This is a genomic window from Mesorhizobium sp. M1273 (genome assembly GCF_040318195.1).
In the GTDB taxonomy this organism is placed as follows: Bacteria; Pseudomonadota; Alphaproteobacteria; order Rhizobiales; family Rhizobiaceae; genus Mesorhizobium.
This window is the reverse complement of sequence record NZ_JAMYLV010000015.1, coordinates 1-57,671: the sequence shown is the minus strand read 5'-3', so window position 1 is coordinate 57,671 and position 57,671 is coordinate 1. Positions and strand designations below refer to the sequence as shown.

The window sequence follows — 57,671 nt, the reverse complement described above, 5'->3', positions numbered from 1 at the left end:
GGAGTATTTTCAATGGCAAAGATTATCGAGGGTGGCCCGGGTTCCGAAACACTCCTCGGCACCGAGCTTGAAGATTGGATGGAGGGTTTCGGAGGCAATGACTGGATTGACGGTCGTGGCGGCAACGACGAGATCTCGGCTGGCCAGGGCAGTGACCGAGCCATTGGCGGCGAGGGTAACGACCGCATCTTCGGCGGAGATGGCTGGGACGATCTCTCCGGCGACAACGGCCGCTTCAACGCGCGCATCTCCGGTGAGGACAATGACAGGCTCAGCGGCGGTCCCGGCCAGGATGTCCTCTACGTGGGTGACGGCCAGGATACGTTGACCGGGGGCACCGACAATGACACGTTCGTGTTCCAGTTCCACAATCCGGTGCCTGGGGTTGTCGGGTCGAAGTCGGACATTACCACTATCACCGATTTCAACCCGGCGGAGGATAAGTTCGCCTTCGATGCGGTGGGCCTCTACAACGACGGTTTTGGCGCGAACTTCGTCAACAACGCCAGCATACAGTCCGGCTACCCGGTGAGCAGCTTCTACAGTGGTGCGGCCTCGGGTGCGAACGGCGAACACGTCGTGGTGATCACTGGCGAATCTTTCAACTCTGCTTCTGAAGCCGCGAGTGCGATCTCCGGCGAGCACGCCGGCGACATCATTGTCTACCAAAGCAGCTACAGCGACAGAGTCGCAACTCTGGCCTATGTCACCGCCGAGAACAACGGGCATGAGTTCGCCCACCTGGGCGGTGTGGTCACCGTGGCCGACCTAGGCCTGACCGCGTCGGACTTCACCTTCGTTTGATCCAGAAAACCCATACGGAACAGCGCCCTGCCCCCCTGGGCGGGCGCTTTCCGTCTCCGCTACTTGCGATGGGCCGGGGCGCCCGGGAGCAGTCGCAGCGTGTACAGCTTGACGAAGCCCTGCACGTCGCGCCGGTCGTACACCGAAATCTCCCTGAACGCGTGGAGGCGGAAGCCTGTTCGGGCCCTTGCGGCCGGCCACGATGACGTTGCCCTTCCAAACCTTCAGCCGGACGGTGTTGTTGTTGACCCGCTCCATTAGATGCCAAGCCAAACATATTCGGCGGGAGCACTGATCCTGAATCAGCGAGTCGGTTGCCGCTCGGGGAGCAATATAGGGAGCTGGGTCGCCAAATCCTCACGGAGACCTACGTGAGTAACCATTCCTTGAAGGATTCAGCTTTGAGACCTTTCCCTCTGACTTCCGCTATTTGGGGAATTCTGTTGATCAGCGGCGTGGTCAACGTGCTTGCGCTGATCTCGCCGCTGTTCATGCTTCAGGTCTACGACCGCGTCCTGGCAAGTGGCAGCGTATCGACGCTAGTGGGGCTTGTCGTGCTTGCTGCAGGGCTGTATGCGTTCCAATGCCTGCTCGACGTTTTGCGCGCCCGCGTGCTGCTGCGGATTGGCGAGCGTTTCGATGAACAGTTTTCCGGACGCGTTCACGATGCGATCGTTCGCCTTCCGCTTTTAACGCGCATGCCGGGCGACGGCTTGCAGCCGCTTCGCGACCTCGACAATATTCGCGGATTCTTAGGTGGAAACGGTCCGACAGCGTTCTTCGATCTGCCATGGATGCTGCTTTATCTTGCCATTTGCTTCCTCCTTCATTTCTGGATCGGCATGACGGCACTTATCGGGGCGATCGGTCTCACATCTCTGACACTTCTTACCAACACTCTCTCGCAACGGCCGATACGCGAGACCATTGCCCACGACATGGTGCGCAATGGCCTACTGCAAGCAGCGCGTTGCAATGCCGAGGTCGTGCAAGCTCTCGGTCTCGGAAAGCGGATCGCTGCCCGATGGCACAAGGCCAATGCCGAGTATCTGGCCGCCAACCGGAAAGCTGGGGACGTGGCAGGTGGGCTGGGTGGCATTGCAAAGTCGTTGCGCGTGCTGCTGCAATCGGCCATTCTTGCCGTCGGCGCGTACCTTGTCATCAGGCAGGAGGCTACGGCCGGGGTCATGATTGCCAGTTCGATCATGATGGGGCGTGCGCTGGCTCCGGTCGATCTGGCCATTTCAAGCTGGAAACCCTTCCTCATGGCGCGCCAGGGTTGGGCGCGGCTGGAGGACCTCCTGGGAAAGGTTCCTGAAACCGCTCCTGTTATGCCAATGCCTGCACCTGAACGCGAACTCCGCGTCGAAGGCGTGACAATCGTTCCGCCCGGCGAAAGGAAGCCGACCGTGACCGGCCTTGCGTTTGCCGTTCAGGCGGGAAGCGCACTCGGGATCATCGGTGCATCGGGTTCGGGCAAGTCGACACTCTCGCGCGCCATCGTCGGCGCATGGACGCCGGTCGCCGGAAAGGTTCGCATCGACAGCGCAAGCCTCGATCAATGGGACCGGGAAGCGCTAGGCCGTCATATCGGCTATTTGCCGCAAGGTGTTGAACTGTTCGACGGCACCATTGCCGAAAACATCGCTCGTTTTGAAGATAATCCTGACCCTGAGGCTATTGTCACCGCGGCGAAAGCAGCGGGCACGCACGAACTGATCCTCCGATTTGAGCACGGCTACGAAACTCCGATTGGTGAGGCCGGATCGGCACTTTCCGCCGGGCAGCGCCAGCGTATCGGTCTTGCCCGTGCCCTTTATCGAGACCCTTTCCTTGTTGTGCTGGATGAACCCAATGCCAATCTCGATGCGGAAGGCGAGGCTGCGGTCGTTAAGGCGATCGCCTCCGTGCGCGAGCGCAAGGGCATTGCGGTTGTCGTTGCCCATCGGCCGAGCGCCATCCGCGCCGTGGATTTGGTGTTGGTGATGGAAGGTGGACGGCAGCGAGCATTCGGTGCGCGTGATGAAGCGCTTTCCAAAGTCTTGAAGGGGGCAGCGATGGCATCAGGCGCTGGGGTCAAGGCCATCGAGTCTACACAGGATAACGAGCGCGCTGACATGGAGGATCCCGGTGTCCGGCATTCATCAGAACAATGACGTTTCCAGGTCCATTCGCCGGCACCTGGTGGCGGGCCTGCTGGCGAGCGTGATCTTTGTGGGAGGAGCCGGAGCCTGGGCGGCCTTCACGAATCTCTCCGGCGCGGTTGTCGCGTCCGGACACTTTGTCGTCGATTCCTATGTGAAGAAGGTGCAGCACCCGACCGGCGGGGTGGTGGGAGAAATCCTGGTGAGCGAAGGTGATAAAGTAAAAGCCGGCGACATCCTCATGCGGCTCGACGCCACCCAGACGCGCGCCACTCTCGCTGTAGTCACCAAGCGGCTCGATGAGCTGGCCGCCAACCTGGCACGACTCGAAGCTGAGCGTGACGATCTGGCGGAGATCGCCTTCCCGGACTGGCTGCTCGCCCGCAGAGATGTTCCGGACGTAGCTTCGGCAGTACATGGCGAGACGCGGCTGTTCGAATTCCGCAGACAATCCCGCGACGGAAGGCAGGCGCAGCTAGCGGAACGCATCACTCAATATGAGCACGAGATCGAGGGGCTCAAGGCGCAGGAAATCGCTTGTGAGAAAAGCACCGAGATTCTCCAAAAGGAAATTGCTGCCCTGAGTGGGCTGCGCGACCAAGGCATTGTCTCGGACCAACGCTTGAACAGCCTGAAGACGCAGGTTGCCACTTTCGGCGGCGAACGCGGTGAGAAGATTGCACATCAGGCACAGACGGCAGCCCGCATAGCCGAAACGCGCCTCCAGATCCTGCAGATCGATCCGGATTTCAAGACGGAAGTCGGCCAGGAGCTCAGAGAGGTTCAGGCGCAGGTTGGGGAGTATGTTGAGCGCAAGGTGGCGGCTGAACAGGAACTGCGACGGATCGATATTGTCGCGCCGCAGTCAGGCGCCATTCAAGAACTCGCAGTTCATACGGTCGGAGGAGTGATCACGCCCGCCGATCCGATTATGCTAATCGTGCCGGAAGGCGACGATCTTGCGCTTGAAGCACGAATCACCCCGAAGGACATCGACCAAATCCAGCTTGGTCACAAGGCCGTGCTGCGGATGTCAGCCTTCAATCTGAGGACCACGCCGGTATTGAACGGATATGTCAGCCGGATCGCAGCCGATCTGGCGACGGACGAAAAAAACGGCGTTTCGTATTACCTGGTGCGTCTGTCGGTTCCGCATGCGGAACTGACGAAGCTCAAGGACCTGACGCTCGTGCCCGGCATGCCGGCCGAAGCGATGATCCAGACGGGCGAGCGTACGGCGCTTTCTTATTTTGTGAAGCCGCTGTCGGACCAAATCAGTCGCGCATTCCATGAGGAATGAAAGTGATCCACAGAAATATTTTGTTGGTCGTTGTTACGCATGCATGAGAGTCACAACCGTCTGAAAACACAATCATGCGTTCCTCAGTTGGATTGCGCCTCTGAGTCAGATACGTGGTTCCGCGGTCATTTTGCCCTTGCAAGTCGCCGCCCATTCAGTTCTTGGCCTCGAGCGCATTAAGATACCCATCATCGTACACAAAGGCTGGAAAAGAGTCCGGTGTCTTGAGCGATCCTAGGTCTGGAGACCTAGGGTGAGCCTGCAAGCACAGGGCCAGGACATGATTGAGCGTCTGCAATATTCGGACAGGTGCATAGAAAGACAGGCAGGCGCCAAAGACGCGCTTTCAACGCACTAGACTAAACCGATGCTGCGCACCCCGAGCGTCTTGCCGCCCTCGCTCCCGCCGGTAGGAATCAATCGCGAGCAGGCTGCGACGTTCATCGGCGTAAGCTCAACGACCTTTGATGAAATGGTCCAGGACGGCCGGATGCCGCAGCCACGAATGCCGAGCAAGGGGCGCATTGTTTGGGACGTCGAGGAACTTATATTGGCGTTTCGAAAGCTCCCTCACCGCCAAATCGGAGGAGCACCAAAGCTTGACGAAGATTCGCCGCCACTAGACAATCCTTGGGATCGAAAACCACGAACATGACGGATGAGCCCGTGAAGGTCGATCTTAAGGGCGTAGTGAAGGACACTGATCGCCACGGCAATGATCGGTACTATTTTCGCGCACCGGGTCGGAAGAAGGTCCGGCTCCGTGAACCGACCGGCAGCGACGAGTTCCTCGAGGAACTGCGCTGCGCACGCGCCGAGGTCTCTTATGTTCGGCCCGGCACTCTTCCCGAGATTTGCCGGCGCCTCCCCAAGCCTTCCGAGCCAGCGAAGAAAGGCACGTTACTGTGGCTTTGCCAGGAGTATTACCGTCGGGGCGGCACGGAAATCACCCAAGACACTATGGCGCGCCGACGAGCAATTCTGGAGCGCGTATGCGAATTACCTCATCCCCTCGAAGGTGACCCGGATCCTCAGTATCCCACCAAGGGATCTCTGCCATTCGCCGGTATGAAACGGTCTCATGTTAAGGAGATCAGGGACACCAGGCTCGACGCCCTTGGCGCGGCAAACAATATCGTAAAAGCCATCAGCGCGATGTTTGAGTGGGCAAAGGACACAGAGATTCCGGGCGTCGACTCCAATCCCGCCCGCGGCATCAGACGGCTAAAGAGCGGCGACGGCTGGCACCCATGGGACGTGTCGGAGATCGTTCAATATGAGAAGCGGCATCCGCTGGGTACCGCAGCCAGACGTGCGCTCTCGATCTTCATGTTTACTGGCCTGCGGTTGTCCGACGTCGCGATCTTCGGTCGACAGCACATCACGCTCGTCTACAACGAGGAGACCGAGCAGTGGGAGAAGTGGATCAGAATTAAGCCTGGGAAGACCAGTCGTAACAAGGATGCGGTGTTGGTGGAGCTCCCGCTTCTGCCCGAACTAGAGGCGGAACTTGAGCACACGCCCTCCGACCAGATGACCTTCCTGGTCAATGAGTATGGTCGCCCGTTCTCGGAGAACGGTCTGGGCAACAAGATGCGCCAGTGGTGTGATCAAGCTGAGCTGCCGCACTGCAGTGCTCATGGAATTCGCAAGGCCGGCGCGACGATCGCCGCTGAGAACGGCGCGACGCACGAGCAGCTGAAGGCGATATATGGGTGGACTACGTACCAGCAGCCCGACCACTACATCAAGAAAGCGCGTCGCCGGAAGGTAGCGAGAGCGGCGAAATACCTGCTGGTTATCGATCGAAAAGAGAACAAAATTGTCCCACTTTCTGAGGGGGTTGAAAGAGGTGGGACAAAAATGGCCAAAAAATCCAATTAAATCAGCGGCCACAAAAGCCAATGGTGGGCCCGGAGGGACTCGAACCCCCAACCAAGCGGTTATGAGCCGCCGGCTCTAACCATTGAGCTACAGGCCCCACGGCGCTGGATTAGTGTTTTTCCCTGAACCGCACAAGGCTTTCCGAGGGCTTTCCGAGCAGGCGTTCCAAGGGGGCTGGCAGGGATCGCCCAAATCAGCCCATATTGATAACCTATTGCACGTCGCCCATTGGACGCCGGCCAACACACGGCTGTCTTGGGATCCCAGATCGAGGAGATTTCATGACCAGACGTATTTTGCCCCTGGCGATTGCCGCCGCAATCGCATTTCCGGCGATCGCGGCCGCCGCCGATTCGCCACCGCCGCCGCGTATCGTCGTCACCGGTGAAGGCGAGGCGGCGATAGCACCCGATCTGGCTCTGCTGACGCTCAGCGTCATGCGCGAAGCCAAGACGGCACGTGCAGCGCTCGATGCCAATAACGACGCCATGGCCGCGGTGATCGCTGCCATGAAATCGTCCGGCATCAAGGAGCGCGACCTGCAGACAGCGGGCATCCAGATCAATCCGCGCTATAACTACACCAACAAGCCCGACGGCAGCCAGGAGGCCGAGCTTGTCGCCTATCAGGTGACCAACACGCTTTCGGTGCGCGTCCGCGACATCGACAAGACCGGCGACATTCTCGACAAGGCGGTGTCGCTCGGCGTCAACCAGGGCGGCGGCATCTCCTTCTCCAACGACGATCCGGCGGCAGCCGTCACCGAGGCGCGCAAGAAGGCCGTCGCCAATGCCATGGCCAAGGCCAAGACGCTGGCCGAAGCGGCCGGCGTCGGCATCGGCCGGGTCCTGGAAATCACCGACCAGAATTTCGCACCACCGCCGATGCCGATCAACGCCAAGGCATTCGATGCCGCCGGCGCGTCGGTCCCGGTGCAAGCCGGCGAGAATTCCTATACCGCACAGGTGACGGTGACTTTCGAATTGAAATGATCATCGCTTGCAGCATGAAAAAACCCCGGAGGATCGATCCTCCGGGGTTTTTTGAGCCGCGCTTTCCGTCCTGGCGGAAAGGGCTCCGCTACTCTACCGGCTGCAAGTCAGCCGGCCGCAAGCCCGAAGACCTTAGCGATAGATGATCGGACAGCCGCGCTCGTTGGCGAATACGATTACGACGCGGTCGCCATACTGGCGGCCGGCGACCTTGACCGTGCGGCGGTTGATGTCGATGATGCGGGCGCGGTGCAGGCCCATGCGTTCGGCCTTGTCAATGGCACGCTCCGGCGAACAGGACCGGCGCCAGCCGCCATGACGGCGGTGTTCGCGATAGTAACCATCATCTTCGTCGCCGGTATAGACGCCGACGCGCGGATCCTGGTTGTTGCCGAAGCCGAGATAGATGCTGTCAGCATGAGCGGGGATGGCAGCAAGCGTGCCAAGGCCGACAAGTGCCGAAAGAGCAATCGTCTTGATGGTATTGAACATTGTCTTCTCTCCTTGTTTGAGGGTTTCCACCCGTTTTCGTCAAACCTATGCGAGGAGAATGCACCCGCCTGTCTGAATTTTTTGCGAACCGGCCATTCATCCCCCGTTCATGCGGCAAGAATGGGCCAGCCGTTAGTCTGTCCGTTTCTGGAACCGTTCTATGCAGGGCAGATGGGGAACGTACCCTTTTGCCATGGTTCCCGGTCTTCGTTACCGCAGGAAATCCTAAGGCTCGTCCGCGAGCATATGGTCGAAATAGTCGTCCGGCTCGGCAAGGTCGGTCTCGCTGGCGCTGACCCGGCCGCGCATCGAGATGCCGGCCTCGTGCACGGTCTCGTCGCTTCCCGACACCAGCCTGTGCCACCAATAGAGATCGCGGCCCTCGGCCACCAGCCGGTAAGCGCAGGTCTTGGGCAGCCAGCTGATGGTGCGCACGTTCTGCGGCGTCAGCCCGACGCAATCCGGAACACGCGCCAGCCGGTTGGCATAGTCGGAGCAGCGGCAGCTTCCAGCGTCGAACAGCCGGCAGCCGACGCTGGTCCAGTAGATCTCTCCGGTGTCCTCGTCTTCGAGTTTGGACAGGCAGCACTTGCCACAACCGTCGCAGAGTGATTCCCACTCGGCCGGGGTCATCGCCTCGAGCGTCTTGGTCTTCCAGAACGGCTTTTCCATCGTCGGCATGTGGCCCCCGGACGCTTCAAGGTCAAGCACGGCAACCGTGCACCCTCGTCCGAACGATACGCCGGGACCATACGCCGGAACATACGCCAGGACCATACGAATGACATGAAGTCGCCTTCAAAACGCCGGTCAATCGCCCTGTGCCACAGCTAGAACCTACAAACAGGAACCAAACATGGTTGCTGAAAGTTTGGGCATGGATGGGACGCCACAAGGAGTGTTTATGATGAAACGCCAACCACGGATTCTGGCAGGCACGGCGCTTGGCCTGTTGATGGCGTCCGCGCCGCTAGGCGCGTTCCCGCTGCAAGGCAATGCCGCACTCGGCCCCGTGCAACGCACCGCAGCGCCGCTCATCCCAGTGCAATCGAGTTGCGCCGAGGGCGAGTCGGCGGAGGCCTGCGCGCAGAGCCAGCAGGCAGAGCAGCCCAGAAAGAAGAAGCGCGACCAGCAGCAGCAAACGGAATCCGCTCCGGCCGAGCAGATCGCTCCAGCCGAGTCCGAGCAACCCCGCAAGAAGCGGCGCAATCAGCAGCAGCAAACAGAATCCGCTCCGGCCGAGCAGATCGCTCCAGCCGAGTCCGAGCAACCGCGCAAGAAGCGGCGCAATCAGCAGCAGCAAACAGAATCCGCTCCGGCCGAGCAGATCGGTCCGGCCGAGACCGAGCAACCCCGCAAGAAGCGGCGCAATCAGCAGCAGCAAACAGAATCCGCTCCGGCCGAGCAGATCGCTCCGGCCGAGACCGAGCAGCCCCGCAAGAAGCGGCGCAATCAGCAGCAGATCGAAGCGGCCCCATCGGAACAACCGGCCGAGCAGGCAGCGCCGGCAAACGACAACCAGCCCAACGTCAATCCGCGCAAGAAGAAGCAAAAACAGAACCAGCAGATCGAGGCTGCCCCGGCAGAACAGGCTCCGACTGTCGAGCCCGGACAAAAGCCGGGCAAGCGCAAGAAGCCTGCTGAATTGACCGGACCCGCCACGGAGGCGGAAGGCCAGCCGGCGCCGACCAATAAGGAAGCGACCCCACAGGCCCAACCGGCTCCGACCGAGCAGCAGGCCGCTCCCGTCCAGGGCGAACAGCCCCAGGACAAGATCAAGAAACGTGGCAAGAGGCCTGTCGGCGAACAGCCGGTGACAGGAGAGCAACAGCCCTCGACCGGCGAACAGCCTTCGACTGGCCAGGCCGCGCCGGTCCAGGGGGAAAATCCGGTCCAGGGTGAAGCCCAGGCCAATCCGAACGAGGCACCTGTTCTGGACAGCCAGAAGGATGTCTTGCGCAAGCGCAAGGGTGGCAAGGAGCGCGGCCAAAATGCCGGTAAGCAGCAGGGCAACCAGCCCGCCCAGCAGGGCGAGAACCAGGTGGAAGCCCCGAAGCCGGCTCCGGTCGATCAGGGGCCGCCACCCACCGACGACCGGGCAGCCCAGCGGGAGATCAAGCCTGAAAAAATCGTTCCGGTGACCGAGGAAAAAGGCAAGCGCGTCGAGCGTGCGCCGGACATCGAGGATGTTCGTCGTCGTCCGCGCCCCCAGGGTGCCAACGTCGTCAGGGAATTCGGCGACCGCGTTATCCTGCAGTTCAACAACCAGACGTTCGTCGAAAGCAGTGATGCACCGCGCATGCACCGCGGCGCCAGGAATGTCTATTACGAGGACCTGTCGGGCGATCGCACCCGGGAAATAGTCGAGCGTGACAATGGTGTCCGGATCGTCACCATCCGCAATCGCTACGGCGACGTCATCCAGCGTTCACGCATCGCGCCCGACGGCCGCGAATATGTGCTGAGCTATGTCGACGAGCGGAACTATGACGACGATGCAGACTGGCGCGACCCGGGCGACGACCTGCCGCCGATGCGCCTTACCATCCCGCAAGAGGAATACATTCTGGATTCCGAAGAGGTCGAGGATCCGGACGACTACTACACCTTCCTCGAACGGCCGCCGGTCGAGAGGGTCCAGCGCCTCTATTCGATCGACGAGGTCAAGCGCTCGGCCCGCGTGCGCGACATCGCCCGCCGCATCGACCTCGACACGCTCAACTTCGAATTCGGTTCGGCCTCGATTTCCGACACCGAGGTCCAGAAGCTGGAGGGTGTTGCCAACGCCATGGACAAGCTGCTGAAGAAAAACCCGGCCGAGAGCTTCCTGATCGAGGGCCATACCGACGCTGTCGGCACACCGGAAGCGAACCTTGCTCTGTCCGACCGCCGCGCCGAGGCGGTCGCCGAAGCCTTGACCAACGCCTTTGGCATCCCGCCGGAGAACCTGACGACGCAGGGCTATGGCGAGGAGTATCTCAAGGTCAACACGTCGGGACCCAACCGCGAGAACCGCCGCGTCGCCATCCGCCGGATTACACCCCTGGTAGCGCCTGTGGCCAGCGCCCAATAAACCGCAATGTGAACCGCGCGATTTGATCAACCATTGAATCGCGCGGTCATCAATCTTGAAACGCGCGGTTACCCATCCCAGATTCTGGAAAGGGCGTTCCCTGCCCTGTCCCGACTCCAGCGGGACACACGAGCCCCGCCGGTTCCCCTCCCCGGCGGGGTTTCGTTTTTTTGAAACCTTGCAAACCGCCGCAGCCTGCCCGAAATACGGCACTCCGACAATGGAGCCCGAATCGCCGCATGAAGCGCCTCGAACTCGCCATCGAATCGATCATTCTCGCCTCGCGCTGGCTGCTCGTCGCCTTCTATCTCGGACTGGGTGCGGCACTTGCAATTTATGCCGTGTCCTTCGGCAACAAGCTGTTCGAGTTCGTCTCCCTCGCCTTCACGCTCGATGACACCGACACCATCCTGAAAATACTCGGCCTCATCGATGCCGCGCTGGTCGCCTCACTGGTGGTGATGGTGATCATCTCGGGTTACGAAAACTTCGTCAGCCGCTTCGATGAAAATGACGGCAAGGTGCATTGGCTGGGCACGATCGATGTCGGCTCGCTGAAGGTCAAGGTCGCCTCGACAATCGTAGCGATCTCCTCGATCCACCTCTTGCAGGTGTTCCTGAACTCGGTCTCCTACACGACCGACCAGCTGATGTGGCTGACCATTATTCATCTGGCCTTCGTTCTGTCGGCACTGATGCTTGCCTATATCGACCGGCTGATGGGTCTTGGCAAAGCCAAGAAAGCCGAAGACTGAGCACGCGTCTGTGCCGGTCTTTAAGAGTTATGCCTGTCAGCTAGATACTTTCCGTCAGTAGATACCTTTGATTTTGGTCCGTCCGGCCGAACACCTCGTCCGGCACAAAAAAGTCGCCGGCGAGCGGGCCTGTCGCACCCGGCGCATAGGCCGAGAAATCGCTGACGCCCTCAGCGCGCAGCACTTCTTCGTCAATGTAGAAATTGCCGGTCGCCTCACGCGACGGCCTGACCAGGATGGCGTATGCCGCATCCGCCATGATGTCGGGCGAACGGCTCATCGCCGCCACCGTCGCCCCGCCCAGGAGGTTACGCACCGCCGCCGTGTCGATGGTCGAGATCGGCCATAGCGAATTGACCGCAATGCCGTCCCTGGCGAACTCGGCGCTCATGCCCAGCGTGCACATCGACATGCCGAACTTTGCCATCGTGTAGGCGACATGGTTCTTGAACCACTTGGCCTTCATGTCGAGCGGCGGCGCCAGATTCAAGATGTGAGGATTTTCCGCCAACCTCAAGTGCGGAATGCACATTTTGGAGACGAGAAAAGTGCCGCGCGTGTTGATCTGGTGCATCAGATCGTAGCGCTTCATATCGGTCTCCAACGTGCCGGTGAGCTGGATGGCACTGGCGTTGTTGACGGAGATATCGACGCCGCCGAACCTCTCCACGGTCTTGGCGACCGCCTCGGCGACCTGTTCTTCATCCCGAATGTCGCACAGCGCCGGCAGCGCCTTGCCGCCGGCCTGCTCGATCTCGTGCGCCGCCGTGTAGATCGTCCCGGGCAGCTTCGGATGCGGCTCGGCGGTCTTGGCCGCGATCGTCACATTGGCGCCATCGCGCGCGGCGCGCAGCGCAATCGCCAGCCCGATGCCGCGCGACCCGCCGGAGATGAAAAGCGTCTTTCCCTTGAGCGACATCCTTGCGCCTTCCTGCAACATGAAAGACACGATCCTTGCGCGGCTGAGAACCGCCGCGCAAGGCCCAACACACCGCATGTGGGTTACGCTGCGTCGGCCTTGAGACAATCTGAACTAGACCAGCACCAGGCCCTGCCGCATGGCGATGGCAATCGCATCGGTGCGGTTGGCGGCACCGAGCTTCGTCAGGATCGCTGCGACATGGAACTTCGCCGTATGCACGGAGATGTTCAGCCGCCGCGCGATGACCTTGTTGGGGGCGCCCTCGGCCAGTAGCGCCAGCACCTCGCCTTCCCGCGGCGAAAGCGTCGGCCGGACGATATGCTCGTCAGTCGGTTCCTCTTCGAACCGGTCGCTGCCATGGAAGGTCAAATCGTGATGCAGATCGGATAGAGCATGACTGTCACGCGAAATCCGGTAGCCCGCAGCCGCGAGCCGCGCGGCGGCGGCGATCAGCAACTCGTCCGCTTGCACCGGCAGCACGGCAAATACTGTATCGGCCGGCCATTCACGGGCCGCTCGCGACGATAGCAGCACGCGAGGCATAGCCGCGTCGACGAGCCCGCCTTGTAGCCCATGATCATCGACGATGGCGACATCCGCCGCCTCACGCCCGTCGACTTCGCCGGCCAGAACCGGCCGCAGATCATCGGTCGCGGCGAGAATGGCGGACAGACTTCGCGTGCGCTCGGCGTCACCGAGCGCGATCAGCACCGTCAGCCGTCTGCCAGCGACCTCACCGCTTACCATCTATCCCTCAGCTCAGTGGCTTTTCACCGATGGTCAGGGAAACCTCACGATTCTCGCCGCCGCGCACCACGCCGAGTGTCACCAAGGCACCGGCGCTGTCCGGCCCGAGCTTGCGGATCAGCTCGCGCGGGCCATGCACCGTCTCTGCGTTCCACGACACGATGATGTCGCCGAGACTGAGACCGGCTGATTTCGCCGGCCCGTTATCGTCGAGACTCATCACCATGGCGCCCTGTGTATCACCATTGCGGACCGGATGCAGGCCGGCGCCAAGATAGCCGCGCGCCACATGACCCTTCTCGCGCAGCGTCGTGACTGCCCGCTCGATCGTTTCGTAAGGCATGACCAGCGCCCGCCGGCGTGGCCCGAACAGCAGCATGCCGATCAGTCCGCCCTTGGCGTCGAGCACAGGGCCACCCTCGAAACGGCCGCCGGCATTGACGGCAAGGTTGATGCGCCGGTCGATCGTGCCACCGCGCATTGAACGCCAGGCCGGGCCGACCTCGCCGACCGTGCCGAAGGTAGCGAGCGAGGTGCCGTCGCTATTGCCCGCCACGACCACCAGGTTGCCCGGCCGCACCGCATCCGCCTTTACCAGTGACGGGGCGGCCGGCGCGCCGGCCGGTTTCAAAACGGCCGTGCCGGTGGACGGGTCGCGGCCGACCAGTTCCGCCTTGACGGCTTCGCCCGAAGAAAACGTCAGCTCGATCTCCTCGCCGGCCTCGACCGCCTCCTCGGCAGTGACGAAATAGCCGTCCCGCCAGTGGAAAGCAGTTGACGTCCGGTGGTGCGTCGCGAAGCTGGCCGTCGCTGGTGCCGCGGCTGCCGCGATGTCGGCAATGGCGTCGGAAAACGTGCTCAGATTGAAATCGCTCATGATTTGTCTCCTGGGTTCTTCGTGACCCAGATATCGCCCGGCAGGGCGTTGGCGGATACTCGCCTGACGGCTAGTTGGGCATTTGACTGGCCATCTGGTCAGGTCGCGGCCGGTCCGGCCGCTCCGCACATATAGGCATTGTTCATCTTGTTCCAAACGGAGCCCTCGGATGGCCCTGCCCGCCCAGCAATTGCAATATGACGATGCCCTTCTCGATGCCTATTCGGCGACGGTCGCCGATGCCGTCGACCGCATCGGGCCCGCCGTCTGCCGCATCGAGCGCATCGGTGGCCCGGGTGGCCATGGCTCCGGCTTCGTCATCGCGCAGGACGGGCTGGTCGTCACCAACTTCCACGTCGTCGGCGATGCGCGCAGCGTACGCGTGTCAATGCCGGACGGCGCCTCCAGGGAAGGCCGCGTGCTCGGCCGCGATCCCGACACCGACATTGCGCTGGTGCGCGCCGACGGCAACTTTGCCGATGTTGCGCCGCTTGGCGATTCCAAGCGTTTGAGGCGCGGCCAGATTGCTATTGCCATCGGCAATCCGCTCGGCTTCGAATGGACCGTCACCACTGGCGTCGTCTCGGCACTCGGCCGCTCGATGCGTGCCTCCACCGGCCGGCTGATCGACGACGTCATCCAGACCGACGCCGCGCTCAACCCCGGCAATTCTGGCGGACCGCTGGTGTCCTCGGCTGGCGAGGTGATCGGCGTTAACACCGCGATGATCCACGGTGCGCAAGGCATCGCCTTCGCGGTTGCCTCCAACACCGCCAATTTCGTCATCTCGGAAATCATCCGCTTCGGCCGTGTGCGCCGTGCCTTCATCGGCGTTTCCGCCGACACCACCAACCTGCCGCGCCGCGCAGCCCTTTTGTCGCAAGTATCGAGCAGCACGGCGGTGCGCCTGCGCACCGTCGAAAAGAACAGCCCGGCGGCCAAAGCCGGCCTCAGGGAAGGCGACATTATTGCCGCCATCGACGGCCGCCCGGTCACCGGCGTCGACGATCTGGTGCGCATGCTCGACGCCGAGCGAATCGGCCGCGAGACACTGTGCACGGTGGTGCGCCGCTCCGGCATTACTCAGGTCACCGTGATGCCGTTGGCGCGGGCGAGTTAGCGCGCCGCAGCACCCTGCGCATATTGCGCCATAAATTCTGGGCTCGGCGGGATCGGCCTGATCACGTCGATCAGCACGCCGTTGGGATCCCTGGTGATGAAATGGCGCTGGCCGAAGGGTTCGTCGCGCAGCGTTCGCAGGATCGGCAGGCCAGCGGCGGTGATCCGCTCATAGATGGCATCCGGATCCCTGACCTCGAAATTGATCAGCAGGCCAGATGTGCGGCCCCGCCCTTCCTCCGGGATCGTCTCATGATCGCCCTGGACGATGCCGAGGTTGACGCGGCGATCTTCGGCTGAGCGCAGATGCACGTACCAGTAGGCCTCAAACAGCGGCTTGAAGCCGAAATGCGCAACATAAAAGGCTGCCGTGCCGGCAACGTCGCTCGTCATCAGCACCGGATAATAGCTCGTCGTCCTCATCTTTCCTTCTCCCGGCAAATAACATACAGTCTGCATGTAAATGGCAATAACATACAGGCTGCATGTATGCAACAAGGATCCGCTCGTCGCTCCAACCGTGATCGCACCGAGGCGACACGCGCTGAGCTCATCGCCGCGGCTCGCAAACTGTTCACCGAAAAGTCCTATGCCGAGACCGGCACACCCGAGATCGTCGCCGCTGCCGGCGTCACGCGCGGCGCGCTCTATCATCACTTTGCCGACAAGCAGGCGTTGTTTGCCGCTGTGGTCGAACAGGAGGCGCAAGCCGTCTCGGAAGAGATCGAACGCGCGTCGCCGCCTTCGCTATTTGCCCGCGATGCGCTGATTGCCGGCTCGGATGCCTATCTGGCTGCCATGCGTGCGCCCGGCCGCACGCGGCTCTTGCTGCTTGACGGCCCGGCCGTACTCGGCCGCGCCGCCATGGATGCGATCGACAATCGCCATGGCAACCGTTCGCTGCGCGAAGGCCTTGTTGCTGCGATGCGCTCGCACTCCATGACGAGACTGCCTGTGGAAGCACTGACCGCGTTGCTCGCAGCCGCCTTCGACCGCGCAGCGCTCGCCATCGAAACTGGAGCATCGATCGAGGACTATCGCGCCGTTCTCATGGCGCTGATCGACGGCCTGTCTCCGGCTCCTCCTCAGGTATCTCACCCGGTTCGAACTCGTTGAAACAGCCTAGCTGGCGCTTGAACTGGTCGATCAGCCAGGCGGCCGCCGGTTTCGGGCTGCGATCGGCGCGGTGCATGGCATAGAGCGGCGAGCGGACTTCGCTGTAAGGCTCGAGATCGAGTTCGACGAGCCGGCCGGTCGCCAGATCATCGGCGATGAGCCATCGCGGCAGCCCGCCCCAGCCCAGCCCCTCGCGCATCAGCACGTGCTTGGTGCGCACATCCGTCAGCCGCCAGGTGCGGTAGGCGAAGACGCCATAGTCACGCCCGCGCGTACGCTCGGACTGGTCCGAGACGACCAGTTGGATGTGTTCGCGGACATCCTCTAGCGCCACTGGTCTCGGCAGCAGCGCCAGAGGGTGATCAGGCGCTGCGGCTGGCACCAGGGAGAAGAAGCCGATGCGAAGCAGATTCACGTCCGTCTCACCCAGAAGCCCCCCGATGCCGAGATCGGCCTGTCCGCCGACAACATGATCGAGGATAAGGCCAAGCGAGCCGATATGCAGACGCAGCGTCACGGCCGGGAACTGCGCCTCGAATGCCTTTAGCACCCGAACCAGCACCGGCGACGGTAGCGTCACGTCGACCGACAGCGTCACTTCCGCCTCCAATCCCTGCCGGTATCCGTCGACACGCGAGCGGATGCGTTGCAGCACGCCGACCATGCGCCGCGCATCTTCCAGCGTCGCCTTGCCGACATCGGTCAGTTGCGGTTCACGCGTGCCCTCGCGCTCGAACAGCTTCAGCCCGAGCTACGCTTCGAGGTTGGCGATGGCGTAGCTGATCACCGATTGCGCGCGATTCAATTTGCGCCCGGCGGCCGAGAAGCTGCCGGTCTCGGCCACCGCAACCAGGATCTGCAGTTGGTCAAGCGTCGGGTTCGGTTGCATCGTTCAATCCACATTTTAGATGGATAATATACAAAATATACCAGTTTTTCAAATGGGTCTGCGCACACATATCTGCCGGGAGATTTTGATCCAACCCTGGAGACCCCATTATGTCCATCCTTCTTGTCACATCGAGCCCGCGCGGCGCTGCCTCACACTCGACCCGTATTGCTACTGAATTCGCCGAAAAGCTTGTTGCCGCCGATCCGTCGAACACGCTTGTCGTGCGCGACCTCGTCGCCAATCCGTTGCCGCACATCGATGCCGATTATGCGACCGGCATCTACACGCCGGCCGAAGCGCGCACCTCGCGCCAGGCTGAAGTCGTTGGCGTCTCCGATGTCGTGCTGGATGAACTGTTCGCCGCCGATTCGGTGATTCTCGCCACCGGCTTCATCAACTTCAACATCTCCTCGACGCTGAAGTCCTGGGTCGATCACATTGCCCGTTCCGGCAAGAGCTTTGCCTATGGCGAGAACGGCCCCAAGGGCCTCGTCACCGGCAAGAAGGTCTACATCGTGCTGGCTTCGGGCGGCATCTATTCCGAAGGTGCGGCCGTGCAGTTCGATCACGCCATTCCCTACCTGCGCAGCGTGCTTGGCTTCCTCGGCATGACCGATCTCGAGGTCATCCGCATCGAAGGAGTCGGCATGGGCGCCGATGCGGTGGCAGCAGCGCTGGCCAAGGCCTCGACCAAGGTCGACGCCATTGTAGCCGCGACCGGCAATGCCGAGCGCGTCGCCACCGCGGCGTAAAGCGTCAGCATCGTCTGAAAGGGCAGGCGCCCGGCGCCTGCCCTTGTTGTCGTTGGCGACAACCTATTGTGGTGGGCCACACAACCGCCATTGGTTATTCCGCTTGTCTGCGCTATCGGTCGCGGATGTTCCTTTCCGTTGCCACAACGCACCGTCCGGCCACCGATCTCGGTTTCTTGCTGCACAAGCATCCGGATCGCCTGCACGAGACCGACCTGTCTTTCGGCAAGGCGTGGCTGTTCTATCCCGAGGCAACCGAAGAGCGGTGCGAGGCTGCACTCCTGCTCGATGTCGATCCTGTGGGACTGGTGCGGGGCAAGGGCCAGGCAGAAGGCCTGCTCGACCAATATGTGAACGACCGGCCTTACGCAGCATCATCCTTCCTGTCGGTGGCGCTGAACAAAATGCTGCGGACGGCGATGACCGGTATATCGAAGGAGCGCCAGGAACTGGCCGACAGCGAACTGCCGCTGGAAGCCGTGGTTACGCCACTGCCAACGCGCGGCGGTGAGGTTCTGGTTCGAAGTTTGTTCGAACCCTTGGGCTGGACAGTCGATCTGACGCCAATCGAAGGAATCGGGGGTGCTGCAGGCGAGCCCCGATACGGCCATCTGAAGCTGACCGGCACAGGCCGGCTCAGCGCCTTGTTGAATCACCTCTATGTGCTGATCCCGGTGATGGACGATGCCAAGCATTACTGGGTCGGCGAAGCAGAGATCGACAAGCTGCTGTCCAAGGGAGAGGGCTGGCTGGAAAACCATCCGGCCAAAGACCTGATCGTGCGCCGCTACCTTGGCAATCGCCGGGCTTTGGCCCGCATCGCCCTGGAGCGGCTGGCTCCCGAGACGGCTGGCGAGGCACAACCTGCCGAGTTGCGCGTCACGCCCGAGGAAGCGCTGGAGACGCCTATCCGGCTCAACGATCTGCGCATGGACGCAGTTGTCCACGCCATTCGAGCGACGGGAGGAACCACGGTTGCGGACCTGGGATGCGGTGAAGGCAAGCTGCTCGACAGGCTGGTGCGCGAGCGATGGATCCACATGCTGTTCGGTCTGGATCCGGCGGCGCGCGAACTGGAATGGGCCGCAAAGCGTCTCAAGCTGAACGAATTAGGCGGGCCGCCCGAGGGCCGGGTCACGCTGCTGCATGGATCGCTGACCTACCGCGACAGCCGTTGGGCCGCAGCCGACGTCGCCGTTCTGGTCGAGGTCATCGAGCATCTCGACGAGGACAGGCTGCCCCTGGTCGAACGCATCGTTTTCGGTGAGACGGCGCCCAAATCCGTCATCGTGACCACTCCGAATGCGGACTACAACGCTCTGTTTCCAAGACTGGTCCCTGGCGCATTTCGCCATCCCGATCACCGTTTCGAATGGAGCCGGGCTCAGTTCCAAGCCTGGGCGGCCAAAATCGGCGAGATCTATGGCTATGCAGCCACCTTCAGCGGTATCGGAGCCGAGGACCCGACCCTCGGCGCCCCCACACAGATGGCGGTGTTCACCCGATGAGAGAACCTGATAAGACCAACCTCACCATTCCTGACTTCGCCCTCGTCGTGCTGATCGGCTCGACCGGATCGGGCAAGTCGACTTTCGCCACCAAGCATTTCCTGACGACCGAGATTATCTCCTCGGACCAGTGCCGGGCGCTGATCTCCGACGACGAAACCGACCAGGACGTCTCTGCGGATGCCTTCGATCTGGTTCGCGAAATAGCCGGCAAGCGGCTCAAACACCGCAGGCTGGCCGTCATCGATGCCACCAATGTGCGAGCCGCCGACCGCAAGCCCTGGATTGAGCTGGCGCGCAAGTGGCACGCTTTGCCCGTCGCCGTGGTCCTCGATCCAGGCGTCGAGGTGTGCGTCGCACGCAATGCGGTGCGAGCCGACCGGCAGTTCGGCGCCGGGGTCGCCCAGCGCATGACAACCGAGGTCCGCAAGGGTCTTGGCGGCCTCCAACGCGAGGGCTTCCGCCAAGTCTGGAAGCTTACCAGCGAGGCCAGCATCGACGCGGCCGAGGTGTCGCGACAGCCGCTGTGGACCGATAAGCGCGACGACCATGGCCCGTTCGATATCATTGGCGACATCCATGGCTGTTCGGATGAGCTTCATATCCTGCTCGCTCGACTGGGCTACAGCGTCGCCTGGTCTGAGCATCAGGGCGACCGAATGGTCACCGTGGTTCCACCAGAGGGCCGCAAGATCGTCTTTGTCGGCGACCTCGTCGATCGCGGCCCCAACTCGCCCGACGTGCTGCGCATTGCCATGAGCATGGTCGCGGCTGGAACGGCTTACTGTGTCCAGGGCAACCATGAACGCAAACTCAGCCGCTGGCTAGAAGGCCGCAAGGTCACTGTCGCTCACGGCCTCCAGCAGACTCTCGATCAGCTAAATGCACAGGACCGAGGCCTGCGCGAGGCGCTGCCGGCCTTTCTCGACGGCCTGCGCAGCCATGTCTGGCTCGATCGCGGAGGCCTCGCCGTCGCCCATGCCGGCCTCAAGGAAGGGATGATCGGACGCGGTTCCGGCGCTGTGCGCGAGTTCGCTCTGTACGGCGAGACCACAGGCGAGACCGACGAATTCGGGCTGCCCGTCCGTGCCGACTGGGCTGCGGCCTATCGTGGCAAGACGGCCATTATCTATGGACATACGCCCACGCTATCGGCCGAATGGGTCAACAACACCCTGTGCATCGACACCGGATGCGTATTCGGCGGCAAGCTGACGGCCTTGCGCTGGCCGGAACGCGAACTGGTCGAGGTGCCGGCAATCGAGACCTGGTCGGAGCCGATACGTCCGCTGGGCGGGTCCGGTCCCGGTAAATCGGCACAGGCCGACGCCGACGGCGTGCTCGATTATCAGGATGTCTCCGGTCGCCGTTGGATCGAGACCGGACTGAGGGGCCGGATTGTCGTGGCCGAGGAGAACGCGTCGGCAGCACTGGAGGTGATGAGCCGCTTCGCGCTCTCGCCGCAATGGCTGATCTATCTGCCGCCGACCATGTCGCCGTCCGAGACCAGCAGCCAGGACGGCTGGCTGGAACGTCCGGAGGATGCCTTCGCTTACTTCCGCGAGCGCGGCGTTGCGCAGATCGTGTGCGAGGAGAAGCACATGGGTTCGCGGGCAGTGATCGCGCTCTGCCGGAACGCGCAGGCGGCACGCAGCCGCTTCGGGGTCCCTGGCGACGAAACCGGCGCAATCTGGACCCGCACCGGACGCTCCTTTTTCAATGACAGTGCCATGACGGAGGACCTGCTCGCCCGTCTTCGCACCGAGGTCGACGCGGCGGATCTGTGGAAGGAATTGAACAGCGACTGGCTGCTGCTGGACGCCGAGATAATGCCTTGGTCGGCCAAGGCCGGCAGTCTGATCGAAAGCCAGTATGCGCCTGTGGCGATATCCTCTGCCGCCGGTTTCAAGGCCAGCAACGAGGCGCTGGCCCGTGCGATGGCGCGCGGCGTCGATGCAGCCGGCCTGAACGCACGCCTTGAAGACCGGGCCGTCCGCGCAGCCAAATACGCGACCGCCTGGGCGCCCTACGTATGGCCAGTTTCGGGCGTCGAGGACCTTAAGGCCGCGCCTTTCCACCTGCTGGCCAGCGAGGGACGTGTTTGGTTTGACCAGGACCATGTCTGGCACATGTCGCTCGCGGACCGTCTGGCTGCCCGTGGCGGCGTGGTCACGCCGACTCGATGGCGTATGGTTGACCTCGCCGACGGCAGCGCGTGTGCCGAGGCCGTCGCCTGGTGGGAAGCACTGACCGGCTCAGGCGGCGAAGGCATGGTGGTCAAACCACGCGACTTCGTCAGCCGTGGCGAGAAGGGGCTCATCCAGCCGGCGCTGAAGGTCCGCGGCCCGGAATATTTGCGCATCATCTATGGTCCCGAATATGATTCACCCGACAATCTCATCCGCCTCCGAGAACGCGGCCTGGCCGGCAAGCGCAGCCTGGCGCTCCGGGAGTTCGCGCTTGGCCACGAAGCGCTAACGCGATTTGTCGCCAAGCAGCCGCTACGCCGGGTTCACGAGTGTGTCTTCGCCGTGCTGGCGTTGGAAAGCGAGCCAATCGACCCAAGGCTGTAGTAGCCGATCTATCCGAAGATCTTTTCGCCCTGCTCGTCGACCAGCTGGATGCCCTTTTTGATCGAGATGTCGACGGCATCATCAAGCCCGGCAAAGCGGTCGGCGCGGATGAATTTGTGCTCCTTCATCACGCCGTCGATCTCTTTCGAAACCACGCCGCAGGTCTGGTACTGGCCCTCCGCCTTGTAGGGCGTGGCGCTGATCAAAAATCCCTTGTGCTCGATCTGCTTTGCCGGCGCCGCTGTCTTTGGCTCGGCGGCTTCGTTGCCTCCGCCGAAAAGACGCTTCAGAAAAGACATGGGGTATCCTCCAACGGCAATCATCCTGCACCACATAGCGCGGTGCAGGATGATTTTCAGTACCGGTCCTTGGCTGGACCGGCAAGGGCCGCCTGCGGCTTGCCGTTAGAGGTCAGTCGCGCGTCAGTGCTTCCAGGGCTTCCGCGGCAGCTTCCAATATGCTGATTGCCTCGGCCTGCTTTGCTTCAGGCGCATCGACGATCTCGCCGAGCGCGGCGCGTAGCCGGTGGCGCACGGCGCGAAACTCGTCGCGCTTTTCCGAGCGGCCGCGGCCGCGCCGGCCACCGTCGCCGTCATCGTTCCAGCCGAACCAGTCGCGCGCCTTGGCCATCTTGCGGCCGAAGCGCTCGAGATGTTCGAGCACGTGGTCGATCATCTCGCGATTTTCGTTGAGGTGCGCCTGCCCAGCCTCGGTGATTGAAAACACCTTCTTGTTGCCTTCCGCCGCAGAAACGGCGTAGCCGGCCTCCTCCAGGAAGGTCAGCGTCGGATAGACCACGCCGGGGCTCGGGCTGTAGACGCCGCTGGTGCGCTCCTCCAGCGCCTTGATGATGTCGTAGCCGTGCCGCGGCGCCTCGGCCAGCAGTGACAGCGTGATCAGCTTGAGATCGCCGTCGGCCAGCATGCGGCCGGCGCGGAACATGTCGCCCGGCCCGCCGCGTCCGCCGCCTCTCATGCCATGCCCGAACGGGCCAAAGCCGCCGCCACGTCCGCCGAACTTGCCGGCCATATGCATGAAGACGCGCTCGGCGCGTTCGCCGAAACGATGATGGCTGAAATGATTGTCTTTGTGCATTGTCTGCTCCTTGAGTTATGTCTTACGATATATCTCAACTAAGTGCCCGCCACGGCCGAGTCAAGATATATCTTACGATGTATCTGAAAATGGCACCAGCAGGATTGATTTCGCCAGCGAGGGCAGCTAGACGGTGCATGAGGGCCGAAGGCCGCTCCGTAAGCGTCTGACGTGAAGCAACGCATCCACCCCGGTCGTTCCGGGCAGTTACGCCGACAATACGGGCGAATGGATGCAAGGCGACGAACCGGATGCTTCAGGGAAATCCAAATGACCATGAAAACCCGGCGCAGCAAGCTGCCTGCGCGCAATGCCGCCGTGCTCGGCCCGCTGGTGCTGTCGTTGCTGATGACGTTCATCGTGTCGTTCATCTCGACACTGAAAAGCCTTGGCTTCCAGCCCGACATGCTGGCCACTTGGCTGACGGCTTGGGGCCTGTCCTGGCTGGTTGCCTTTCCGACGCTGCTGCTGGTGCTGCCGGTGGTGCGCCGCATCGTTGGCTGGCTTTGCGAGCCCGTGGCTCGATAGCAGGGCACGCGAAAGACCTGGAAACAATCTCCGGACCTTTCGGTGCGGAGCGAATAATACCCGTTACCAGCGGCCTTTGCGCCGGTTCCAGGCATAGAGCAGATCGGCAAAGCGATCATAGCCATAGCGCGTCAACGGCAGTGCGCCGGGATTGCCGAACAGCGTTGCGAGCCAGGCTTCGCCGGGCGTCGTGCGCCATACAGCAATGGCAACATCGGCGCCGACCAGCAATTTGCCGTCGGCGTCGATCGCATGCAGCCTGCGCCGGATGTCCTCCAGGCCGATGCCGTACCCGGCCAGCGCCGCCGGTTCGGCATTGATGTCGCGAAATTCGATCCGCCCGGCCTTGACCGCCTCGATCAGCCGCCGCTTCTGCCGGCTGATGCCGGCATCGCAGACCGGACAGCGCGTATTGTACCAGACAGTCAGCAGAGGCTTGGCCATGTTTCGAAACGGCACCAGAGGACACGCACGGATTATCCGAGAAATGCCGTTGCGCCGCAACGTGATACGATACCGGCGGAATGGCCGGCTTCGCTGATCCAGGTCGCCCAAAGGGTACGCAGCGGTTTTACGATAACGACATGCATAAAAAGAAGAGCCTAAAGCGCGTCGCAAGGGCCGTTCAGCGCGACGCGCTTCAGGCGCCGCGGCTCAGCCGAGCGAGGTGATGATCTCGCGATAGGCATCCTCGGGGAAAGCCTTGAGTGTCCGCGTCCTGACGTTTCCGCCCGTCGCCAGCATCAGCGAGAAACGAGCCAGGACAGCATCGTCGGGCGCTTCGAGCACGGCCACCATGTCACAATCCCCCATGGTGAGATAAAATGCCTTGAAGGACCCGCCCATGTCTCCCAGCAGCTTCTTGGCGGCATCGAGCCGCTTCGGCGATTCGCGCACATTTTTGGCGCCTTGCTCCGTCCAGTTGATCAGCACGATGTAAGTTGTCATGGCACACCTCCCTCCGGTGCCACGGAGCACGGCGTCTAACCGCCGGGGCGGGCATCCGGGTTTGTCGCCCAGAGAATGCGTCCGTCGCGGAATTATCCTCTCGTAGGGCGCGACCCGCAAGAGCGGCGCGTCCAATCGTGATCGCCTGTGTCCAAACGGAAAAGGGCGCCACCGGCGCCCTTTAAACTGCTTATCCGTCACCCGGCCTCAGCTGTCGAGGAAGCTTCTGAGCTTGCGCGACCGGCTCGGGTGCTTGAGCTTGCGCAGCGCCTTGGCTTCGATCTGGCGGATGCGCTCGCGGGTGACCGAGAACTGCTGGCCGACCTCTTCAAGCGTGTGGTCGGTGTTCATGCCGATGCCGAAGCGCATTCTGAGCACGCGCTCTTCGCGCGGCGTCAGCGAGGCCAGCACGCGCGTCGTCGTCTCGCGCAAATTGGCCTGGATCGCCGCGTCGATCGGCAGAATCGCCATCTTGTCCTCGATGAAGTCGCCCAGATGCGAATCCTCCTCGTCGCCGACCGGCGTTTCGAGCGAGATCGGCTCCTTGGCGATCTTCAGCACCTTGCGCACTTTTTCCAGCGGCATGGCGAGCTTTTCCGCCAGTTCTTCCGGCGTCGGCTCACGGCCGATCTCATGCAGCATCTGGCGCGAGGTGCGCACGATCTTGTTGATCGTTTCGATCATGTGCACCGGAATGCGGATGGTGCGCGCCTGGTCGGCGATCGAACGGGTGATCGCCTGCCGGATCCACCACGTCGCGTAGGTCGAGAACTTGTAGCCGCGGCGGTATTCGAATTTGTCGACCGCCTTCATCAGGCCAATATTGCCTTCCTGGATCAGGTCGAGGAACTGCAGGCCGCGATTGGTATATTTCTTGGCGATGGAGATGACGAGGCGCAGATTGGCCTCGACCATTTCCTTCTTGGCGATCGCGGCTTCGCGCTCGCCCTTCTGCACCTGGTTGACGATCTTGCGAAATTCCTGGATCGAAATCGCCGTCTCGGTGGCGAGGTTCTGGATCTCGGCGCGCAGGTCGCGGATGGCGTCCTTCTCGTTCTTGGTGAATTCCTTCCAGCCGCGCGAGGTCAGATTGCCGATCGAGCGCGTCCAGTTGGGATCGAGCTCCGAGCCCTGATATTCCTTGAGGAATTCCTCGCGGCGCACGCCATAGCTTTCGGCCAGCCTGAGCAGCTTGCCTTCGTTCTGCACCAGGCGCTTGTTGATGTCGTAGAGCTGCTCGACCAGCGCCTCGATGCGCGCCGTGTTCAAGGACAGCGACTTCACCGCCTTGATCAGCTGGTCCTTCAATTCCTTCAGCCGGCGGTCCTGGCTGGGCGACAGCGTGCCCGCGGCAGCCAGCCGGTTCTCGACCTGCTGGTCCTGCAGCTTGCGCAGTTTCTTGTAGGTGTCGGCAATGACGTCGAGCGTCTCCATCACCTGCGGGCGCAGTTCCGCTTCCATCGCCGCCAGCGACAGGCTCGCCTCGTCATCGTCTTCCTCGTCGTCGTCCACCAGGCCACGCGTGTCGCCGCCGACATTGGTAATGTCGTCCTCGTCCTCGCGCGAACGGCGCGACTTTTCCTCGGTCTTGGCTTCCTCGATACGCTCGACAACCGGCGCCTGCTTGGCCTCCGGCCCGGCATAGGTCGCTTCAAGATCGATGATCTCGCGCAGCAGAATCTTCGATTCGTTGAGCTCGTCACGCCAGATGATGATGGCCTGGAAAGTCAGTGGGCTTTCGCACAGGCCTGCGATCATCGTCTCGCGGCCGGCCTCGATGCGTTTGGCGATCGCGATTTCGCCCTCGCGCGACAGAAGCTCGACTGAGCCCATCTCGCGCAGATACATGCGGACCGGATCGTCGGTGCGGTCGGTCGGCTCTTTCTTGGTCGTGGTGGCGGCGACGGCGGTGCCGGTCTGCTCGGCCAGCTCGTTGGCGTCTTCCTCGGCGTCAGCGGCGGTGTCGGCGGCTTCGGGCTCCTCGCCCTGCTCGTCGTCCTCGACCACGTTGATGCCCATGTCGGAAAGCATGGCCATCGTGTCCTCGATCTGCTCGGAGGTCACTTCCTCCGAGGGCAGCACCGAATTCAGCTCGTCCATGGTGACATAACCGCGCTTCTTGGCGGCCTTGATCATCTTCTTGACAGCATCGTCGGAAAGGTCGAGCAGAGGGCCATCGGTCGCGGCCTCGCGTTCGGTCTCGACTTCTTCCTTTTCTTTTGTCGCCATAGTCTTTATTTTCTCCAAGCGGCTGAGTATCAAAGCCGCGTAAGCTGCCGGTCCGGTCAAATTGGATGCGCTCTTTCCAGAACGCGCTTTACCGGGCCAGTAACTGCATCTCTCGTTAAGTCCAGATTAACCCTGATATCTGTGGCAAGCTGACTGCCTGTCCAGTGATCAGTACCTTACATCGCTGCATTCCCGTCGATGCTGGGGCGGGTTAACGTTTCGAATCGACCTGATTCCGCCATTCTGCCGGAAGGTCAAGCGCCTCTCGCATGATTCGCATGAAAAAAGCGAATCAATTACCCGACTTAGAGCACCGCACGCTTGATTCAACGCGCAAGCACGTCCTTACATTTCAGTCTTCTGGAGGCTTCGATCTAAACGCGCCCAGCTCTGCCCGACGATACGCCAAACCCTTCAATCAGCGCTTCCGTTGCCTGCACATCACGAAATTGCGCCTGGATTTCGACCAGGTGCCGGTAATTTTCGTCCGTGGGATCGCTGGCGAGCGCTGCTTCCGCCTGCTTCAGCTCCTTATGTAAGGTGCGCGCGCTGCGCTGCAAGTGGAGAGCTTGGCTGAACGCATCGCGAGCATCGTCGAGTGCTGCCGTTTCCAGCGCCGGCCATTGCCGCGCACGTTTGATCAGCGCCACCGCGCGCTGCCAGACCTCACCGCAGCCGGCCCGCTCGATCGTCGCGATTACAGCCTCGCGGTTGTTGGCCATATCGTGCGCCATGGCGTCGAGGATGGCCGCATGCAGCCGCTTCAGATCGGAATTGGCGAGATCGAGGAACTCGACATGGGCGAAATTCTCGTCGATCAGCACGGGATGGTTGACGAGGGCCGCAATGATCGTCGCCTCGCGCACCGACATGCCCTCGCCGTCGCGTTTGACCAGCGCCGAGCGGCCGAGGCTTTCGGTGATCGCGGTGCGCCCACCGGCACCGCCGCCACGTGCAAACTGTCCGCCGGGTGCTGAGACCCTGCCCGGGAAGCGCTCACCGGGCCGTCCGTCCTGACGTCCCTGGCGTCCGCGCTGGGCACCGAAGAAGCTCTGCACGCGCTCGCGCATTTCCTGTTGGTAGTGATAGCGAAGGCTCTCGTCGCGGATGCGGCTGGTCAGTTCGCGTAGCGTCTTTTCGAGCTCCGCCCGCCGTTCCGGCGTGTCGAAGATGCCGCCGGCGGTCTCGCGCATCCACAAGAGGTCGGCCAGCGGCCGTGCCTCGGAAAGCACGGCGCGGAACGCATCCGGCCCGTCACCCTTGACCAGATCGTCGGGATCCTTGCCCTCCGGCAGCAGGGCGAAGCGCACGGAGCGGCCTGCCTGGACCGCCGGCAGCGCCATGTCGGCGGCGCGCCACGCTGCCTTCAACCCGGCCTGGTCGCCGTCGAAGCACAGCACCGGCTCGCCAGCCATGCGCCATAGAAGTTCGAGCTGGTTTTCAGTCAACGCGGTGCCGAGCGGCGCCACCACGTTTTCGAAGCCGGCCTGCGCCAGCGCGATCACATCGATGTAGCCCTCTACGGCAATGACCGTGCCGCCCTTGGCCAGCGCCCCCTTTCCGAGCGCTTGCCGCGCACGGGCGAAATTATAGAGCACGTTGCCTTTGTGGAAGAGCTCCGTATCGGGCGAGTTCATGTATTTGGCCAGCGCATCCGGCGCCAGTGCCCGCCCGCCGAAGGCGATGATCTTGCCCCTGGAATCCGGGATCGGGAACATGATGCGGTCGCGGAACCAATCGTAGGAAACCGGGACGTCGTCGCCATGGCGCACCAGCCCGCACGCCTCGATGTCGGCCTTGGGGACACCCTTGGCGGCAAGATGCTCCTTCAGCGCATTGCGGCTGTCGGGTGCATAGCCGAGGCGGAAAGACTGCTGCGTCGCCGGTGTCAGCCCCCGGTCGCGCAGATAGGCGCGGGCCTTTGCCCCTTCCGGTCCCTGCAGCCGTTCCTGGAAGAACGCCGTCGCCATCTCCATGACGTCAGTCAGGCTGGCGCGTTCCTTTTCGCGCCGCTCCTCCTGGGCATCGCGAACCGGCATCGGCACGCCGGCCATGTCGGCGATCTTCTCGACCGCTTCAGGAAAGCTCATCCCGTCAAGTTCGGTCAGGAACTTGAAATGGTCGCCCGAAACCGAGCAGCCGAAGCAATGGTAGCGGCCCTTCTTGTCCTCGCAGTGGAAGGACGGGCTCTTCTCGCCATGGAAGGGACAGCACGCCCAATAGTCGCCGCGCGGCGCGTTAGTCTTCTTCCTGTCCCACGCGACGCGCTGGCCGATCACCGAAGAAATCGGCACGCGGTCGCGGATCTCGTCGAGGAAAGCAGGCGGAAAGCGCATGGGGGACAGCTCGTTTGGCCTCCATATAATCACGCCGGCGAAGCCCGACGACTCCTAATGCGGAACCATACCCGGTTTTCACAGGGCCAAGGGGTCCAGGCGCCTGACGTTGCATGGCTGCCACACCGCGGCGGGAATAGTCTCAAGCTTACCTGACCCGTGGCTTCAAGATTGACTTTGCATGAACTCGCCAATCTAGATGATCATAAGCAAAGGCGACTCGTCCGGAATTCAGCGCCCGTAGAGAGCAGGCCCGCCGGTCGGGGGATTTTGGGGGACGGGGTGACCGTAGCTCTGGATGCGCATGTCACCATGCGGCTGCGGCGTTTGCCGTTGTCCGCACTTTCCTTTCTGTTGTCGTCGATTTTTCTGCTTTTGTTCGCAACGCTGAGGCGCGCCCTCGCCGCCATTCTCGTGTTCGTGCTCGTGCCGACCGCGGCGTTCGCGCTGCCGACGGTGACCATCAACCAGGCTGCCGGCCAGAGCGATCCGACCGGTTCCTCACCAATTCGGTTCGACGTGGTCTTCAGCGAGCCGGTGACCGGCTTCAATGGCAGCGACGTCGATCTTTCCGGCACCGCCGGCGCCACCACCGCGTCCGTTACCGGCTCCGGCAGCTCCTACAGCGTTTTGGTCAGCGGCATGACGGGTTCAGGTTCCGTCGTGGCCACAATACCGGCCGGCGTGGCAACCAACGCCAGCGTCGATCCGAACGAGCCCTCGACCAGCACCGACAATACCGTCACCTACAATCTGCCGCCACCACCGCCGCTGACAGTGACCGTCAACCAGGCTGCCGGCCAGAGCGATCCGACCGGTTCGTCACCAATCCTCTTCGACGTGGTCTTCAGCGAGCCGGTGACCGGCTTCAGCGGCAGCGACGTTGTGCTTTCCGGCGCCACCATCGCTGTCGTTACGGGCTCCGGCAGCACTTTCAGCGTCGCGGTCAGCGGCATGACGGGTTCAGGGTCCGTCGTGGCCACAATACCGGCCGGCGTGGCAACCAACGCCGCCGTCGATGCGAACGAAGCCTCGACCAGCACCGACAACACGGTCACCTTTACACCGCCCGTGATCACGGTCTCGCCGCCGTCATTGCCCAGTCCGGTCTACAACCAGGCCTATTCGCAGCAGCTGACGGCCAGCGGCGGTATGACGCCCTACACTTTCGCGCTGACGTCCGGAACCCTCCCGTCGGGCATCAGCTTCGACGCGGCCGGTCTGCTCTCCGGAACCCCGACTAATACCGGCACGTTCAACCTGGTCGTGGCGGCAACCGACGCAAACGGTTTCATCGGTTCGAAATCCTACACGCTGATCATTGCCGAGCCGACCGTCGAGCTGACGCCGGCATCCTTGCCAAACCCCATATACAACCAGGCCTATTCGCAACAGCTTGCGGCCAGCGGCGGCGCGGTGCCTTATACTTTCGCGCTGACGTCCGGAACCCTCCCGTCGGGCATCAGCTTCGACGCGACCGGTCTGCTCTCCGGTACCCCGACCAATACCGGCACATTCGACTTCACCGCAGTTGCAACCGATCAGAATGGGAAATCCGGTTCCAAGGCCTATTCGGTGACCATCGACAAGCTTGGCACCACCACCTTGGTCGTTTCCAGCCTCAACCCTTCCAATCAGGGCGATCAGGTCACTTTCACGGCAACGGTTTCGGCTCCCGGCAACCCGCCGCCGGCCGGAACGGTCACCTTCAGTGTCGACGGCTCGCCCGCCGCTACGGTCGCGCTCGCCGGCGGTACCGCCGCCCTGACGACGTCCGCCCTCCCGGTCGGCACCCGTCAGGTCGTCGCGACCTACAATGGCGACGCGAACAACGCGACAAGCACCTCCAGCGCGCTCGCCCAGGAAGTCCACGCCCTGGGCTCCATCACCATCCGCCAGACCACCGACAGCGGCGACGGCTCCTTCGGCTTCTCCTCGCCGGCGCCCGGCCTCAACTTCACCATCGCCACCAGCAGCGGCTCCGGCGACGGACCGGCCGTTTCGCTGCCGACCGGCTCCTACAGCATCACCGCCGCCGACATGACCGCCGCCGGCTTCGCCTTGACCTCGATCAGTTGCAACGATGGCGATTCCGTCGGCAATGTGGCGAACCGCACGGCTGTGATCAACATGGCGCCCGGCGAAAGCGTCGTCTGCACGTTCGCCAGCACCAATTCACGCGAAAATACCACGGCGCTCATCAAGGAATTCATGGAGACACGCGCCAGCCTCATCCTGGAGAACCAGCCCGACATCCAGCGCCGCATCGACCGGCTCGACGGCGTCGCCGGCGGCGGCAGCCCAGTGGCCACCCTGCTCGCGTACCTGCCCGGCATGGCCGACACCAACTCGGTCAATGTCAGCGCAAGCCTTGCCTCCATGCGGCGGCTTGGCGGGGAAGATGCCAACAGCCTGTTCGACATCTGGTTCGAAGGCACTTACAGCCGCTTCGACATCAATGACCAAGACGGCAAATTCGCCCTCGCAACCTTCGGCGCCGACTATCTGGTCAGCCGCAATCTGCTTGTTGGCGCCTTCGTCCAGATCGATCGTACCGACGGCTTCACCGGCAGCGGCGGCGGAACCGCCGAGGGCACCGGCTGGATCGCCGGGCCTTATTTGACCGCTCGGCTGACGGACAATCTGTATTTCGATTTGCTCGCCGGAGCTGGAACATCCTCGAACAGCGTCAGCCCCATGGATACCTACACCGACGGCTTCGACGCCAGCCGTTGGCTGGTCAGCGCCACGCTGCAAGGGGAATGGCAATATGACGCCTGGACCTTCTCGCCGCGGGCGCGCTTCTCCTATTTCGAGGAAAAATCGGGAGCCTATGTCGACGGCCTGAACGTCCCCATTCCCTCCGTCACCGCCGGCCTCGGCCAGATCGCCTTCGGCCCCGGCGTTTCCTATCGCCATGTCACGGATGACGACGTTACCCTCGACTTTAACCTGCGGCTCGACGGCGTCTTCGACATAAGCGACACAGCGACCGAAAGCGGCGCCGACAATTTCCATGGCCGCGTCGGAGCCGGCATCGATACCCGCATGCCGGGCGGCATGCGTCTCGGCCTCTCCACCAGCTATGGCGGCATCGGCTCCGATTCGGCGAAGTATTTCAGCGGAACCGTGAAACTTTCGGCCGCGCTGAATTAGGATCAAGATGGACCAATGAAAAAAGGCGGCCTTGGCGGGCCGCCTCTCTTTCATTGACCAGCGCCGTGCCGGTCAGACGTTCCGCGGTCACTGCGTGGCGATGGCGCCGAAGATCAAGCCGGAAAGAACGCTGACCAGCAGATAGTCATTGCCAACCCGGATCCATTCCTGCCCGGGACCCGGACGGCGCAGGCCATAGTGGCGATAGTCGCGGATCGGCTGGTGACGCTTCCAGCTGGAATATCTCTGGCCGTTGCGCCAATGGCTGCGCTTCACAACGATCTTCTTCTTCACTAGGACGCGCTTGTTCACGTCGACATGCTTGTTCACGTCGACATGCCTGCCAGGCTTCTGCCAGTCGACCTGGCTGTAGTTCGACTGCGGCGCGTTTGGTGTGTTCAGAGGTGCGGCCTGGCCCTGCCAGGTGGTTGCAGCCAGCATCGAGAAGGCAATGGCGGAAAGAACGATGCGTTTCATGGCGGGTACTCCTTGGTTGTCGATGCCTACGGAATAGAGCCGGAAGGATGAACCGAAACTGAACACCGAGATTACGTTTTCGTAATGATTTCTTACATTTAGAACGACTAATTCAGCGCTACCTTTAAAGCGGGCGCCCGAGAATGGACGCATGACCCGCCGCAACTCCGCAGGCTATGCAACCATTTTGTCAGCCATCCATTTCCGACACGCCCCGTCGCGTGGCAACACGCGTCCGAACCGGGCAAAATTTATTATTCGGCTAAAATAAATCGGAGTAATATCAACCTCTGCAATGTCCACGATTCGCGCCCACTTTTGCCTCTTTGACTTCACCGCGCCCGCGTCGCTGGCACCTGTCGCGTTGCGGGGCCTGGCATGAGTGGCTCGGTCGTCTTGCTGCACCTGGCCGGTGCGGTCGCACTGATGCTGTTTGCCACCCGTCTGGTGAAGACCGGCGTCGAGCGCGCCTATGGCGATGTGCTGCGCCACAAACTGCGCGCCACAATGCGCAATCCGTTCATGGCGGTTCTGGCCGGCTGCGGCCTGGCTGTCGCGCTGCAAAGCTCGACCGCCGTCACCTTGCTGGTCGGCTCGTTCGCCGGCTCCGGTATTGTCAGCGGCATGTCGGGCCAGCTTGCGGTGCGCGGCGCCGAGATCGGCTCGGCACTCGTGGTCAAGCTGCTCACCTTCGATCTGTCGCTGCTGGTGCCGATCTGCCTGGTCGCCGGCACCGTCATGTTCATGGCCACCGAGCGGCGCGACTGGCGCCAGTTCGGCCGCATCCTGGTCGGCATCGGCCTGCTGCTTCTGTCGCTGGAGATGATCGGCCAGGCGTCGGAGCCGCTGCGCCAGAGCACGCTGATGCCGCTCATCGTCGATTACTTCTCCGGCGATCCGGTTACCGCCTATCTTCTGGCGGCGTTGGTCACCTGGCTGTTCCATTCCTCGATCGCCGCGGTGCTGCTGATGGTGACGCTGGCGGGCCGCGGCTTCATCCCGCCCGAACTCGGTATCGTGCTGGTGCTGGGTGTCAATCTCGGCTCTTCGATCATCGCGCCGCTTCTAACCCGCAACGCAGAACCCGGCGTTCGTATCGTGCCGATCGGCAATCTCCTGATGCGCGGCATGGGTTCGCTGATCATGCTGATCCTGTTCCTGACGTTCAAACCGCCGGTCGCCTTCTTGGGCAACACGGTGCCCGAGCAGATCGTCAATGCCCACATTGTCTTCAACATCCTGATCCTGATCGCCGGCCTACCGCTGGCGAGCCTGGTCTATCGCGCCTCGGAAAGGATCGTGGCGTTGGGCACCAAGCCCCAGGCCGCCAACGCGCTCGACGTCGTCGAGCTTTCGGCGCTCAACGAAAGTGCGCTCGACGTGCCGAGCCAGGCATTGGCCAACGCCACCCGCGAGGTGGTGCGGGTCTGCGAAACGGTCGAGATCATGCTGAAACGGATCATCGAGCTCTATGAGAGCGCCGATGCCGACAAGATCGGCGCGCTGGCCGCACTCGACGACCGTGTCGACAGGAAGCACGCTGCGATCAAGCTCTATCTGGCCAGGGTCACCAAGAACCCGCTGAGCGAGGACGAGGCGCTGCGTTGCCAGGAACTGATCGGCGCCTGCGTCAAGCTGGAGCAGGTCGGCGACATCATCGTGCGCAACATGCTGGTCCACGTGAAGAAGAAATTCGAGCGTGGGCTGGAGTTCACGCCGGAAGGCTGGCGTGAGCTTTGCGCCTTCCATGCCTTGGTGCTTGCCAATGCCAGGCTTGCCTTCAACGTGCTGGTGTCCCGCGATCCGGAGACCGCTCGCCAGTTGGTGCTGGAAAAGGACCGGCTGCGCGACCGCGAGAAGGAAACCAGCCAGAGCCATTTCGTGCGGCTGCGCGACGGCACCGCCAAGAGTGTCGAGACCAGTTCCATCCATCTCGACACCATTCGCGACCTCAAGCAGATCAACTCGCTGCTCGCCTCGATGGCCTATCCCGTTCTTGAAGAACGTGGCCTGCTCACCGGTTCGCGGCTGAAGGCCGGATAGATTGCATCCACAGGCCGGGAAGCTTCACAACATCGCCTATGAAAATTGCTGTGGGCCAATGCGCAGAAATTATCTTTGCGCCACCTCCTGTCTGTCGGCTAAAGATCGCCGCATCTACCGGAAGGAAAGTCGATGGACACCCATTCTCGCAGCTTCGCCAAAGCGCTTTCCTGGCGCATCACCGGCACCATCGATACGATGATCATTTCGCTCGTCGTGACCGGAAGCATTAAGCTCGCCGCTGCCATCGGCCTGACCGAGGTCGTCACCAAGTCGCTGCTCTACTATTTTCACGAACGTGCGTGGCTGAAAATTCCTTACGGGAGGAAGGCAGCCGCCTAGCTCTTGCCTCCGCGCGGACGCCTGACCGGCGATCAAGAAAAGCTAAAGCGGCGTCGACAATTTCTGGATTGCCCGCTGCCCTCATCCGTGGTTTGAGGCGACCTTATCTGAGGATCGCCTTTCCGCCATGCTCCCCCTCATTGCCCTGTTCATTGCCGCCTTCGCCTTCGGCACTACCGAATTCGTCATCGCCGGCGTGCTGCCGCAGGTGGCGGAGGGCCTTGGTGTCGCGATCCCGACCGCCGGCTATCTCGTTTCCGGCTATGCCGGCGGCATTGCAGTCGGCGGCCCGCTGCTGGCGCTCGCCACCAAAAGCTTCTCCCGCAAGGCCCTGCTGCTTGGACTGACTGCAGCCTTCACCATCGGCCAGGCCGCCTGTGCGCTGGCGCCCGACTTCGCCTCGATGCTGCTGTTGCGGATAGCGGTGGCCGTCGCGCATGGCGCCTATTTCGGCGTTGCCATGGTGGTGGCCGTCGGCCTCGTGCGCGAAGACCAGCGCGGCATGGCGGTGGCGCTGATCCTGTCCGGCCTCACCGTATCGAACGTAATCGGCGTTCCGGCCGGCACGGCAATCGGCAACATCTGGGGATGGCGTGCGACATTCTGGGTGATGTGCGCGCTCGGTGTGGTGGCCTTCACGGCAGTCGGCGCCCTGCTGCCGCGCAAGACGGGATCGTCGAGCCCGTCGGCGAGCCTTGGAAGCGAGGTCCGTGTGCTCGCACGCCAGCAGGTCTGGACCTAGCTCATTATTATGCTGATGCTGATGATCGGCCAGTTCGGCCTGTTCACCTACATCACGCCGACGCTGCTTGAGGTCACCGGCCTCGACGAGAAATGGATACCTTGGGTGCTCTTGCTCAACGGCGTCGGCGCAACGATCGGCGTCTTTGTCGGCGGGCGGCTCGCCGACTGGAAGCTGATGCCGTCGCTTATCGCCATGCTTTTCCTACAGGCGGCAATGCTCGCCTTGATCTACGCTGTCGGCCCTTACCCGCTGCCGATGGTGATAGCGATCTTCGTCTGGGGCGGCCTCAACTTTGCCATCGGCACGCCGATCCAGACCCGCATCCTGACCTGGACCGCGGACGCCTCCAACCTTGCCTCGTCGCTCATCCCGTCGGGCTTCAATGTCGGCATCGCGCTCGCCGCATCGCTCGGCGCGGCGATGCTCAATGCCGGCTATGGCTATCGCAGCCTGCCGGTGGTTGGCGCGATCGCCATGCTGGTCGCCGTCGCGGTTGCGCTTGCCTCGCATGTCTGGGAATGGCGAAGCCGGGCTGCGCCGCCGCTGCCGGCTGCCGCCGAATAGGGCTACAGATCGATCCGGTAGCGCAGGCTTTCCGCGCCGCCATAGGCGGCGTCCTCGAAGAAACGCCCGACCAGCCGGCCGCCATTGGCCAGAACGACCTTCTGCGAGGGCACATTGTGAGGCTTGCAGGTGATTTCGACGAAGGGCAGGCCAACCGCCCTCGCCTCCACCAGCATCAGCCGCAGCGCCTCGGTCGCATAGCCGCGTCCCCGTTTCCACGGCACCACCGCATAGCCGATGTGGCCGAGCACATGCGACGGCAGCGACGCGGTGCCGTGCTGCCAGCGCAGGCCGATTGAGCCTGCGACTTCCCCGTCCCAGATCCAGCGCCGGAATCCGGGCAGCCGCGGCACCGTCGAACCGTCGGGCAAGGTGATCGGCGGTCCCTTGCCATCGGAATCGTCGAGATCGCCAAGGAAAGTCGCTGGATCCTTTTCGATAGCCGCAAGCTGCTCGCGCGTCGCGTCGAGCAGCCGCACATTGTCCGGCGACCAGCCGCGCTCGAGGGCCGCCTTGTAGGACGGCAGGTGTTCAAACGCCGGTTTGACGAGTTCGATCACGGGCGCGAGCTTTTGGCTGCCGGATTGCGGGCGCGACGGCAAGGGCCTTCGGCGGCTTACTGCAGCAGGCTCTTGACGATGCCGCTCGCCTTGGAGAAATCCATCTGGCCGGCGTATTTTTCCTTGAGCGCCGCCATCACCTTGCCCATGTCCTTGACGCCGCTGGCACCAGTCTCGGCGATGGCGGAACGGACGGCGCTTTCCGTCTCGGCCTGGCCCAGCTGCGTCGGCAGGAAGTCGCGGATGATGGCCATCTCGTCGCGCTCCTGCGCTGCAAGCTCCGGCCGCTTGCCGTCATCGAACGCCTTGGCCGATTCTTCGCGCTGCTTCACCATCTTGGCCAGGATCTGCAGGATCTCGTCATCGCTCGCCGGCTCCTTGCCGGCGCTGCGATTGGCGATGTCGCGATCATGGATGGCCGCCTGGATCAGCCGCAATGTCGGCAGCCGGCGCTTGTCCTGCGACTTCATCGCGCTCTTCAGGGATTCGGCGATTTTGCCTCGCATGGTGCTTTCTCCTTCGAATGCGGCGGACAATAGTCGTGCCGATAGCTCAAGGCAAACTCGATAGCGTCCGGCAAACCGCTGATATTATTCGACGAAATAAATCTAGGCTCGCACGGCGCGGCATCATTGACCGCCTTGGCGCCTTCCCCTATGTACTGGGCCTTGCATGAAATTGAATTCTAGTGCACGTCGCCCAAAAATGCGCAGCGGTTTTGGGCAACGACAGGCACAAATGAAAACCTAGCGCGCCGAGGCTGTGAGATCGCCGCTTCGCGCCTTTTGTTGCGCCGACTGAGGGCGCAACCTTTAGGAGTGCCGCCATGGCTACGATGACAGCCGCGTCGACCCCCCCTTGGGCCAGCGAGAGGCCGACAGCCCTGCTGGTGCTGGCCGACGGCACTGTCATAGAGGGCCGTGGTCTGGGCGCCGCCGGCTCCGCCGTCGCCGAGGTCTGCTTCAACACCGCGCTGACCGGCTACCAGGAGATACTCACCGATCCATCCTATGCCGGCCAGATCGTCACTTTCACCTTTCCGCATATCGGCAATATCGGCACCAATGACGAAGACACCGAAGACCTCAACCCGCTGGCCCGCGCCGGCGCCGTCGGCGCCGTGTTCAAGGCCGATGTCACCAACCCGTCGAATTACCGGGCCGGAACCGGTCTCGACCAGTGGCTGAAGAAGCGCGGCATCGTCGCACTTTCAGGCATCGACACGCGGGCGCTGACCGCGCTGATCCGCGAAAAGGGCATGCCCAATGCCGTCATCGCGCACGCGCCCGACGGTATCTTCGACATCGATGACCTCAAGCGCCGCGCCGCCGCATGGTCAGGGCTTATCGGGCTTGATCTCGCCAAGGAGGTGACCTCCGGCCAGTCATCAGTCTGGCGCGAGACGCCTTGGGTCTGGAACGAGGGCTTTGGCGAACAGGCTGATCCGTCGATGCACGTCGTTGCCGTCGACTACGGCGTCAAGCGCAACATATTGCGCCTGCTGGCCGGCCTCGGCGCCAAGGTCACTGTGGTGCCGGCAAAAACCGGCGCCGAGGAGATCCTGGCGATGCGGCCGGACGGCATTTTTCTATCCAACGGCCCTGGCGATCCGGAAGCCACCGGCGACTACGCCGTTCCGGTTATCCAGGATCTGTTGAAGACCGAAATCCCGCTTTTCGGCATCTGCCTCGGCCACCAGATGCTGGCGCTGGCGCTGGGCGGCAAGACCGCAAAAATGCATCAGGGCCACCACGGCGCCAATCATCCCGTCAAGGACCACACCACCGGCAAGGTCGAGATCGTCTCGATGAACCATGGCTTTGCCGTCGACGCCGACTCATTGCCGAGCGGCGTCGAGGAAACCCATGTCTCGCTGTTCGACGGTTCGAATTGCGGCATTGCGCTCACCGGCAGGCCGGTCTTCTCGGTCCAGCATCATCCCGAAGCCTCGCCCGGCCCGCAGGATTCGCACTATCTGTTTCGCCGCTTCGTCAATCTCATCCGCGAAAAGCGCGGCGAGCCGGCACTGGCCGAGCGTGTTTAGCGCATTGCGTAAAAACGGATTTGATTGACGGCGCCGGCCGGGCTCCCGGCGCCGATCAAGCCCCGTCCGTCACGGCTTCCTGCGTGTGCATGCGTTTGACTTCCTTCGGCGTCGGCTTGGCCACCCTGGTGACGAAGACGACGAGCGCCAGCGTGAGGAAAATCGCGCCGAGCAGATAGGGGGCACCGCCGAAAACCACGGGCGCGTTCGGGCCCGTGAACCAGGAAAAGATCGCCGTATAAAGCAGCGGTGTGATGATCGACGTAATCGAGAAGATCGAGGTCATTGCGCCTTGGAGTTCGCCCTGGGCGGAAGGTGGCACCTTGGCGGCCGCCAGGCTTCTGAGCGGCGGGTCGGCCAACGCCTCGAGACATCCGACGACGATCACTGCATAGATCATCCAGCCTTGTGACGCGAAGGCGTAGCCGAAGGCGCTGAGTGCGGTAAATGCCAGACCGATTACCGCCGTCTTCCACTCGCCGAGCTTAGGGATCACGCGCGGCAGGACTGTCGCCATGACGATCGCCCCGCACAGGCCGAAAGCGCCGAGCGAGAAGCCGATCTGTTGTTCGCTCCAGCCATAGCGATAACTGGAGACGAACGACCAGACCGCAGGATACATCATGTGCCCCAGCGTCATCAGAAAGAAGACAAGTCCGATCCAGCCGATACCTTCGTAGTTGCGCATCTGGACGAGCGTGCCGACCGGGTTCGCGCGTTTCCACTCGAAGCGGCGACGGTGCTTGTTATCAAGTGTTTCCGGCAACAGAAACAGCGCGATCAGAAAGTTTGCGAAAGCAAGCCCGGCAGCGAAATAGAACGGCACACGCGGCCCGAACGTGCCGAGCAACCCGCCCAGAACCGGCCCGATGACGAAGCCGACGCCGAAAGCAATGCCGAGCAGCCCGAAATTCTTCGCACGATTTTCGTCGGTCGAGATATCGGCAATGAATGCCGATGTCGTGGAATAACTGGCGCCGGAAATGCCGGCCAGCACGCGGCCGATGAACAGCATCGGATAGGACCAGGCGATAGCGCAGATCAGATTGTCGATAGCGAACGTCAGCACCGAGGCAAGCAGGATAGGCCGCCGCCCGAACCGGTCGCTCAACCCGCCCATCACTGGTGCGAAAACGAACTGCATCGCCGCATAGACGAAGAACAGCCAGCCGCCCTCGATAGCCGCCTCGCTGATGCCGACGCCGGTCAATTCCCTGAGATAGGCCGGCAGCACCGGCATAATGATGCCGAAGCCAATGATGTCGAGCAGCAGGGTGGTGAAAACAAGCGCAAGGCCCCGCCTGGCGGTTTTGGGGTCTATCATGATGGTATCTCCTCGGGCCGCCCAAGCTAACGGGAACACACCTTATAGGCGAGCACATCGCTGGGAACAATGAGGGAACGGGCAGAGTGCTTTCATCCTGACATCCCCTGACTGCGATCCAGTCTCTCGGATTACGAGAAAACCGTCGGCTCAGATCGGGTTGTTGAACGTGTCGCAGTCCGAAAGCTTGCCGTTCTGGAAGCCTCGCGCCAGCCAGGTCTGCCGCTGCTGCGACGTGCCGTGGTTGAAGCTTTCCGGCACGACGTAGCCCTGCATCTTCTTCTGCAGCGTGTCGTCGCCGATCTGCTTGGCGGCGTTCAGTGCCTCCGCCATGTCGCCCTGTTCCAAGATGCCTTTCTGACCGGTGAAATGCGCCCAGATGCCGGCAAAGCAGTCGGCCTGCAACTCGACCTGCACCGACATGTGGTTGGCGTCCGCTTCGCCCATGCTCTGCCGCATCTGGTTGAATTTGGGCAGGATGCCGACGAGGTTCTGCACATGGTGGCCGACCTCATGCGCGATCACATAGGCCTGTGCGAAATCGCCCGAGGCACCGAACTGCTGATCGAGCTGCTGGAAGAAGGTGGTGTCGAGATAGACTTTGCGATCGTTGGGACAGTAGAATGGTCCGGCCGCTGACGAGGCAGAGCCGCAAGCAGAGCCGATCCGTCCGCTGAACAGGACCAGTTTTGGATCTTGATAGGTCAGGCCCTCGGACTGAAAAATACCGGTCCACGTGTCCTCGGTCTCGGCCAGCACAGTCGACACGAACTGCTTCATCTCGTCGGAGGCGGGCGCACCGGTGCCGCCGCCTTGCGCACCGCTATTGTCGGTGATCTGACCGCCGCCGGGCTGCAAGCCGCTGTTATCGAGGATCTGACTCGGGTCGAAGCCGAAATACCACCCTGCCAGGAAAATCAACCCTACGATGATAATGCCCGACATGCCGCCGCCGCCCGCGCGACCGCCGATCGGGATGCGAAACTGCCCCGGCCCGCCGCCAAGCCCGCCGCTCTGGCCGCGCTCGTCCTCGACATTGTCACTCTGACGACGGCCCTTCCAGAGCATGGCAACCCCCGTGATGCAATTTTCCGGCCGATCGGGCCGTGTCCCGGTTCGATCGGACACGACAACAATTATCTCAACGGTTACGCCAAGTCACAGTATTTTTCGTGCGAACAAGCAATGCTTGCTGACGCTTGCCTGCTCTGGCCGAGACATCGCAAGGTCTGTGCCGTTCACCCTGCTCGTGGGAAGCGAGTCGCGCGAAGAGATACGCTGGCCGTGCTTTTCAGCGGGCGGCGATTATTGCCTTGCGAAAGGCTTCGAGCGTCTCGGCGCTGACATGATGCTCGATGCCCTCGGCGTCGATGCGCGCCGTCTCGGCGCTGACCCCGAGCGAGCGCAGGAAGGCCTCGACCGTCTGGTGGCGAATGCGGCTCTCTTCCGCAACCTTGCGGCCGGCATCGGTCAGGAACACGCCGCGATAAGGCTTCCGGGAGACCAGCCCGTCGGCGCACAGCCGCGTCAGCATTTTCGCGACCGTCGGCTGAGCGACGCCGAGCCGTGCCGCGATATCGACCTGGCGCGCCTCGTTGCCATCCTCGATCAGGTCGGCGATGAGCTCGACATAATCCTCGACCAGCGCGCTGCGGCGCGCTTCACGCGTCTGCCTGAAGCCTTCCGAGTGGATTTCTGCGTCAGGCAGCGGCTTTTCGCGAGGAACCGGTCTTTTCTTCAGCGCCAATACGCGCTCCTCCCGGCAGTTTGAATCGACATTGCGGTCATAACACGGAACCCTATTGGTTCTGGCCCTTTATTTCCATTCGGTGGCCGGCGCAACCGGCGTTCACTGCCGTTCAGGCCGCACGCCAAGCGGCCACAAGAAAAAGCTCAGACAATGAAATATAGCATATTGCATAATGTTCAGCCGTGGCATAGATAAGGAGACAACATCGATCGTTCCAGTGGAAAGCCATTTCATGTCGGAAGCCGAAGCCACCTCAGCCCCCCGGTCCATGTGGCGATTTGCCCGCCCGGAGGACGACGAGCAGCCCAGCCTTCGCGAAGTCAACGCAACGATCGCGGTGCCGCACTCGGGGATCTGGCTTCGCCGGCTGTTCGCCTTCATGGGGCCGGGCTACATGGTTTCGGTCGGCTATATGGATCCGGGCAATTGGGCGACCGACCTCGCCGGCGGGGCCCAATTCGGCTACACGCTGCTTTTCATCATCATGTTGTCGAACCTGATGGCGATCCTGCTGCAGGCACTCGCCGCCCGGCTCGGCATCGCCACCGGCCGCGACCTTGCGCAGGCGTGCCGCGCCTATTATCCGCGACCAGTCAATTTCATGCTTTGGGTCGCTTGCGAACTGGCCATCATCGCCTGCGACCTGGCCGAGGTCATTGGCACGGCGATCGCCTTGCAACTGCTGTTCGGCATTCCGCTGATAGGCGGCGCCATCATCACCGCGCTTGATGCCTTCCTGCTGCTGCTGCTGATGAACAAGGGCTTCCGTTTCCTCGAGGCCTTCATCATAGCGCTTTTGATTATCATCTTCGGCTGCTTCGCCATCCAGATCTTTGCCGCCGCCCCGCCGGTCGGCTCCATCCTGCATGCGATGTTCGTGCCGTCGTCCGAGATCGTCACCAATCCGGCCATGCTCTACATCGCCATCGGCATCATCGGCGCCACGGTGATGCCGCACAATCTCTATCTGCATTCCTCGATCGTGCAGACCCGCGCCTATGAGCGCACCGATCGCGGCAAGCGCGACGCCATCAAATGGGCGACGACCGACTCGACCATCGCGCTGATACTGGCGTTGTTCGTCAATGCTTCCATCCTGATCGTGTCGGCGGTGGCGTTCCACGGCACCGGTCATCATGACGTTGCCGAGATCGGCCAGGCCTTCGAGCTTCTGTCGCCGCTGCTTGGCCTCGGCATCGCTTCCATCCTGTTTGCCGTAGCGCTGCTCGCCTCCGGCCTGAACTCGACGGTGACGGCGACGCTCGCCGGCCAGATCGTGATGGAAGGGTTCTTGCGGCTGCGCATCCCGCAATGGGCGCGCCGCCTGCTGACGCGCGGCATCGCCATCATTCCGGTGGTGGTGGTCACCGCGCTCTATGGCGAGAAGGGAACCGGTCAGTTGCTGGTCTTCAGCCAGGTAATCCTGTCGATGCAGCTCCCCTTCGCTGTCGTACCGCTGGTGCAGTTCGTCTCGGACAAGCGCAAGATGGGCAATTTTGCCATTTCCCGCGCCGTCGCCGTGCTGGCCTGGGTGGTTGCCGCGCTCATCCTGGTGCTCAACTTCAAGCTGCTCTACGATACGGTCGTTGGCTTGGGCTGAGCGTTCTCGGCTCCAAGCTGAGACGATAAGGTCGGCAGTCACCTGCCCCCGGTCCTAGACTAGAAATTTGCCGGCCGCTGTCGGACAAATGTCCGTTCGCGCGTCCTTGGCTCGAACTCCGGCCATGACGGCACGGACTAGGGAAAGGGAGCTCCAATGAAGAAGATCATCGCCGCAACATTCGTCAGCCTCGACGGCGTCATGCAGGCGCCCGGCGGCCCACAAGAGGACCCTGTCGGCGGCTTCGAATTCGGCGGCTGGACGTTTCACTACTGGGACGATGTGATGGGCGCCGCGATGGGCGAGACGTTTTCAAAACCGTTCGCGCTGCTTCTCGGCCGCAAGACTTACGACATCTTCGCCGCCCACTGGCCTTATCAGAAGAATGATCCGATCGCCGACATCTTCAACGCCGTCACCAAATATGTGGCGACGCACAGGCCGGATTCGCTGTCCTGGCAAAACAGCCAGCCGCTCGGCAGCGACGTCGTGGCGACGTTGCGCCGGATGAAGCAGGAGGACGGCCCCGACCTGCTCATTCAGGGATCGAGCGAGCTGATCCAGACCTTGCTCGCCAATGACTTGATCGACGAGATCAGCTTGCTGATCTTCCCGCTGGTGCTGGGCAAGGGCAAAAAACTGTTCGGCAGCGGCACGATACCTGCCGCCTTGAAGCTGACCCGTTCGCAGGCATCGACCACCGGCGTCCTCATGGCGAGCTATGAACGCTCCGGCGAGATCAAGACCGGGTCATTTGCCACGGAGCAGCCGTCCGAAGCCGAGATCGAGCGGCGCAGGAACTGGAAGTAGATGCCGCGGGGCGATCAAGGACGGCTGAACACTGGCCGTCCTTTTTGCTGTTTTTAAGCCGCCTCTCGTCGCCCTGCCAACCCATCGCGGAGGTGGCCCGCGAATGCCAGTGCAGCCGGCGCGACGGCGTGCTTCGGCAAATGCAGATTGATCGAAAAATTCGGCAATGACGGCAGCTCCGGATCGTTGGCCAAAATGTCGAGGTCGACAGGCACGGTCGACGCCAACCAGGTGGTGACGGCCAAGTCCGAACGCACTGTCGCCGTCGTCGCGTCGATGCTGCCGTTTTCGAATACGGTGCGCCATTCCAGCCCATGCTCGTTAAGCGCCTCCAGCACCACCGGGCGGAACGCACAGGTCTCGGCGACCATCGAAACCGGCAAGGGGCGTTTGCTGCGGGCGGCGCCGCCTTTGGCGCCGACCCAGACCAGCCGGTCGACAACAAGGCATTCGCCGGCCGACCGACCGATCGGCTCCTCGATCACCGCGAGCTCTATCGTGCCGGTCGCCAAGGCTGCAGCCAGCTCCGGCGACGAAGCACAGACAAGCGAGATCTCGACCTGCGGATAAGCTTCCGCATAGGCCTTCAGCACCGGCGCAAGCAAGGTGCCGACAAGATCGTACGGCACGCCAAGCCGCACCTGACCGGCAACTGCATCGCCCGCCATCTCCGCCAGGATCTCGTCATTGAGGGAAAGCAGGCGCTTGCCCTTGCCGAATAATCGCTCGCCGGAGCGGGTCAGCCGCAATCCACGCCGATCGCGATCGAACAGGCTGCAGCCGAGAACCTCTTCCAAACGCTTGATCTGCTGGCTGACGGCACCTTGCGTCAAATGCAGCGCGTTGGCCGCCGCCGTCATGCTGGCCTTGTCGGCAACGGTGACGAAGGTTCGAACCAGGGCAGTATCGAGGTTGCGGAGCATCCGGCTATTATATTTGCTAATGCATGTCATAGCAAACATTGCATTTACTGATGAGCCGAACAGCCTACCGTGCAGGCTTCAAAGGAAGCAGCATGTTTGAACCTGTCCTTCCCCTCGTCCTGTTCGCGCTGGTCTCAACCTCAACGCCCGGCATGGCCACGACCTTGTCGACGGCGTCCGGCGCGCAGTTCGGCTTTCGCCGCTCTATCCCGCTGATGGCCGGGAGTGCGGCCGGCCTGGCCACGGTGGCTGCGGCAGGTGCTGCCGGGCTCGCCGGTCTGCTGGCCGCCGCTCCTTCGCTGCAACTGGCAATGAAAATGGCCGGTACCCTCTATCTGACGTGGCTTTCCCTCAAGATCGGCCGCAGCGGTCCGCCCAATCTGGACGTGGCCATGGCAAAGCCGAACAGCTTTTTGGGCGGCGCCGGCCTGCAATGGATGAACCCAAAGGGCTGGGCCATGGGGCTGGGAGCGGCGGCATCCTTTGCCGGGCTCGCCAACGGGCCGCTGCAGCTCGCCTTGCTGCTCGGCACGGTCTTCGGCCTTGCAGCGGCCCTATCGCTGGCAGCATGGTGCGTGGCGGGCACGCTGCTCGCCGGGTTGCTGCGAACCGAGCGGCAGTGGCGCATGCTCAACGCCGTGCTTGGCCTGCTGCTGGCCGCCTCGATCATCCCGATGTGGCGGACAGCGTAAGATCAGTCTTTAGCCATGTCAGGCAGCGTAACGCGCCGCCGGCTTGCCCGCCAGAAGACTGCCGAAGAAGCCTTGCCGCGCACCAAGATAGGTTTCCAACCCAGCCGGATCGGAGAGCCCGGGCGCGGTGACGGTTTCGCCCTTGGCCAGGCCGACAAGCGCTGCATCGACCAGATCGTCGGCAGTCATAACGATCTCTGCCGGCAGGTCGGCAATATCGCTTCCGGCAACTTCCCAGAATTCTGTCCGCGTAGCCCCCGGCAAGACCACCTGCACGGCGACCTTCGTGCCCGCGACTTCCCGCTGCAAGGCCTCCGTGAAGTTGACGACATAAGCCTTTGTGCCGCTGTAGATGCCGCCGAACGAGGTGTCGAAGGCCAGCACCGACGCGATGTTGACGATTGCGCCGCGGTTGCGCGCCAGCAGCTCCGGCAGAACCGCGCGGGTCAAACGAGTCAAAGCCACGACATTGACCTTGATCATGCGCTCGGCCACATCAGCGTCGGCCGTTGCCACCATCTGCGCGCCGCCAAGGCCGGCATTGTTGACCAGCAGCGTCACGCTGTCGTCGGTTGATATCGCCTGCTCGACCCGCCGCAGATCGCCGTCGTCGGCCAGGTCGGCGCTGATCACACTGATTTTGATGCCATACGCGTAGCGGAGCCTCTCCGCCAATTCCTTCAGCCGGTCGGCGCGCCGCGCCACCAGCACCAGATCGTAATCTTGGCCGGCGAGCCGGTTGGCATAGACCGCGCCGATGCCGGAGGAGGCGCCGGTGACGACCGCCGTGCCTTTGTCCTGATTGCTCATTGTCTTGTTCCTTCTGGTTCGATTCCAAATGCCAGTGCCGCAGGGCAACACCTCTGCTTCGACTGGCACACGATTTATTGGTATATGCCACTATTTGAAAGTAGGCATATGCCACCATCTTGTCAATCCGGGGAGCAAGGACTATTTCTGGTTTGCATCGAGGGGTCCCTTCCGGCCCCTGATTGGAAATCCGCCAATGTCCCAAACCACCCTGCCCGGCCTGGCGCTTTGCAACAACGCCATGCTGCGCCGCGCGACGCGGAAACTCGGCCAGTTCTATGACGATGTGCTCGCGCCCTCCGGCATTAAGGCCACGCAACAGGGCCTGCTTTATCAAATCCACGTCGGCAACGAACCGACGATGGGTGCCATCGCCGCGGCCCTCGTCATGGACCTGTCGGCCCTCGGTCATACGCTGAAGCCGCTGATCCGGGACGGCTATGTCGAGACCTTCGCCGACCCTGTCGACCGCCGCATCAGGCGCGTCAGGCTGACATCGCAGGGCCGGATCAAGCTCGAAGAAGCTCTGAAGCTGTGGCAGGTCGCTCAGCAGCGCTTCGAGGAGATGTTTGGAAAAGAGCAGGCGGCAAGCCTGCGAGCGGCACTGGACGAAATCGCCGCGCTGGATTTTGACGCACCGCCGCCGCGACTTCAACTATCGGCGGCCGGCAGCCAAGCTTTGCCCACAAGCCTTACTCGGCCGGCATCGCCACCGGACGCGCCGCCAGATGGCCCGCCAGCACTACGCCCAGACCGATGATCGGGAACGCCGCCGCGACCACGCCGAGGTCGGCCGGTGCGCCATAGCGCAGCACAGCGGCGCCGACCACGGCACCCAGTGCCACGCCGAGATAGAGCGCCGAAGCGTTCAGCGACAGCACGATGGGCGCGGCATCGGGCGCCAGCTTGATAATGCGGCTGGCCTGCGCCGGCGGGAATGCCCAGCCGACGATGCCCCACGGCACCATCATGGCCATGAGCGCCGGCCCGGCGATCTCGCGCGGCAGGAACATCGGGATCAGCGAAAACGTGACCAGCATGGCGGCACTCAGCGCCAGCGACCAGCAGACGGTGCGCGTCGCGCCGAAACGGTCGGCGGCCTGACCGCCGCCGATATTGCCAATGACCGCGCCAACGCCAAAGGCGAGCAGCATTCCGGGAAGCGCGATCGGGTTCAGTCCGCCGCCTTCGATCGCCAGCGGCGCGACAAAGGCAAAGACGGTGAAGGCGCCGATCAGCGCCAGGATCGTCGTCACCAGGATAGGCATGACGCCGGGGCGAAGTGCCGCTGCAAGCCGCATCCGGAGCGGCAGCCTGGTGCCGACGATGCCGCGCGGCAGCCGGTACCACAGGATCGCGCCGGCGAGCGCACCGAGGCCGGCGATGGCAAAGAAGGTGCCGCGCCAGCCGGCAACCGTTGCAACGAGCGCGCCGAGCGGTGCTCCGACCGCGACCGCAACCGTAGTGCCGCCGACGACCACGGCAATGGCGCGGGCGCGGTGATGATCGTCGACAAGCGCAACGGCCGTTCCCTGTGCGGTCGCCGCGAACAAGCCTGACGACAGCGCCATGACGATGCGCGCGATCAACAGCAATTCGAAGGAGGAGCTTAGCGCCGCGGCGACGTTGCCCAACACGAAGAACACCAGCGTCCACAGGATGACGCGGCGCCGGTCCCATTCGCCGGTCAGCGTTGCCAGGATCGGCGTGCCGATCGCATAGGCGAGCGCAAACGCGGTGATCAGCGTGCCGGCGAGCGGAACGGAGATGGCGGCATCCTTTGCAATGTCGGGCAAAAGGCTGGAGATGACGAAACCTTCGGTCGAAATCGTGAACGATCCGAGCGCAAGCCAGATTAGGCGCTTATCCATGGCAATTTCCTTAGTTCAAAGGTTATTGAACAATTGGACATAACAGGGCATGATGTCAATAAAGCCGCTGCAAAATAGCCGAACCATCCTGACAGCCCGGTGTCAGGACCGGGCGACGGGACGAAACTATGTGTCCATTGGCCACGAGAGGAGATGCGTTGAAATCGGCTCCGAATGTGCTTAATTCCTGGGCATGACCTTGCCCCATCCCACCGCCGACCAGATCAGCCTGCCGAACGTGCTTGCCGTGCTCGGCGACCCGACGCGACTGGCCATCGTGCGCTATCTCGCCAGCAAAGAGGGCGTGCCGCTGAATTGCAGCCGGTTCCTCGATCTCTGCTCGAAGACCAATCTGAGCTACCATTTGGCCAAGTTGCGTGAGGCCGGCGTCACCCGCACCGAGGCGGTTGGAACCAGCCGGCTGATCACGCTGCGCCGTGACGATCTCGACCGCCGCTTCCCGGGCCTGCTCGACAGTGTTATTGCCGCGGCCGGCGACGCATCGTTGCCGGCGGTCGGCGGCCAAGAGATCGAAGTCCGCGCCTGAACGAACCCAAAGCTAGGTTCCGCTCTCGCCCGCTTCGCGAGACGAGCAAAGTAGCTTCACCCGCCCTCCAGCCATTCCAATTAACGGAGCCTGCCATGCGCATTGCCGTCCTCGCCGACATCCACGGCAATGTCCTGGCGCTCGACGCCGTGCTCGATGATCTGCGGCAGCGCGGCGGCGCCGACCTCATCGTCAATCTCGGCGATTGCGTTTCCGGCCCGCTCTGGCCGCGCGAGACCATGGAGCGGCTCGAGACGCTCGACCTGCCGACGGTGCGCGGCAACCACGACCGCCGCGTTGCCCACGACACCGCCGACGAGACCTGGCCGTCCGACCGCTACGCGCAGGAACGGCTGACCGCAGGCCAGCGCGAGGCGCTATTTGCGCTGCCCGTCACGCTGGAGGTGGCGCCCGGCATACTCGCCTTCCATGCCCGGCCCGACCACGACGAAAAATACCTGACTGACGCGATCGTCGACGGCCGGCTGGTGCGCGCGCCGCTGGTCGCAATCGAGCGGCGCCTCGGCGCGATCGATCCCGCCTGCCGCATCATGCTTTGCGGCCACAGCCATCGCAGCGAGCTGGTCCGCATTCCCGGCGGTCCGGTCATCTTCAACCCGGGCAGCATCGGCTGCCCGGCCTATCACGATGATACGCCGCCGGCGCATGTCTCCGAGCAGGGCTCGCCGCACGCCCGCTACGGCATCGTCGACTTGCACCGCGACAGTTTCGAAGCCATCGCCGTCGATTATGACCACGAGGCGGCGGCGCGCCAGGCCGAGCAGGCGGGACGGCCCGAATGGGCTCACGCGCTGCGCACCGGCTTCATGCCGGGCTGAGCTTGCTCATCCCAGGCTGAGCTTGCTCATGCCTAGCTGAACGGATGACCGCCTTCGAGCGGCAGAAGTCGCGACCGGTCCAATCTTCAGTCGTCAGACGCCGATCGCTTCGATCGCTTGGCAGGACGTCGGGCGCTGGCCGCCGAAGTCTTGGACGCCGAAGTCTTGGACGTCGAAGTCTTGGTCGCCGAAGCCTTTGGCCGTGACGTCTTGGGCGCCAGTTGCGTTGGGTTGAAAGTCTGTGCTGGGGCGGATTCGGAACCGGCCCGAATGTCGGCGTCGCGCACCTGCTGGCCAAAGTTCAGGCCGGTCAGCTCTTCAATCTCGGCCACCGTCGAAAGGAACTCCGATACCCTGGCAATTTCAAGCGGGTCATCGAATGCCTCGGCACGCTCGCCGAACGCTTCGGGCATCACTTCCAAAACCGGCTTCTGGTCCGCCAGCAGCGCGATGGCGCGCAGGCCAGCTTGATCGGACCACAGCGCGATCTTCCAGAACTTCAGCGGAACATGGCTGTCGAAGCGGTAGGGAGGATCGTCCTCGCCGAACACTGGCCCGGCAAACACCGTGACACGGCCTCGCGTCGTATAGGCGTTGCGCAGCACATAGGTTTCTACCGCGCGCCATCTCAACTTCCCTTTGGAGCCGGGATGGTTAAGCGAGCTTCCTTGATTGAAGAAGCCGACTTGCGGCGCAGCATTGGTATAAAAGAACGTGTCGCGTTCTGCCGCGACCGCCTCCTGATCGACGCCCCATGCGGGGTCGCCGCGAAGTGTAATATGGCCCTTCTGGAACATTCGAGCGATTCGTTCCTTGGATTTTGCGACGGGAAATCCAGGGACATTCTGGCTCGAATAGAATTCCTGGTTCATCTGCTCGCCAAGGTCGATGCGCCGATCGGGCCGGAAAGCATCGCTGGCTTCCGAACCGGAAATCGACTCCACCCCCAATTCGACAAGCGACGGGTTGTCGATGACCGTCTTGTCCTCACGATTGACCGCCTTGGTGCGGGATCCATCGATATTGCAGGCCGTGACGAAGGCAAGCCTGCGATCGGCGTTCATCAAGATCGAAAAATGATGGTAGCGCAATTCGTGCGGGTCCTCTCCCGGTTTGGCAAGAAGGTTTTTGGCCAACCGGTGGTAGGGTGAATTGGCAACCGTCGGCATTGCCAGGACAAAGCCCGGTATGAAGCCGGGCTCATACCCTCCACGATCGTCGAAATCCTCTGTTTTCCAACCCGCGGCCTCGGCGATGGCCACCTTCCCGGGTTCGCTTGCCGGGCCTTTGCCGTCGTTTCGTCTCGCATCGCCTCCGTCGCGGTTGATCAGCGGCGCCCGGACATTTATCTCGACGGGAAAAGTCCAGGTGACCGAGCCATCGGCATTGTGTCTCGTCGCCGGCCGATTGCGATCCGGTTCCGGCCGCTGCACCGGCTTGTCCGGCACATCTTCGCGAATATCGGCGTTCAGCCGAACTGTCTCGTCCATCATGCGCGGCATGCCGGCCCAAATCGCCAGAGCTTGCGAAACCGCCGATGCCGAGGAGCCCGGCAGCTTGGACTTTCTAGCACCCAGATGGTCAACGATGGCGCTGATCCGTATGCCTTCGTTGATCTCGCGCGCAAGCGCATAGCCACCTATGCCCGTCACCTCGTGGAACGGGCCGGCCCAATGGTGCAGGGCGATAGGTTCCCATTCATTGTTGAAGACCGGGGAGCCGGAAGAACCCTGTTCGGTGTCGGCGACATAGTGCAGCACTTGCACCGTTTCGTCGCGGGCCACCAGCCGGTTTTCACGCAACACCAGTTCCTTGAAGCGGCCATCGGGATGCTGGACGATGTTGGCGATTTCGCCGAGCATATGCTTGTCGCGCGCATCCGACAGCGAGATAAAACCGAACTCCCCCAGTTCCTTTGGGCCGGAACGCCGCTCGCCGACTCCGATCAGCGTATAGTCCAGACCCTCTATGCTATCGCTCACGAAACAGGATTCAGGATCGAACAGGAACGTCGTCGGCGTACGCACGGCATTCGCACCGTCCTGCTCATAATCGAACTGGACCTGGAAGCGCCGGGAATCCGCCTGCGACGAAATCACATGGTTGTTTGTGAGGAACAACCTTGGCCCGACCAGAAAACCCGATCCTTGCGGATTGCCGTTGAGAAAGGCAACGCGGCCAACCGCATCGGCAGCACGGCGCCCACGCTCGAGGAATGCGACCCCGATGAAATCGAGCGTTGGGCCGAGAATAGCCTCCGGCCCTTGCTGCTTGGCGGCGGCCTTTCTTTCCCCGGCAGACCTCATGTCAATTGCTGCCGATATCATCTCCGCTTCGGTGCGGCTGAGCGACGCCTTTACCTGCAACCTGTCGAGGCGCCTGGAGAGGGTCTGTTCGGCGGCCAGCGGATTGCCGTTGGCGATGTGACCAAGTGAAGCCTCAATCTCGGCGCGCGTTTTCTTGATACGCTGGCGAACTATGTTTTCCACCTGCGCAAATATTTCAAGGTCGACCATATTGCCCTCCTCAACCTTACTTGAGAGAGTGCATATTTACATGAAATGTGCAATATTTTGCCGGCTGTTAGTTCACGGAAGTGGCTTGGTCGCGATTCAACACGCGGCACCTTTTCGGGCTTACACAGCGCCGTCTCGTCGCCTATAAAAGCCGGCTGGCGTGCGATGGCGCTTTCGTGCCTGGCCGCGCCTTCGGCAATTGAACCTACCGCCCATGGCAGATGATTAGGCGCACAGTAACACTCCCGACGACGCTGCTTGCGGTGATTGCCGCTCCGCTGATCCTGGCGGAGTTGCCGGCCAACGGCCAGGAGCCGGAGCCCATCGTCTCGATTGTGACGGGTCTCGCTCCGGATGACCTCCTGAACGTGCGCGCCACGGCGTCGGCCATGGGCAAGATCGAGGCGCGGCTGCCGAGTGGTTCGAGCGTGAAAAATCTCGGCTGCGGCGACGTCAGCGGCTACAAATGGTGCAAGGTTGAAGACATTGATGACCCGAAGATGAGCGGATGGGCGCCCGCACGCTACCTCGACCCTATCAATCCCCGGCAAGTGACACCGCAGGTGGCGGCCAGTGCGGAGAACCCTGCGCCTCAGCCGCTGCCCGACCTGACAACGCGCCTCGGCGCGACCGCTCCCGAAACGCCGCTGAATTCCCCTGACGCGATCGGCAGGGTGGCGATCGAGGATGCTTACCGCCTGGCCCTGGCCGGTGGAAACCCCACGACTGGACAGGTTGATGGATCGCCGCCCGCGGCAGTGGGTCCCGTCCAGAATTTCGGCGCGGCCAACGCGGCGCCCCCGGCCGACGCACAGACCGTTGCGCGGCTTCAGCCGCCGGGGACACCGGTACCCGGTGCCGGCAACGCCATCCCCTGTGCGCGCTATCTCGGCCAGCCGATGACCAGCTGCAAGGCAGGCGTGGTGCGCACCGGCGACAAGACCGACGTGACCGTGACCTGGCCCGATGGCGGCACGCGCATCATCAGCTTCAAGGCCGGCAAGCCGGCCGGTGCGGACGCACCCGGCGAATTCCGCTTCACCCGCGAAGGCAGCCTGAACATGATCCGCGTCGGTGCTTCCGAACGCTTCGAGATTACGGACGCTTTGGCGTTGGGGGATAGTGGTAAGGGAGTAGGGCAGTAGGGCAATAGGTTCAAAGGGGGCTCGAACCTCTGCCCTACTCCCCTACTCCCCTACTCCCCTACTCCCCTACTCCCCTACTGCCATTTTAGGGGGTTACATCCGGCAAAACTCTTCCCTATAAGGCCCTCCTAGCCTGATACCAGAATCGCGAGCACAACCGGCCGGGTCATCCCGTCCGGCTTTTTGTGCAAGCCGCCCGCCGAACGGACCCTCGACATGCCAAGACGCACCGACATCAAGTCGATCCTGATCATCGGGGCCGGCCCCATCGTCATCGGCCAGGCCTGCGAATTCGACTATTCCGGCACCCAGGCCTGCAAGGCGCTGAAGGAAGAGGGTTTTCGCGTCATCCTGGTCAACTCCAATCCGGCCACCATCATGACCGATCCGGAGCTGGCCGACGCCACGTACATCGAGCCGATCACGCCCGAAGTGGTGGCCAAGATCATCGCCAAGGAGCGGCCGGACGCGCTGCTGCCGACCATGGGCGGCCAGACCGCGCTCAACACGGCTCTGTCGCTGCGCCGCATGGGCGTGCTCGACCGCTATCAGGTCGAGATGATCGGTGCCGACGCCACCGCAATCGACAAGGCCGAGGACCGCGCGCTGTTTCGCGAGGCGATGAACAAGATCGGCCTGGAAACGCCGAAGTCGATGCTGGCCAACGCCACCGACGTCAAGAATGCCGACCGCAAGACGCATGAGGCCGAGCGCGCCGAGTTGAAGGCGGAAAAGCCCGAAAATCTCGACGCCGCGCTCGATGCTCTGGAAACGCGCTGGAACCTCGGCGAAGGCGACCGCAAGCAGCGCTATATCAGCCATGCCATGGCGATTGCAGCACAAGCGCTCGACCATGTCGGCCTGCCCGCCATCATCCGCCCGTCCTTCACCATGGGCGGCACCGGCGGCGGCATCGCCTACAACCGCGCCGAATTCTTCGAGATCGTCCAGTCCGGCCTCGATGCCTCGCCGACCACCGAAGTGCTGATCGAGGAGAGCGTGCTCGGCTGGAAGGAGTATGAGATGGAGGTTGTCCGTGACAAGGCCGACAATTGCATCATCGTCTGCTCGATCGAGAACATCGACCCGATGGGCGTGCATACCGGCGATTCGATCACCGTCGCCCCTGCGCTGACGCTGACCGACAAGGAATACCAGATGATGCGCAACGCCTCGATCGCGGTGCTGCGCGAGATCGGCGTCGAGACCGGCGGCTCCAACGTGCAGTTCGCCGTCAACCCGGCCGACGGCCGCCTGGTGGTGATCGAGATGAACCCGCGCGTCTCGCGCTCGTCGGCGCTCGCCTCCAAGGCGACAGGCTTCCCGATCGCCAAGATCGCCGCCAAGCTCGCCGTCGGCTACACGCTGGACGAGCTTGAGAACGACATCACCGGCGGAGCAACGCCGGCCTCGTTCGAGCCGAGCATCGACTATGTCGTGACAAAAATCCCGCGCTTTGCCTTCGAGAAGTTTCCCGGCGCCGAGCCGGTGCTGACCACCTCGATGAAGTCGGTCGGCGAGGTCATGGCCATCGGCCGCACTTTCCAGGAATCGCTGCAGAAGGCCTTGCGTGGACTGGAGACCGGCCTGACCGGTCTGGACGAAATCGAAATCCCCGGCATCGGCCATGGGACGACAGCTGCCAGCCACGTCGACGACCGCAACGCCATTCGCGCCGCACTCGGCACGCCGACGCCGGACCGGCTGCGCATGGTGGCGCAAGCGATCCGCATGGGCACCTCGCTGGAAGACGTGCACGCCATGTGCAAGATCGACCCGTGGTTCCTCGAACAGATCGCCGGCATTCTCGACATGGAAGCCCGCATCCGCGAGCACGGCATCCCCGAGGACGCCGCCAATCTACGCATGCTGAAGGCGATGGGTTTTTCGGACGCCCGCCTCGCGTCGCTGGTCAGGAAGGATGTCGAAGAGATCCAGAAGATTCGCGACAAGCTCGACGTTCATCCGGTCTACAAGCGCATCGACACCTGCGCCGCCGAGTTCGCTTCGCCCACCGCCTACATGTACTCGACCTACGAGGTGCCGTTCGCAGGCGCGCTGGCCAACGAGGCGCAGGTCTCGTCGCGCAAAAAGGTCGTCATCCTCGGCGGCGGCCCCAACCGCATCGGCCAGGGCATCGAGTTCGACTATTGCTGCTGCCATGCCGCCTTTGCGCTGCGCGACGCCGGCTTCGAGGCGATCATGATCAACTGCAATCCCGAAACCGTCTCGACCGACTACGACACCTCCGACCGGCTCTATTTCGAGCCGCTCACGCCGGAGGACGTGTTGGAGATCCTGCGCGCCGAGCAGGCGTCGGGCGAACTGGTCGGCGTCATCGTCCAGTTCGGCGGCCAGACGCCGCTGAAGCTCGCCGATGCGCTGGAGAAGGCCGGCATCCCGATCCTCGGCACCTCGCCCGACATGATCGATCTCGCCGAGGACCGCGACCGCTTCCAGAAGCTCTTGCACAAGCTCGGCCTCAGCCAGCCGAAGAACGGCATCGCCTATTCGGTCGAGCAGGCCCGCCTCGTCGCTGGCGAGCTCGGCTTCCCGCTGGTGGTGCGCCCGTCTTATGTGCTCGGCGGCCGCGCCATGCAGATCATCCACGACGAGAGCATGCTGCAATCCTATTTGCTCGACACCGTGCCCGGCCTGGTGCCGGAGGACATCAAGCAGAAATACCCCAACGACAAGACCGGCCAGATCAACACGCTGCTCGGCAAGAACCCGCTGCTGTTCGACACCTATCTCTCAGGCGCCATCGAAGTCGATGTCGATTGCCTCTGCGACAGCAAGTCGACCTACGTCTCCGGTATATTGGAGCACATCGAGGAGGCCGGCATCCATTCGGGCGACTCGGCCTGCTCGCTGCCGGTGCATTCGCTGCCTTCCGAACTCGTCGACGAGCTGGAGCGCCAGACAGCAGCACTTGCCCGGGCGCTCAATGTCGGCGGCCTGATGAACGTGCAATATGCGATCAAGGACGGCACGGTCTATGTGCTGGAGGTCAACCCGCGTGCGTCGCGCACCGTGCCTTTCGTCGCCAAGACCATCGGGCGGCCTATCGCGAAGATTGCTGCCCGCATCATGGCCGGCGAAAGCCTGGAAGACGCCTTCGCCCATTACGGCGCCATGCCCGACCCGCGCAATCCCGGCCACATCGCGGTCAAGGAAGCGGTGTTCCCGTTCGCCCGTTTCCCCGGCGTCGACATTTTGCTCGGCCCGGAAATGCGCTCGACCGGCGAGGTCATGGGCCTCGACCGCGACTTCGCGCTGGCCTTCGCCAAGAGCCAGCTCGGGGCGGGTGTTGATCTCCCCCGCGCGGGCACGCTGTTCGTCTCGGTGCGCGACGAGGACAAGAAAGGCATCCTGCCGGCGGTCAAGCGTCTCGCCGGCCAGGGATTCAAAGTGCTGGCCACCTCCGGCACCGCCCGCTTCCTCGCCGAAAACGGCGTCGCCGCGGAGAAAATAAACAAGGTGCTGGAAGGCCGCCCTCACATCGAGGACGCCATCCGCAACCGCCAGGTGCAGATCGTCTTCAACACGACGGACGGCCAAAAGGCGGTGTCGGACTCGAAATCGCTGCGCCGGGCGACGCTGATGCAGAAGGTGCCGTATTACACCACGCTTTCGGGCGCGGCTGCGGTGGCGGAGGCGATTGCGGCGTTGAGGGCGGGGAGCCTGGAGGTTCGGCCGCTGCAGGAATATTTTGCCTGATGAGAGTTGTGTGCGTCAAGTTCTGCAAAATGGCGTGGCATCGCGGTGACGTCGGCGTGTCCGCCGCGCAGCCCCCGTGTTTAGCGGAGCGGCGGACACATGACGGT

At 62.7% G+C, this 57,671-nt stretch carries 46 protein-coding genes, 1 tRNA gene and 3 pseudogenes; 26 read left to right on the top strand and 24 right to left on the bottom strand.

What is annotated here, in order from left to right:
• The first annotated feature begins 12 nt into the window (after nt 1-12).
• From NKH30_RS17690 to NKH30_RS17675, 4 genes are all read left to right on the top strand, one after another.
• Entirely contained in the window at nt 13-804 is a 792-nt protein-coding gene (locus tag NKH30_RS17690; RefSeq protein ID WP_352815970.1) for a calcium-binding protein, read from the top strand.
• Between the two features lie 386 nt (nt 805-1,190).
• A complete protein-coding gene (locus NKH30_RS17685; RefSeq protein WP_352996448.1) occupies nt 1,191-2,960 on the top strand; it encodes a type I secretion system permease/ATPase in 1,770 nt (589 codons plus the stop codon).
• Entirely contained in the window at nt 2,935-4,248 is a 1,314-nt protein-coding gene (locus NKH30_RS17680) for an HlyD family type I secretion periplasmic adaptor subunit (protein ID WP_352996334.1), read from the top strand. The genes NKH30_RS17685 and NKH30_RS17680 overlap by 26 nt, the downstream gene beginning before the upstream one ends.
• Nucleotides 4,249-4,914: 666 nt before the next feature.
• The gene (locus NKH30_RS17675; protein ID WP_352996332.1) at nt 4,915-6,132 is read left to right on the top strand and encodes a tyrosine-type recombinase/integrase; all 1,218 of its coding nucleotides are present in this window, start codon (nt 4,915-4,917) and stop codon (nt 6,130-6,132) included.
• A 21-nt stretch (nt 6,133-6,153) separates the two neighbouring features.
• Here NKH30_RS17675 and NKH30_RS17670 read toward each other — a convergent pair.
• Nucleotides 6,154-6,229 (bottom strand) — tRNA-Ile (locus NKH30_RS17670).
• Between the two features lie 184 nt (nt 6,230-6,413).
• Between NKH30_RS17670 and NKH30_RS17665 the strand changes: the two genes are divergently transcribed.
• Complete coding sequence (locus NKH30_RS17665) at nt 6,414-7,124, top strand: SIMPL domain-containing protein (RefSeq protein ID WP_352472400.1); 711 nt, start codon at nt 6,414-6,416, stop codon at nt 7,122-7,124.
• Nucleotides 7,125-7,256: 132 nt separating this feature from the next.
• On the opposite strand, the gene NKH30_RS17660 is transcribed toward NKH30_RS17665, so the two are convergent.
• Both NKH30_RS17660 and NKH30_RS17655 read right to left on the bottom strand, forming a co-directional pair.
• Complete coding sequence (locus NKH30_RS17660) at nt 7,257-7,616, bottom strand: hypothetical protein (protein WP_352472399.1); 360 nt, start codon at nt 7,614-7,616, stop codon at nt 7,257-7,259.
• A 225-nt stretch (nt 7,617-7,841) separates the two neighbouring features.
• A complete protein-coding gene (locus NKH30_RS17655) occupies nt 7,842-8,288 on the bottom strand; it encodes a YcgN family cysteine cluster protein (RefSeq protein WP_023678278.1) in 447 nt (148 codons plus the stop codon).
• Between the two features lie 235 nt (nt 8,289-8,523).
• Here NKH30_RS17655 and NKH30_RS33180 point away from each other — a divergent pair, with 235 nt between their 5' ends.
• Complete coding sequence (locus NKH30_RS33180) at nt 8,524-10,689, top strand: OmpA family protein (protein ID WP_502911481.1); 2,166 nt, start codon at nt 8,524-8,526, stop codon at nt 10,687-10,689.
• 239 nt (nt 10,690-10,928) lie between these two features.
• Nucleotides 10,929-11,444, top strand: coding sequence for a TIGR00645 family protein (locus NKH30_RS17640; protein WP_352542061.1), 516 nt, complete (start codon nt 10,929-10,931; stop codon nt 11,442-11,444).
• A gap of 40 nt (nt 11,445-11,484) precedes the next feature.
• On the opposite strand, the gene NKH30_RS17635 is transcribed toward NKH30_RS17640, so the two are convergent.
• From NKH30_RS17635 to NKH30_RS17625, 3 genes are all read right to left on the bottom strand, one after another.
• The gene (locus tag NKH30_RS17635; RefSeq protein ID WP_352996327.1) at nt 11,485-12,363 is read right to left on the bottom strand and encodes an SDR family oxidoreductase; all 879 of its coding nucleotides are present in this window, start codon (nt 12,361-12,363) and stop codon (nt 11,485-11,487) included.
• A 114-nt stretch (nt 12,364-12,477) separates the two neighbouring features.
• The gene (locus NKH30_RS17630; protein WP_352542060.1) at nt 12,478-13,113 is read right to left on the bottom strand and encodes a helix-turn-helix transcriptional regulator; all 636 of its coding nucleotides are present in this window, start codon (nt 13,111-13,113) and stop codon (nt 12,478-12,480) included.
• A 7-nt stretch (nt 13,114-13,120) separates the two neighbouring features.
• On the bottom strand, nt 13,121-13,990 hold the full coding sequence (locus NKH30_RS17625) for a S1C family serine protease (protein ID WP_352491489.1): 870 nt from the start codon (nt 13,988-13,990) through the stop codon (nt 13,121-13,123).
• 169 nt (nt 13,991-14,159) lie between these two features.
• Between NKH30_RS17625 and NKH30_RS17620 the strand changes: the two genes are divergently transcribed.
• Nucleotides 14,160-15,110, top strand: a complete 951-nt coding sequence (locus tag NKH30_RS17620) for a S1C family serine protease (protein ID WP_023678284.1) — start codon at nt 14,160-14,162, stop codon at nt 15,108-15,110.
• Here NKH30_RS17620 and NKH30_RS17615 read toward each other — a convergent pair.
• Nucleotides 15,107-15,532 carry a VOC family protein gene (locus NKH30_RS17615; RefSeq protein WP_352473963.1) on the bottom strand — a complete coding sequence of 142 codons (426 nt, stop codon included), beginning with the start codon at nt 15,530-15,532 and terminating at the stop codon, nt 15,107-15,109. The two genes, NKH30_RS17620 and NKH30_RS17615, sit on opposite strands and share 4 nt — an antisense overlap.
• 66 nt (nt 15,533-15,598) lie before the next feature.
• Here NKH30_RS17615 and NKH30_RS17610 point away from each other — a divergent pair, with 66 nt between their 5' ends.
• Nucleotides 15,599-16,225 (top strand): TetR/AcrR family transcriptional regulator, encoded by a 627-nt coding sequence (locus tag NKH30_RS17610; protein ID WP_352542059.1) that lies wholly within the window; start codon nt 15,599-15,601, stop codon nt 16,223-16,225.
• Here the strand turns inward: NKH30_RS17610 and NKH30_RS17605 are convergent.
• Nucleotides 16,158-17,114 (bottom strand): annotated as a pseudogene (locus NKH30_RS17605) (LysR family transcriptional regulator). The gene NKH30_RS17610 and the pseudogene NKH30_RS17605 overlap by 68 nt on opposite strands.
• Before the next feature lie 110 nt (nt 17,115-17,224).
• Here NKH30_RS17605 and NKH30_RS17600 point away from each other — a divergent pair.
• The 3 genes from NKH30_RS17600 to NKH30_RS17590 all read left to right on the top strand — a co-directional run bounded on the left by NKH30_RS17600 (nt 17,225) and on the right by NKH30_RS17590 (nt 21,950).
• On the top strand, nt 17,225-17,869 hold the full coding sequence (locus NKH30_RS17600) for an FMN-dependent NADH-azoreductase (RefSeq protein ID WP_352491493.1): 645 nt from the start codon (nt 17,225-17,227) through the stop codon (nt 17,867-17,869).
• 125 nt (nt 17,870-17,994) lie between these two features.
• Nucleotides 17,995-19,377 carry a 3' terminal RNA ribose 2'-O-methyltransferase Hen1 gene (locus NKH30_RS17595; protein ID WP_352491494.1) on the top strand — a complete coding sequence of 461 codons (1,383 nt, stop codon included), beginning with the start codon at nt 17,995-17,997 and terminating at the stop codon, nt 19,375-19,377.
• Complete coding sequence (locus tag NKH30_RS17590; RefSeq protein ID WP_352542057.1) at nt 19,374-21,950, top strand: polynucleotide kinase-phosphatase; 2,577 nt, start codon at nt 19,374-19,376, stop codon at nt 21,948-21,950. The genes NKH30_RS17595 and NKH30_RS17590 overlap by 4 nt, the downstream gene beginning before the upstream one ends.
• 8 nt (nt 21,951-21,958) lie before the next feature.
• Here the strand turns inward: NKH30_RS17590 and NKH30_RS17585 are convergent, their stop codons facing one another.
• Both NKH30_RS17585 and NKH30_RS17580 read right to left on the bottom strand, forming a co-directional pair.
• Nucleotides 21,959-22,249, bottom strand: a complete 291-nt coding sequence (locus tag NKH30_RS17585; RefSeq protein ID WP_023678291.1) for an HlyU family transcriptional regulator — start codon at nt 22,247-22,249, stop codon at nt 21,959-21,961.
• Nucleotides 22,250-22,361: 112 nt separating this feature from the next.
• Nucleotides 22,362-23,045, bottom strand: a complete 684-nt coding sequence (locus NKH30_RS17580; RefSeq protein WP_352491496.1) for a PadR family transcriptional regulator — start codon at nt 23,043-23,045, stop codon at nt 22,362-22,364.
• Between the two features lie 270 nt (nt 23,046-23,315).
• Between NKH30_RS17580 and NKH30_RS17575 the strand changes: the two genes are divergently transcribed.
• Entirely contained in the window at nt 23,316-23,573 is a 258-nt protein-coding gene (locus tag NKH30_RS17575) for a DUF2798 domain-containing protein (protein ID WP_352542056.1), read from the top strand.
• Between the two features lie 63 nt (nt 23,574-23,636).
• On the opposite strand, the gene NKH30_RS17570 is transcribed toward NKH30_RS17575, so the two are convergent.
• The 4 genes from NKH30_RS17570 to dnaG all read right to left on the bottom strand — a co-directional run bounded on the left by NKH30_RS17570 (nt 23,637) and on the right by dnaG (nt 29,086).
• Nucleotides 23,637-24,017 carry a thiol-disulfide oxidoreductase DCC family protein gene (locus NKH30_RS17570; protein ID WP_352542055.1) on the bottom strand — a complete coding sequence of 127 codons (381 nt, stop codon included), beginning with the start codon at nt 24,015-24,017 and terminating at the stop codon, nt 23,637-23,639.
• Between the two features lie 210 nt (nt 24,018-24,227).
• Complete coding sequence (locus tag NKH30_RS17565) at nt 24,228-24,521, bottom strand: GYD domain-containing protein (protein WP_292658752.1); 294 nt, start codon at nt 24,519-24,521, stop codon at nt 24,228-24,230.
• A gap of 207 nt (nt 24,522-24,728) precedes the next feature.
• A complete protein-coding gene (gene rpoD / locus NKH30_RS17560; RefSeq protein WP_023678297.1) occupies nt 24,729-26,750 on the bottom strand; it encodes an RNA polymerase sigma factor RpoD in 2,022 nt (673 codons plus the stop codon).
• A 374-nt stretch (nt 26,751-27,124) separates the two neighbouring features.
• Nucleotides 27,125-29,086, bottom strand: a complete 1,962-nt coding sequence (gene dnaG, locus NKH30_RS17555; RefSeq protein ID WP_352473950.1) for a DNA primase — start codon at nt 29,084-29,086, stop codon at nt 27,125-27,127.
• A 282-nt stretch (nt 29,087-29,368) separates the two neighbouring features.
• On the opposite strand from dnaG, the gene NKH30_RS17550 reads away from it, so the two are divergent.
• The gene (locus tag NKH30_RS17550; RefSeq protein WP_352996323.1) at nt 29,369-32,242 is read left to right on the top strand and encodes a putative Ig domain-containing protein; all 2,874 of its coding nucleotides are present in this window, start codon (nt 29,369-29,371) and stop codon (nt 32,240-32,242) included.
• An 87-nt stretch (nt 32,243-32,329) separates the two neighbouring features.
• On the opposite strand, the gene NKH30_RS17545 is transcribed toward NKH30_RS17550, so the two are convergent.
• Complete coding sequence (locus tag NKH30_RS17545) at nt 32,330-32,719, bottom strand: RcnB family protein (RefSeq protein WP_352473947.1); 390 nt, start codon at nt 32,717-32,719, stop codon at nt 32,330-32,332.
• 378 nt (nt 32,720-33,097) lie between these two features.
• On the opposite strand from NKH30_RS17545, the gene NKH30_RS17540 reads away from it, so the two are divergent.
• The 3 genes and pseudogenes from NKH30_RS17540 (at nt 33,098) to NKH30_RS17530 (ending at nt 36,413) form a co-directional block, all read left to right on the top strand.
• On the top strand, nt 33,098-34,762 hold the full coding sequence (locus NKH30_RS17540; protein ID WP_352473946.1) for a Na/Pi cotransporter family protein: 1,665 nt from the start codon (nt 33,098-33,100) through the stop codon (nt 34,760-34,762).
• Nucleotides 34,763-34,894: 132 nt separating this feature from the next.
• On the top strand, nt 34,895-35,104 hold the full coding sequence (locus tag NKH30_RS17535) for a DUF2061 domain-containing protein (protein WP_352473945.1): 210 nt from the start codon (nt 34,895-34,897) through the stop codon (nt 35,102-35,104).
• Between the two features lie 127 nt (nt 35,105-35,231).
• A pseudogene (locus NKH30_RS17530) lies at nt 35,232-36,413 on the top strand (MFS transporter).
• A 2-nt stretch (nt 36,414-36,415) separates the two neighbouring features.
• Here NKH30_RS17530 and NKH30_RS17525 read toward each other — a convergent pair.
• Both NKH30_RS17525 and NKH30_RS17520 read right to left on the bottom strand, forming a co-directional pair.
• Nucleotides 36,416-36,973 (bottom strand): GNAT family N-acetyltransferase, encoded by a 558-nt coding sequence (locus tag NKH30_RS17525; RefSeq protein WP_352473942.1) that lies wholly within the window; start codon nt 36,971-36,973, stop codon nt 36,416-36,418.
• A 56-nt stretch (nt 36,974-37,029) separates the two neighbouring features.
• Nucleotides 37,030-37,479: a GatB/YqeY domain-containing protein gene (locus NKH30_RS17520; protein ID WP_352996321.1), complete on the bottom strand. Its 450-nt coding sequence runs from the start codon at nt 37,477-37,479 to the stop codon at nt 37,030-37,032.
• A gap of 320 nt (nt 37,480-37,799) precedes the next feature.
• Between NKH30_RS17520 and carA the strand changes: the two genes are divergently transcribed.
• Entirely contained in the window at nt 37,800-39,017 is a 1,218-nt protein-coding gene (gene carA / locus NKH30_RS17515) for a glutamine-hydrolyzing carbamoyl-phosphate synthase small subunit (protein WP_352541094.1), read from the top strand.
• Between the two features lie 55 nt (nt 39,018-39,072).
• Here the strand turns inward: carA and NKH30_RS17510 are convergent, their stop codons facing one another.
• From NKH30_RS17510 to mntR, 3 genes are all read right to left on the bottom strand, one after another.
• Nucleotides 39,073-40,341 carry a TCR/Tet family MFS transporter gene (locus NKH30_RS17510; protein ID WP_352683610.1) on the bottom strand — a complete coding sequence of 423 codons (1,269 nt, stop codon included), beginning with the start codon at nt 40,339-40,341 and terminating at the stop codon, nt 39,073-39,075.
• 150 nt (nt 40,342-40,491) lie between these two features.
• Nucleotides 40,492-41,409 carry a KPN_02809 family neutral zinc metallopeptidase gene (gene ypfJ / locus NKH30_RS17505; RefSeq protein ID WP_352473939.1) on the bottom strand — a complete coding sequence of 306 codons (918 nt, stop codon included), beginning with the start codon at nt 41,407-41,409 and terminating at the stop codon, nt 40,492-40,494.
• 223 nt (nt 41,410-41,632) lie between these two features.
• The gene (gene mntR, locus NKH30_RS17500) at nt 41,633-42,088 is read right to left on the bottom strand and encodes a manganese-binding transcriptional regulator MntR (RefSeq protein ID WP_023678308.1); all 456 of its coding nucleotides are present in this window, start codon (nt 42,086-42,088) and stop codon (nt 41,633-41,635) included.
• Nucleotides 42,089-42,323: 235 nt separating this feature from the next.
• On the opposite strand from mntR, the gene NKH30_RS17495 reads away from it, so the two are divergent.
• Nucleotides 42,324-43,691, top strand: a complete 1,368-nt coding sequence (locus NKH30_RS17495; protein ID WP_352473938.1) for an Nramp family divalent metal transporter — start codon at nt 42,324-42,326, stop codon at nt 43,689-43,691.
• A 156-nt stretch (nt 43,692-43,847) separates the two neighbouring features.
• Nucleotides 43,848-44,501, top strand: a complete 654-nt coding sequence (locus tag NKH30_RS17490; RefSeq protein ID WP_352996319.1) for a dihydrofolate reductase family protein — start codon at nt 43,848-43,850, stop codon at nt 44,499-44,501.
• Between the two features lie 53 nt (nt 44,502-44,554).
• Here the strand turns inward: NKH30_RS17490 and NKH30_RS17485 are convergent, their stop codons facing one another.
• Nucleotides 44,555-45,424: a LysR family transcriptional regulator gene (locus NKH30_RS17485; protein ID WP_352541091.1), complete on the bottom strand. Its 870-nt coding sequence runs from the start codon at nt 45,422-45,424 to the stop codon at nt 44,555-44,557.
• A 92-nt stretch (nt 45,425-45,516) separates the two neighbouring features.
• Here NKH30_RS17485 and NKH30_RS17480 point away from each other — a divergent pair, with 92 nt between their 5' ends.
• The gene (locus NKH30_RS17480; RefSeq protein WP_352541090.1) at nt 45,517-46,116 is read left to right on the top strand and encodes a LysE family translocator; all 600 of its coding nucleotides are present in this window, start codon (nt 45,517-45,519) and stop codon (nt 46,114-46,116) included.
• Nucleotides 46,117-46,134: 18 nt separating this feature from the next.
• Here NKH30_RS17480 and NKH30_RS17475 read toward each other — a convergent pair whose 3' ends face one another.
• Nucleotides 46,135-46,926: an SDR family NAD(P)-dependent oxidoreductase gene (locus NKH30_RS17475; RefSeq protein WP_352541089.1), complete on the bottom strand. Its 792-nt coding sequence runs from the start codon at nt 46,924-46,926 to the stop codon at nt 46,135-46,137.
• Nucleotides 46,927-47,122: 196 nt separating this feature from the next.
• Between NKH30_RS17475 and NKH30_RS17470 the strand changes: the two are divergent.
• Nucleotides 47,123-47,569: pseudogene (locus NKH30_RS17470) on the top strand (MarR family winged helix-turn-helix transcriptional regulator); the annotation flags it as partial.
• Between the two features lie 49 nt (nt 47,570-47,618).
• On the opposite strand, the gene NKH30_RS17465 reads toward NKH30_RS17470, so the two are convergent.
• Nucleotides 47,619-48,797, bottom strand: a complete 1,179-nt coding sequence (locus tag NKH30_RS17465; protein ID WP_254820339.1) for an MFS transporter — start codon at nt 48,795-48,797, stop codon at nt 47,619-47,621.
• A 193-nt stretch (nt 48,798-48,990) separates the two neighbouring features.
• Here NKH30_RS17465 and NKH30_RS17460 point away from each other — a divergent pair, with 193 nt between their 5' ends.
• Nucleotides 48,991-49,344, top strand: coding sequence for an ArsR/SmtB family transcription factor (locus NKH30_RS17460; protein ID WP_352541088.1), 354 nt, complete (start codon nt 48,991-48,993; stop codon nt 49,342-49,344).
• Between the two features lie 95 nt (nt 49,345-49,439).
• Complete coding sequence (locus NKH30_RS17455) at nt 49,440-50,183, top strand: metallophosphoesterase family protein (protein WP_352996316.1); 744 nt, start codon at nt 49,440-49,442, stop codon at nt 50,181-50,183.
• An 86-nt stretch (nt 50,184-50,269) separates the two neighbouring features.
• Here the strand turns inward: NKH30_RS17455 and NKH30_RS17450 are convergent, their stop codons facing one another.
• Nucleotides 50,270-52,699 (bottom strand): DNA/RNA non-specific endonuclease, encoded by a 2,430-nt coding sequence (locus NKH30_RS17450; RefSeq protein WP_352996314.1) that lies wholly within the window; start codon nt 52,697-52,699, stop codon nt 50,270-50,272.
• 263 nt (nt 52,700-52,962) lie between these two features.
• On the opposite strand from NKH30_RS17450, the gene NKH30_RS17445 reads away from it, so the two are divergent.
• Nucleotides 52,963-53,844, top strand: coding sequence for an SH3 domain-containing protein (locus NKH30_RS17445; RefSeq protein ID WP_352996312.1), 882 nt, complete (start codon nt 52,963-52,965; stop codon nt 53,842-53,844).
• Between the two features lie 216 nt (nt 53,845-54,060).
• Nucleotides 54,061-57,564: a carbamoyl-phosphate synthase large subunit gene (gene carB / locus NKH30_RS17440; RefSeq protein ID WP_352541084.1), complete on the top strand. Its 3,504-nt coding sequence runs from the start codon at nt 54,061-54,063 to the stop codon at nt 57,562-57,564.
• The last annotated feature ends 107 nt before the right edge of the window (nt 57,565-57,671 follow it).

Coding starts and splice junctions, on each gene's coding strand:
- NKH30_RS17535 (WP_352473945.1), top strand. CDS start 34,895: ATGGACACCCATTCTCGCAGCTTCGCCAAAGCGCTTTCCTGGCGCATC.
- NKH30_RS17520 (WP_352996321.1), bottom strand. CDS start 37,479: ATGCGAGGCAAAATCGCCGAATCCCTGAAGAGCGCGATGAAGTCGCAG.
- ypfJ (WP_352473939.1), bottom strand. CDS start 41,409: ATGCTCTGGAAGGGCCGTCGTCAGAGTGACAATGTCGAGGACGAGCGC.
- NKH30_RS17660 (WP_352472399.1), bottom strand. CDS start 7,616: ATGTTCAATACCATCAAGACGATTGCTCTTTCGGCACTTGTCGGCCTT.
- NKH30_RS17580 (WP_352491496.1), bottom strand. CDS start 23,045: ATGCACAAAGACAATCATTTCAGCCATCATCGTTTCGGCGAACGCGCC.
- NKH30_RS17620 (WP_023678284.1), top strand. CDS start 14,160: ATGGCCCTGCCCGCCCAGCAATTGCAATATGACGATGCCCTTCTCGAT.
- carB (WP_352541084.1), top strand. CDS start 54,061: ATGCCAAGACGCACCGACATCAAGTCGATCCTGATCATCGGGGCCGGC.
- NKH30_RS17510 (WP_352683610.1), bottom strand. CDS start 40,341: ATGATAGACCCCAAAACCGCCAGGCGGGGCCTTGCGCTTGTTTTCACC.
- NKH30_RS17665 (WP_352472400.1), top strand. CDS start 6,414: ATGACCAGACGTATTTTGCCCCTGGCGATTGCCGCCGCAATCGCATTT.
- NKH30_RS17655 (WP_023678278.1), bottom strand. CDS start 8,288: ATGGAAAAGCCGTTCTGGAAGACCAAGACGCTCGAGGCGATGACCCCG.
- NKH30_RS17640 (WP_352542061.1), top strand. CDS start 10,929: ATGAAGCGCCTCGAACTCGCCATCGAATCGATCATTCTCGCCTCGCGC.
- NKH30_RS17570 (WP_352542055.1), bottom strand. CDS start 24,017: ATGGCCAAGCCTCTGCTGACTGTCTGGTACAATACGCGCTGTCCGGTC.
- NKH30_RS17480 (WP_352541090.1), top strand. CDS start 45,517: ATGTTTGAACCTGTCCTTCCCCTCGTCCTGTTCGCGCTGGTCTCAACC.
- NKH30_RS17615 (WP_352473963.1), bottom strand. CDS start 15,532: ATGAGGACGACGAGCTATTATCCGGTGCTGATGACGAGCGACGTTGCC.
- NKH30_RS17465 (WP_254820339.1), bottom strand. CDS start 48,797: ATGGATAAGCGCCTAATCTGGCTTGCGCTCGGATCGTTCACGATTTCG.
- NKH30_RS17475 (WP_352541089.1), bottom strand. CDS start 46,926: ATGAGCAATCAGGACAAAGGCACGGCGGTCGTCACCGGCGCCTCCTCC.
- NKH30_RS17455 (WP_352996316.1), top strand. CDS start 49,440: ATGCGCATTGCCGTCCTCGCCGACATCCACGGCAATGTCCTGGCGCTC.
- rpoD (WP_023678297.1), bottom strand. CDS start 26,750: ATGGCGACAAAAGAAAAGGAAGAAGTCGAGACCGAACGCGAGGCCGCG.
- dnaG (WP_352473950.1), bottom strand. CDS start 29,086: ATGCGCTTTCCGCCTGCTTTCCTCGACGAGATCCGCGACCGCGTGCCG.
- carA (WP_352541094.1), top strand. CDS start 37,800: ATGGCTACGATGACAGCCGCGTCGACCCCCCCTTGGGCCAGCGAGAGG.
- NKH30_RS17595 (WP_352491494.1), top strand. CDS start 17,995: ATGTTCCTTTCCGTTGCCACAACGCACCGTCCGGCCACCGATCTCGGT.
- NKH30_RS17630 (WP_352542060.1), bottom strand. CDS start 13,113: ATGGTAAGCGGTGAGGTCGCTGGCAGACGGCTGACGGTGCTGATCGCG.
- NKH30_RS17450 (WP_352996314.1), bottom strand. CDS start 52,699: ATGGTCGACCTTGAAATATTTGCGCAGGTGGAAAACATAGTTCGCCAG.
- NKH30_RS17600 (WP_352491493.1), top strand. CDS start 17,225: ATGTCCATCCTTCTTGTCACATCGAGCCCGCGCGGCGCTGCCTCACAC.
- NKH30_RS17540 (WP_352473946.1), top strand. CDS start 33,098: ATGAGTGGCTCGGTCGTCTTGCTGCACCTGGCCGGTGCGGTCGCACTG.
- NKH30_RS17690 (WP_352815970.1), top strand. CDS start 13: ATGGCAAAGATTATCGAGGGTGGCCCGGGTTCCGAAACACTCCTCGGC.
- NKH30_RS17635 (WP_352996327.1), bottom strand. CDS start 12,363: ATGTCGCTCAAGGGAAAGACGCTTTTCATCTCCGGCGGGTCGCGCGGC.
- NKH30_RS17610 (WP_352542059.1), top strand. CDS start 15,599: ATGCAACAAGGATCCGCTCGTCGCTCCAACCGTGATCGCACCGAGGCG.
- NKH30_RS17565 (WP_292658752.1), bottom strand. CDS start 24,521: ATGACAACTTACATCGTGCTGATCAACTGGACGGAGCAAGGCGCCAAA.
- NKH30_RS33180 (WP_502911481.1), top strand. CDS start 8,524: ATGAAACGCCAACCACGGATTCTGGCAGGCACGGCGCTTGGCCTGTTG.
- NKH30_RS17545 (WP_352473947.1), bottom strand. CDS start 32,719: ATGAAACGCATCGTTCTTTCCGCCATTGCCTTCTCGATGCTGGCTGCA.
- NKH30_RS17575 (WP_352542056.1), top strand. CDS start 23,316: ATGACCATGAAAACCCGGCGCAGCAAGCTGCCTGCGCGCAATGCCGCC.
- NKH30_RS17495 (WP_352473938.1), top strand. CDS start 42,324: ATGTCGGAAGCCGAAGCCACCTCAGCCCCCCGGTCCATGTGGCGATTT.
- NKH30_RS17625 (WP_352491489.1), bottom strand. CDS start 13,990: ATGAGCGATTTCAATCTGAGCACGTTTTCCGACGCCATTGCCGACATC.
- NKH30_RS17590 (WP_352542057.1), top strand. CDS start 19,374: ATGAGAGAACCTGATAAGACCAACCTCACCATTCCTGACTTCGCCCTC.
- NKH30_RS17485 (WP_352541091.1), bottom strand. CDS start 45,424: ATGCTCCGCAACCTCGATACTGCCCTGGTTCGAACCTTCGTCACCGTT.
- NKH30_RS17585 (WP_023678291.1), bottom strand. CDS start 22,249: ATGTCTTTTCTGAAGCGTCTTTTCGGCGGAGGCAACGAAGCCGCCGAG.
- NKH30_RS17460 (WP_352541088.1), top strand. CDS start 48,991: ATGACCTTGCCCCATCCCACCGCCGACCAGATCAGCCTGCCGAACGTG.
- NKH30_RS17490 (WP_352996319.1), top strand. CDS start 43,848: ATGAAGAAGATCATCGCCGCAACATTCGTCAGCCTCGACGGCGTCATG.